51 protein-coding genes and 2 riboswitches (1 of these 53 only partly in view) are annotated in these 57382 nt (G+C 70.6%); of the genes, 22 read left to right on the top strand and 29 right to left on the bottom strand.

All coding sequences use genetic code 11. The features are described 5' to 3' along the window. Positions 1-1517 carry the end of a UvrD-helicase domain-containing protein gene (locus BJY20_RS08890; RefSeq protein ID WP_185991201.1) on the top strand. The gene continues 1924 nt to the left of window position 1, outside the view, so 1517 of the gene's 3441 nt are visible here — the last part of the coding sequence; its start codon lies off the left edge, out of view; the stop codon is at positions 1515-1517. Next, positions 1514-3457, top strand: coding sequence for an exodeoxyribonuclease V subunit alpha (gene recD / locus BJY20_RS08885; protein WP_185991200.1), 1944 nt, complete (start codon positions 1514-1516; stop codon positions 3455-3457). Before BJY20_RS08890 ends, recD begins: the two co-directional genes overlap by 4 nt. A 112-nt stretch (positions 3458-3569) precedes the next feature. Here the strand turns inward: recD and BJY20_RS08880 are convergent, their stop codons facing one another. The 10 genes from BJY20_RS08880 to BJY20_RS08835 form a co-directional block, all read right to left on the bottom strand. Continuing rightward, on the bottom strand, positions 3570-4070 hold the full coding sequence (locus tag BJY20_RS08880) for an ASCH domain-containing protein (RefSeq protein ID WP_185991199.1): 501 nt from the start codon (positions 4068-4070) through the stop codon (positions 3570-3572). Between the two features lie 19 nt (positions 4071-4089). Beyond that, the gene (locus tag BJY20_RS08875; RefSeq protein ID WP_185991198.1) at positions 4090-4857 is read right to left on the bottom strand and encodes a thioesterase family protein; all 768 of its coding nucleotides are present in this window, start codon (positions 4855-4857) and stop codon (positions 4090-4092) included. Positions 4858-4883: 26 nt separating this feature from the next. Further along, positions 4884-5711 carry an ABC transporter permease gene (locus BJY20_RS08870; RefSeq protein WP_185991197.1) on the bottom strand — a complete coding sequence of 276 codons (828 nt, stop codon included), beginning with the start codon at positions 5709-5711 and terminating at the stop codon, positions 4884-4886. Continuing rightward, positions 5708-6682, bottom strand: coding sequence for an ATP-binding cassette domain-containing protein (locus BJY20_RS08865; RefSeq protein WP_343062828.1), 975 nt, complete (start codon positions 6680-6682; stop codon positions 5708-5710). The genes BJY20_RS08870 and BJY20_RS08865 overlap by 4 nt, the downstream gene beginning before the upstream one ends. Before the next feature lie 16 nt (positions 6683-6698). After that, complete coding sequence (locus BJY20_RS08860; protein WP_221935287.1) at positions 6699-7460, bottom strand: (2Fe-2S) ferredoxin domain-containing protein; 762 nt, start codon at positions 7458-7460, stop codon at positions 6699-6701. Further along, complete coding sequence (locus BJY20_RS08855; RefSeq protein WP_185991195.1) at positions 7457-8263, bottom strand: ABC transporter ATP-binding protein; 807 nt, start codon at positions 8261-8263, stop codon at positions 7457-7459. The genes BJY20_RS08860 and BJY20_RS08855 overlap by 4 nt, the downstream gene beginning before the upstream one ends. Beyond that, positions 8260-9300, bottom strand: coding sequence for a FecCD family ABC transporter permease (locus BJY20_RS08850; protein ID WP_185991194.1), 1041 nt, complete (start codon positions 9298-9300; stop codon positions 8260-8262). Before BJY20_RS08850 ends, BJY20_RS08855 begins: the two co-directional genes overlap by 4 nt. Further along, complete coding sequence (locus tag BJY20_RS08845; protein WP_185991193.1) at positions 9297-10346, bottom strand: ABC transporter substrate-binding protein; 1050 nt, start codon at positions 10344-10346, stop codon at positions 9297-9299. The genes BJY20_RS08850 and BJY20_RS08845 overlap by 4 nt, the downstream gene beginning before the upstream one ends. After that, positions 10346-11302: an ABC transporter substrate-binding protein gene (locus BJY20_RS08840; RefSeq protein ID WP_246297138.1), complete on the bottom strand. Its 957-nt coding sequence runs from the start codon at positions 11300-11302 to the stop codon at positions 10346-10348. Before BJY20_RS08840 ends, BJY20_RS08845 begins: the two co-directional genes overlap by 1 nt. A gap of 90 nt (positions 11303-11392) precedes the next feature. Then, positions 11393-11590, bottom strand: a riboswitch (cobalamin riboswitch). Further along, complete coding sequence (locus tag BJY20_RS08835) at positions 11588-12592, bottom strand: LLM class flavin-dependent oxidoreductase (RefSeq protein ID WP_185991191.1); 1005 nt, start codon at positions 12590-12592, stop codon at positions 11588-11590. (Overlaps the previous riboswitch by 3 nt.) 128 nt (positions 12593-12720) lie before the next feature. Here BJY20_RS08835 and BJY20_RS08830 point away from each other — a divergent pair, with 128 nt between their 5' ends. The 3 genes from BJY20_RS08830 (at position 12721) to BJY20_RS08820 (ending at position 14341) form a co-directional block, all read left to right on the top strand. After that, positions 12721-13227: a SprT-like domain-containing protein gene (locus BJY20_RS08830; protein WP_185991190.1), complete on the top strand. Its 507-nt coding sequence runs from the start codon at positions 12721-12723 to the stop codon at positions 13225-13227. Between the two features lie 110 nt (positions 13228-13337). Beyond that, positions 13338-13559 (top strand): mycoredoxin, encoded by a 222-nt coding sequence (locus BJY20_RS08825; RefSeq protein WP_246297466.1) that lies wholly within the window; start codon positions 13338-13340, stop codon positions 13557-13559. Positions 13560-13561: 2 nt separating this feature from the next. Continuing rightward, positions 13562-14341 carry a GTPase domain-containing protein gene (locus tag BJY20_RS08820; RefSeq protein WP_185991188.1) on the top strand — a complete coding sequence of 260 codons (780 nt, stop codon included), beginning with the start codon at positions 13562-13564 and terminating at the stop codon, positions 14339-14341. Between the two features lie 70 nt (positions 14342-14411). Here the strand turns inward: BJY20_RS08820 and BJY20_RS08815 are convergent, their stop codons facing one another. The 10 genes from BJY20_RS08815 to BJY20_RS16460 form a co-directional block, all read right to left on the bottom strand. Further along, positions 14412-15680, bottom strand: a complete 1269-nt coding sequence (locus BJY20_RS08815; RefSeq protein ID WP_185991187.1) for an SAM-dependent methyltransferase — start codon at positions 15678-15680, stop codon at positions 14412-14414. Next, complete coding sequence (locus BJY20_RS08810) at positions 15677-17062, bottom strand: FAD-binding oxidoreductase (RefSeq protein ID WP_185991186.1); 1386 nt, start codon at positions 17060-17062, stop codon at positions 15677-15679. The genes BJY20_RS08815 and BJY20_RS08810 overlap by 4 nt, the downstream gene beginning before the upstream one ends. A gap of 102 nt (positions 17063-17164) precedes the next feature. Next, positions 17165-17869 carry an alpha/beta hydrolase gene (locus BJY20_RS08805; RefSeq protein WP_185991185.1) on the bottom strand — a complete coding sequence of 235 codons (705 nt, stop codon included), beginning with the start codon at positions 17867-17869 and terminating at the stop codon, positions 17165-17167. Further along, positions 17869-19131 (bottom strand): glutaminase, encoded by a 1263-nt coding sequence (locus BJY20_RS08800; RefSeq protein ID WP_185991184.1) that lies wholly within the window; start codon positions 19129-19131, stop codon positions 17869-17871. The genes BJY20_RS08805 and BJY20_RS08800 overlap by 1 nt, the downstream gene beginning before the upstream one ends. A 201-nt stretch (positions 19132-19332) precedes the next feature. Next, positions 19333-20175, bottom strand: a complete 843-nt coding sequence (locus BJY20_RS08795) for a MerR family transcriptional regulator (protein WP_185991183.1) — start codon at positions 20173-20175, stop codon at positions 19333-19335. Positions 20176-20234: 59 nt separating this feature from the next. Then, a complete protein-coding gene (locus BJY20_RS08790; protein WP_185991182.1) occupies positions 20235-21272 on the bottom strand; it encodes an alcohol dehydrogenase catalytic domain-containing protein in 1038 nt (345 codons plus the stop codon). Positions 21273-21383: 111 nt separating this feature from the next. After that, positions 21384-22736, bottom strand: coding sequence for a short-chain fatty acid transporter (locus BJY20_RS08785; protein WP_185991181.1), 1353 nt, complete (start codon positions 22734-22736; stop codon positions 21384-21386). Positions 22737-22846: 110 nt separating this feature from the next. Continuing rightward, positions 22847-23398, bottom strand: coding sequence for a hypothetical protein (locus BJY20_RS08780; RefSeq protein WP_343062827.1), 552 nt, complete (start codon positions 23396-23398; stop codon positions 22847-22849). After that, positions 23382-23627: a hypothetical protein gene (locus tag BJY20_RS08775; RefSeq protein WP_185991180.1), complete on the bottom strand. Its 246-nt coding sequence runs from the start codon at positions 23625-23627 to the stop codon at positions 23382-23384. The genes BJY20_RS08780 and BJY20_RS08775 overlap by 17 nt, the downstream gene beginning before the upstream one ends. A 96-nt stretch (positions 23628-23723) precedes the next feature. Next, entirely contained in the window at positions 23724-24677 is a 954-nt protein-coding gene (locus BJY20_RS16460; protein WP_185991179.1) for a GNAT family N-acetyltransferase, read from the bottom strand. A 237-nt stretch (positions 24678-24914) separates the two neighbouring features. Then, a riboswitch (cyclic di-AMP (ydaO/yuaA leader) is annotated at positions 24915-25079 on the top strand. Here BJY20_RS16460 and BJY20_RS08765 point away from each other — a divergent pair. From BJY20_RS08765 to BJY20_RS08740, 6 genes are all read left to right on the top strand, one after another. After that, on the top strand, positions 25077-26081 hold the full coding sequence (locus BJY20_RS08765; RefSeq protein WP_185991178.1) for a C40 family peptidase: 1005 nt from the start codon (positions 25077-25079) through the stop codon (positions 26079-26081). Its footprint overlaps the riboswitch before it by 3 nt. 96 nt (positions 26082-26177) lie before the next feature. After that, complete coding sequence (locus BJY20_RS08760) at positions 26178-26882, top strand: GTP pyrophosphokinase (protein WP_185991177.1); 705 nt, start codon at positions 26178-26180, stop codon at positions 26880-26882. Between the two features lie 195 nt (positions 26883-27077). After that, positions 27078-27899 (top strand): C40 family peptidase, encoded by an 822-nt coding sequence (locus tag BJY20_RS08755; RefSeq protein ID WP_246297137.1) that lies wholly within the window; start codon positions 27078-27080, stop codon positions 27897-27899. Between the two features lie 74 nt (positions 27900-27973). Continuing rightward, on the top strand, positions 27974-28591 hold the full coding sequence (locus BJY20_RS08750; protein WP_185991176.1) for a class I SAM-dependent DNA methyltransferase: 618 nt from the start codon (positions 27974-27976) through the stop codon (positions 28589-28591). A gap of 83 nt (positions 28592-28674) precedes the next feature. After that, complete coding sequence (locus BJY20_RS08745) at positions 28675-29121, top strand: SRPBCC family protein (protein ID WP_185991175.1); 447 nt, start codon at positions 28675-28677, stop codon at positions 29119-29121. Between the two features lie 20 nt (positions 29122-29141). Beyond that, a complete protein-coding gene (locus tag BJY20_RS08740) occupies positions 29142-30731 on the top strand; it encodes a phytoene desaturase family protein (protein WP_185991174.1) in 1590 nt (529 codons plus the stop codon). Positions 30732-30756: 25 nt separating this feature from the next. Here the strand turns inward: BJY20_RS08740 and BJY20_RS08735 are convergent, their stop codons facing one another. Next, a complete protein-coding gene (locus BJY20_RS08735; RefSeq protein ID WP_343062826.1) occupies positions 30757-31458 on the bottom strand; it encodes a maleylpyruvate isomerase family mycothiol-dependent enzyme in 702 nt (233 codons plus the stop codon). Positions 31459-31519: 61 nt separating this feature from the next. After that, positions 31520-31990: a hemerythrin domain-containing protein gene (locus BJY20_RS08730; RefSeq protein WP_185991173.1), complete on the bottom strand. Its 471-nt coding sequence runs from the start codon at positions 31988-31990 to the stop codon at positions 31520-31522. Positions 31991-32060: 70 nt separating this feature from the next. On the opposite strand from BJY20_RS08730, the gene BJY20_RS08725 reads away from it, so the two are divergent. Together BJY20_RS08725 and BJY20_RS08720 are read left to right on the top strand one after the other, a co-directional pair. Further along, a complete protein-coding gene (locus tag BJY20_RS08725) occupies positions 32061-32450 on the top strand; it encodes an ankyrin repeat domain-containing protein (RefSeq protein WP_185991172.1) in 390 nt (129 codons plus the stop codon). Between the two features lie 84 nt (positions 32451-32534). After that, positions 32535-32876 (top strand): DUF2200 domain-containing protein, encoded by a 342-nt coding sequence (locus tag BJY20_RS08720; RefSeq protein WP_185991171.1) that lies wholly within the window; start codon positions 32535-32537, stop codon positions 32874-32876. A 72-nt stretch (positions 32877-32948) separates the two neighbouring features. Here the strand turns inward: BJY20_RS08720 and BJY20_RS08715 are convergent, their stop codons facing one another. The 3 genes from BJY20_RS08715 to BJY20_RS08705 are packed head-to-tail and all read right to left on the bottom strand — an operon-like array spanning position 32949 to position 37655. Continuing rightward, positions 32949-33758 carry an ABC transporter permease gene (locus tag BJY20_RS08715; protein WP_185991170.1) on the bottom strand — a complete coding sequence of 270 codons (810 nt, stop codon included), beginning with the start codon at positions 33756-33758 and terminating at the stop codon, positions 32949-32951. Then, a complete protein-coding gene (locus BJY20_RS08710; protein ID WP_185991169.1) occupies positions 33755-36367 on the bottom strand; it encodes an alpha/beta fold hydrolase in 2613 nt (870 codons plus the stop codon). The genes BJY20_RS08715 and BJY20_RS08710 overlap by 4 nt, the downstream gene beginning before the upstream one ends. 55 nt (positions 36368-36422) lie before the next feature. Further along, positions 36423-37655, bottom strand: a complete 1233-nt coding sequence (locus BJY20_RS08705; protein WP_185991168.1) for an NAD(P)/FAD-dependent oxidoreductase — start codon at positions 37653-37655, stop codon at positions 36423-36425. Between the two features lie 221 nt (positions 37656-37876). Between BJY20_RS08705 and BJY20_RS08700 the strand changes: the two genes are divergently transcribed. From BJY20_RS08700 to BJY20_RS08660, 9 genes are all read left to right on the top strand, one after another. Continuing rightward, on the top strand, positions 37877-39526 hold the full coding sequence (locus BJY20_RS08700; protein ID WP_185991167.1) for a fatty acid--CoA ligase: 1650 nt from the start codon (positions 37877-37879) through the stop codon (positions 39524-39526). Continuing rightward, on the top strand, positions 39523-40968 hold the full coding sequence (locus BJY20_RS08695) for an FAD-dependent oxidoreductase (RefSeq protein ID WP_185991166.1): 1446 nt from the start codon (positions 39523-39525) through the stop codon (positions 40966-40968). The genes BJY20_RS08700 and BJY20_RS08695 overlap by 4 nt, the downstream gene beginning before the upstream one ends. Positions 40969-41021: 53 nt before the next feature. Next, entirely contained in the window at positions 41022-42962 is a 1941-nt protein-coding gene (locus BJY20_RS08690; RefSeq protein WP_185991165.1) for an aconitate hydratase, read from the top strand. Positions 42963-43081: 119 nt separating this feature from the next. Then, a complete protein-coding gene (locus BJY20_RS08685) occupies positions 43082-43633 on the top strand; it encodes a type 1 glutamine amidotransferase domain-containing protein (protein WP_185991164.1) in 552 nt (183 codons plus the stop codon). Between the two features lie 140 nt (positions 43634-43773). Next, the gene (ilvD, locus tag BJY20_RS08680; protein WP_185991163.1) at positions 43774-45498 is read left to right on the top strand and encodes a dihydroxy-acid dehydratase; all 1725 of its coding nucleotides are present in this window, start codon (positions 43774-43776) and stop codon (positions 45496-45498) included. A gap of 59 nt (positions 45499-45557) precedes the next feature. Next, positions 45558-46406, top strand: a complete 849-nt coding sequence (locus BJY20_RS08675; RefSeq protein ID WP_185991162.1) for a DMT family transporter — start codon at positions 45558-45560, stop codon at positions 46404-46406. 79 nt (positions 46407-46485) lie between these two features. After that, positions 46486-47622, top strand: a complete 1137-nt coding sequence (locus BJY20_RS08670) for a glutathione-independent formaldehyde dehydrogenase (protein ID WP_185991161.1) — start codon at positions 46486-46488, stop codon at positions 47620-47622. Positions 47623-47680: 58 nt separating this feature from the next. After that, positions 47681-48415, top strand: a complete 735-nt coding sequence (locus BJY20_RS08665; protein ID WP_185991160.1) for a DsbA family protein — start codon at positions 47681-47683, stop codon at positions 48413-48415. 81 nt (positions 48416-48496) lie between these two features. Next, a complete protein-coding gene (locus BJY20_RS08660; protein ID WP_185991159.1) occupies positions 48497-50185 on the top strand; it encodes a M4 family metallopeptidase in 1689 nt (562 codons plus the stop codon). Between the two features lie 185 nt (positions 50186-50370). On the opposite strand, the gene BJY20_RS08655 is transcribed toward BJY20_RS08660, so the two are convergent. The 4 genes from BJY20_RS08655 to BJY20_RS08640 all read right to left on the bottom strand — a co-directional run bounded on the left by BJY20_RS08655 (position 50371) and on the right by BJY20_RS08640 (position 57352). Then, positions 50371-51756: an HNH endonuclease signature motif containing protein gene (locus BJY20_RS08655; RefSeq protein WP_185991158.1), complete on the bottom strand. Its 1386-nt coding sequence runs from the start codon at positions 51754-51756 to the stop codon at positions 50371-50373. A gap of 189 nt (positions 51757-51945) precedes the next feature. Beyond that, a complete protein-coding gene (locus BJY20_RS08650) occupies positions 51946-55251 on the bottom strand; it encodes an SNF2-related protein (RefSeq protein ID WP_185991157.1) in 3306 nt (1101 codons plus the stop codon). 216 nt (positions 55252-55467) lie between these two features. Continuing rightward, a complete protein-coding gene (locus BJY20_RS08645) occupies positions 55468-56787 on the bottom strand; it encodes an MFS transporter (RefSeq protein ID WP_185991156.1) in 1320 nt (439 codons plus the stop codon). 118 nt (positions 56788-56905) lie between these two features. Then, a complete protein-coding gene (locus BJY20_RS08640) occupies positions 56906-57352 on the bottom strand; it encodes an OsmC family peroxiredoxin (protein ID WP_185991155.1) in 447 nt (148 codons plus the stop codon). Between the last annotated feature and the right edge of the window lie 30 nt (positions 57353-57382).

The raw sequence follows: 57382 nt of genomic DNA, 5'->3' as shown, positions 1-57382 counted from the left end.
TCCACCGCGAGGACCGCACCCGCTGCCTCGACATCGGGATCCGCTCCGACGAGGGGCGCGCCGACCGGCTCACGCGGGCGGCCGACGAGGAGAGCGGCGAGTCGCTGCGGCTGCTGTACGTCGCGATGACGCGCGCGCAGAGCCAGGTCGTGACGTGGTGGTTCCCGTCGGCGAAGAACACCGCCCCCTCCCCCCTGCACCGCGTGCTCCTCGGACGTCGCGAGGGCCAGGGCGAGGTTCCCGCCAGCCACCCCGTCCCCGGCGACGAGACCCTGATGGACCGGCTCGAGGAGTGGGAGCGCCGGGGGGCGCTGCGTGTCGAGCTCGTCGACGAGGCGGCTCCCATGACCATCGAGGCGGCCGCGCCGGTGACGGACCTGTCCGTGCGCTCCTTCACCCGCAGCGTCGACACCCAGTGGCGTCGCACCTCGTACACGGCGCTCACCCGCCCGCTGGACGAGGCGCCCCGCCCCGCGGAGGAGCTCGTCGTCAGCGAGCCGGAGGTCACCGAGCGCCAGGACGACGAGGGCGGCGCCCGGGGGCGCGACGGAACGGCTCCGATGCTCCGCCCGGGTGAATTGCAGGGCGATGTCCCGCTCGCTGCCGTCCGTGGGGACGCCCCCGACGATGACGAAGGGGGGCACCTCCCCTCGCCCATGGCCGAGTTGCCCGTCGGGGCCGGCTTCGGCTCCCTCGTGCACGCGGTGCTGGAAGAGGCGGACGTGTCCGCGCCCGACCTGCTCACGCAGCTGCGGGCGCACGTCGAGGAGCAGGTCGTCCACTGGCCCGTGCCCGACCTCGACCGTGACACCCTCGCCGAGGCGCTCGTCGAGGTCATCGACACCCCGCTCGGTCCGCTCGCGCCGGGGACCTCCCTGCGCGACATCGGCAGCAGCGACCGGTTGTGCGAGATGGACTTCGAGCTACCGCTCGGAGGTGGCGACGACGCGGGCGACGCCGTCGACCAGGCACTGCTCGGTGATCTCGCGACGCTCATGCGCGAGCACCTGCCCGAGGGAGACCCGGTGCTGCCCTTCGCGGACGTGCTGGAGGACCCGCTGCTCGGGGGCCAGGCCCTGCGCGGGTACCTCACCGGCTCCGTCGACATCGTCCTGCGCGTGGGCGGACGCCACCTCGTCGTCGACTACAAGAGCAACTGGCTCGGCCCCGCGGACACTCCGCTGACGACCGGACACTACGAGCCGGACGCCCTGCGCGAGGCGATGAACCACTCGTCCTACCCGCTCCAGGCGATCCTCTACGGCGTGGTCCTGCACCGTTTCCTGCGCTGGCGCCAGCCCGGGTACGACCCGCAGGAGCACTTCGGCGGGGTGCTCTACCTGTACCTGCGCGGCATGGCCGGGACCCAGACGCCCATCGTCGACGGCCACCCCACGGGCGTCTTCTCCTGGCAGCCGCCGATTGCCCTGGTCGAGGCCCTCTCCGACCTGCTCGACGGGCGCCGCCCCGCGACGACCGACGCACCTCGCGAGCACGGGACCCAGGAGGCACGATGACCACGGTCGAGCAGGACCGGTACGACCGTCGCCTGGCCCTCGGCGCGACCGGCGACCTCGCGGACCTGAACGCCGCTGGCATCATCGAGGCCGCCGACGTGCACGTCGCCACCCGGTTGGCGCAGCTCGTCGACGAGCACGACCCGCTCGTGCGCGTGACGCTCGCACTCGTCGTGCGCGCCGCCCGCGAAGGATCGACGTGCCTGGAGCCCGAGCACGCTCACGAGCTGCTCACCGAGACCGCGACCGGCGAGGAGGACGACCTTTCGGTTGATGTTCTCGCGAGCGGAGCTTCGCCCGCAGGCAACTCCACCGGTGACGTGGCCACCAAAGATGCCTGGACTGACCTGCCGCCTGCCGATGAGTGGCTGCAACGCGTGGCCGACAGCGCACTCACGGCCGCCGGGGTGCTGCGGGTCGAGCACGGCCTGGTCTACCTCGACCGCTACCACCGCGAGGAGGTGCAGGTCGCCGAGGACCTCGCCCGACGCGCCGCCACCCCCGCGCCGGCCGTCGACGAGGCGAAGCTCGCGGCCGGGCTGCAGCGGGTCTTCCCCGGTGCGAGCTGGACCGAGCAGAGCGATGCCGTGCGCACCGCCGTCACCCGCCTGACCACCGTGCTCGCGGGCGGCCCCGGAACCGGCAAGACCTCGACCGTCGCCGGCCTCCTGACGCTGCTGCTCGAGCAGGCGGAGGCCACCGGCCGCCGCCCACGTATCGCGCTGGCCGCACCGACCGGCAAGGCCGCCGCCCGCCTGCGGGAGTCGGTCATCGAGTCCCTCGCAAGGCTCTCCCCCCAGGACCGGGAGCGTCTGGGCACGGATATCGAGGCCGTGACCGTCCACCGCCTGCTCGGGTGGCGCCCGGACAGCGGCAACCGCTTCCGCCGCGGGCGCGGCAACCCCCTACCGCACGACATCGTCGTCGTCGACGAGGCGTCGATGCTCTCGCTGACACTCACCGCCCGACTCCTCGAGGCACTACGCCCCAACACCCGTCTCCTGCTCGTCGGCGACCCCGACCAGCTGGCCTCCGTCGAGGCCGGTGCGGTGCTCGCCGACCTCGTCGCCGGCTACGGCGAGGGCGGTTCCCCGAGGGACGGCGAGGGCGATGCCCTTGGGTCCCACGCTACGAGTGGGTGGTACGACGAAGCACCCTCGAAGGAAGCCCCGAAGAGGGGCAGCAGCCCGGTCGCGCGACTGGAGACGTCGCACCGGTTCGGCGCGGAGATCGGAGCCCTGGCCGAAGCCGTACGGGTCGGCGATGCCGACAGGGCTCTGTCGACCCTCGCCTCGGCCACACCGGGTGGTCCGGTGCAGCACATCCACGTCGACCACGTCCTCGAGGCCGACGAGGCGCTGCGACCACGGCTGCTGGAGCACGCCCTGCGGTTGCGTCGGCTCGCCCTCGACGGGGAGTACGCGGCGGCCCTGCACGAGCTCGGGGAGCACCGGCTGCTCTGCGCCCACCGCGACGGCCCCTGGGGCGTCGGCCCGTGGAACGACCGGGTCGAGCGCTGGCTCGGCGAGGCGACCGACTACCACGGCCGGCAGCAGGTCGGGCGGCCGCTGCTCGTGACCGCGAACGACCGCGGCCTCGGGCTCTTCAACGGCGACGCCGGGGTGATGTCACTGCGCCGGGACGGCCGCGTTGTCGGGGTCTTCGGCGAACCCGGGGCGCCGCAGGTGCACGCCGCGACGTCCCTCGCGGACGTCGACACCGCTCACGCGATGACGATCCACAAGAGCCAGGGCAGCCAGGCGACCTCGGTGACCGTGCTCCTGCCCGACGCGGACTCACGACTCCTGACTCGCGAGTTGCTCTACACCGCGATCACCCGCGCGCAGAAGTCAGTCCTCCTCGTCGGCTCGCAGGAGGCGATCCGCGCCGCGATCACCCGTCGCACCCAGCGCGCCACCGGCCTGCGCCACCGCGTCTGACCAACCCCTGTCGCCGAGTCATGGCGAGGGGTCGCAGAACACTGCGGATTCCGACCCCTCGCCATGACTCGACGTGCCCGTGGACACGTCGGGGCAGTGGGGGCGTGGGGTATCAGTCGGCGTCGGAGGACTCGGCGTGCAGGACACGGAAGCGCTCGAGCACGACCGGCATGTCCGACGCGAAACCCTTGTCGTGGCCCGCGTGCTCGGTGAAGAACTCCTCGTGAACGCGCCGCCAGTACGCCAGAGTCCGGTCCCCCTCCCCCTCGGCGTGGGCATGGTCCTCGTCGACCTCGTCGAAGGGGACGGTGCGCACGTCCGTGGTGACGACGAGGGCGCGCGGCGTCCCGGAGCTGTCGACGACGATGCCCAGGGTGCCCGCCACGGGCAGGTCCTCCCCCTCGGCCTCGTAGTCCCACAGGGCCGACGCCGTCGCGGTCTTCGATCCATCGAGCACCAGGCCGAGCAGCTCATCGGCCTGCTCGGGCGTGGCTCCGAAGGCCCAGGCCGGGGGTCGCAGTGTCGCCAAGACGCTCTCGCCCATGTACGAGCTCAGGGTCGCCAGCTGAGCATGCTGCTGCGCACGCTCCCAAAAGGCCTCGATGTCATCCATGCCCCCATCCTGCCTCGGATCAGGGCCGCACCGTGAGGATCTGGTCCATCGTCCCGACGGCACCCGACTCGTCGTGCAGGACGGTACTCGTCACCCCGGTCCCGCCGGGCCCGAAGGAGACGCTCGTGTCGAAGCCGAGCCACTCCCCCCGCGGCTGACGGAACAGGTGCGCCGTCAGGTCGAGGTTGGGGAAGGCGACCTCCTGCGGGCTGACCCGGACGGCGATCCCGTTGGCGATGTCGAGGAGTCGTGCCGCATGGGCGAGCGGGCTCACGTCATCGTCGTCGACGAGCGCCACGTCCGAGCGCACCCAGGCCCGGGCCCGACCCGGCGCGTCCTGAGCGCGGCGCACCTCGGCCGAGGCGATGAACCCACCCGGCCACACCGTGCTCATGTCCCACACCGGCGTCTGCTCCACCGAGGGCATGGGCGCGTGGTGGTCACCGGCCAACTCACCGGTCTCGCCCGCCTGCATCAACCAGGCACGGAGCGTGACCGCGGGACGGCCGGCGTGCGCGAGCGTCGCCTCGACGAGCTCGATCGTGCGCCCCGGCCGGATGACGCGCACGGAGGTCTCGACCTCCTCGACCGCGACCGTGCCCAGGATGTCGAAGGAGAGGCGCCCGATGACCTTGTCCCCGGCACGCTCCTCACGGTCGCACTCGACCGCGTGCACCAGCAGGCCGAGAGCGGGTGCGATGTGCTGCTCACTCGTGCGCCAGGCTCCGGTGGTGTGCCGGGTCGCGCGGTAGGAGTGCGCACCGGCGCGCTCGAAGTAGTGCTCCATGTGATCGCTCCTCCTGGAGAGGCGGGTCAGCGCAGGACGGTGCGCTGGTAGGTCCTGATCGACAGTGGCACGAAGATCGCGAGGATGAGGAGCACCCAGGCGAGCGTGTAGATCTCCGCGTGCTGCAGAGCCCAGGTGTACTCGGCGGCCTCACGGGCCGCCTGCCCGGTCATCCCCTGACCGGCGAGGGAGTCGAGGTTGCCGAAGTTCTCGCGGGCGGCGTGCGCCAGTGTCGAGACGGGATTCCAGCCGGCGAAGGTCCGCAGCACCGCAGGCAGGTTCTCTGCGGGGACGAAGGTGTTGGCGATGAACGTCAGCGGGAAGATGACGAGGAAGGAGGCGTTGCCGACGATCTCCGGGCTGCGCACCTTCAACCCGACCCACGCCATGATCCAGCTGATCGCGTAGGCGAAGAGCAGCAGGAGCAGGAATGCGAGCGTCACCGGGACGATGCCCTCGTGCACTCGCCACCCGATGGCCAGTCCGGTCACGGCCATGACGATGAGGGAGATGACGTTGTTGACCACATCCGACAGGGTGCGACCGATGAGGACCGCACCGGGGTGCATCGGCAGCGTACGAAAGCGGTCGATGACCCCCTTCTGCATGTCCTCGGCCATCCCGAAGCCGGTGTACGTGCCGCCGAAGACGACGGTCTGGGCAAAGATGCCGGCCATCATGAACTCGCGATAGCCGTCTGCATTGCCCATCGCGAGCGAGCCGAAGACGAAGCCGAAGAGCAGCACGAACATGATCGGCTGCAGCGTGGTGAAGACGAGCAGGTCGGGGACCCGCTTGATCTTGATCAGGTTGCGCCGGACGATCGTCCAGGAGTCGCTGGCGAGGTGGTTCATGCGCTCTCCTCCTGGGTGGCGCCCTCGTCCTCGGCGCGGTGACCGGTCAGGGAGAGGAAGGCGTCGTCGAGGGTGGGACGGCGGATACCGATGTCCTGAACGGTGATCCCCTCGCGACCCAGCCGCCCCACGGCGTCGACGAGCGCGTTCGTCCCGGTGTCGATGGGGATGGTGATCGTTCGTGTGTGCTCGTCGACGTCAGCGTCTGCGATCCCCACCGGCGTCAGGACGGTGATGGCGTCGCCGATGCGGTCAGCGTCGGCCACGGTGACCGTCAGTCGCTCACCACCGACCTTCGCCTTGAGCTGGTCGGCGCTCCCCTGCGCAATGATCTCGCCCTGGTCGATGACGACGATGTCGTCGGCGAGGAAGTCGGCCTCCTCCAGGTACTGCGTCGTCAGCAGCACGGTCGCACCACTACCGACGAGCTCGCGGATGACCTCCCACATGTCGCCGCGCGAGCGCGGGTCCAAGCCGGTCGTCGGCTCGTCCAGGAAGACCACCGGTGGTCTTGTGACGAGCGCACCGGCGAGGTCGAGGCGGCGGCGCATGCCACCGGAGTAGGTCTTCGCCGGCCGGTCCGCGGCGTCCTCGAGTCGGAAGTCGGCGAGCAGCTCGTCGGCCCGGCCCCGCGCCGCCCGGCCACCGAGGTGGTAGAGCCGACCGATCATCTCGAGGTTCTCCCGGCCGGAGAGGTACTCGTCGACCGCGGCGTACTGCCCGGCGACCCCGATCTGCGAGCGGACGGCGAGCGGGTTGGCGACGACGTCGATGCCGGCGACGTTCGCTCGGCCCGAGTCCGGCTTGATGAGGGTGGAGAGGATGCGCACCGCCGTCGTCTTGCCGGCACCGTTGGGCCCGAGCACGCCGAGCACGCTTCCGGCGGGGACGGCGAGGTCGATGCCCTTCAGGGCCCGGACCTGCCCGTAGTTCTTGGTCAGGCCCTCGGCCTCGATCGCTGCACCACTCACGACCGACAAGGCTATGTCAATCCGCCCCCGGCACACGACCGAGTTCTGGCGGCCGTACCAGGCGATGTTCGGCGACCGGCGTACCGCGCAGGAGGTGCTGCTCGATGATGCTCCCGGCACCATCGGGGTCCACCGCCGAGTACCAGACGTCATCGGGCTGAACCACCACCACCGGTGCGTGATTGCACGGGAAGAGGCATCCGGTGACCGTGACGAGCGCCCGGTCATCTGCGTGGCCGTCCGCGCGCAGCCCAGCAGTGATCGCCCCGAGAGTTCCCTCGGATCCCGCCGCAGTACACCGCGGGCCCCGGCAGACCAGGACGTGATGCCGATGGCCCGGGACCTCGTCCCAGGCCGCGGACGTCAGCCCGGCCTCGTCACCGGTGATCCGCCGAGTCTCTCGCAGCGCAGTCATGACGCCCTCGACGGTGGGGTCCCGGCGCAGCATCGTGGTTGCCACGTGGACGGTTGGCAGGGGCAGGGACGCGGCACGGCGTCCACGCACCCAGTGGCCGGCGATGCGCCTCAGCCAGGAGTTGGCAGGGCCCGTGGACCCCAGCCGCGCGGCGACCAGACGGACGTCCTCGGCACCGTTGTCAGCCAGCCGGGTCAGCGCGGCGGCCAGCGATGGATCAGCCATCTGCAGGAATGCGACGCTCGCCCCCGTGGCCGCGGCCAACCGGTCGAGATCACAGCGGTCAGCAGCCTCTCGCGGCGACATACCGACGAGGACGAAGGGGGAGGACGTCCCCCCTTCGTCTCGTGCGGCGGCGCTCATCGGGCGCCCTCCTCGATGAGGCCCGCCCACCGCACGTGGGGCCTTGCGACCCGCGGATGCCGCTCGACGTCTGCGTCGACGCGGTACACGTCGGCGACGAGCTCGGGGGTGAGCACCTCATCAACCGTGCCTGATCTGACGAGGCGGCCACCCTCCAGGACGGCGGCGTCGTCGCAGAAGGCAGCGGCCAGCTCGAGATCGTGCAGGGCCGCGATCGTGGTCACCCCGAGGGAGCGGATCCGGGTGAGGAAGTCGATCTGGTGGTGCAGGTCGAGATGGTTGGTCGGCTCGTCCAGCAGAAGCAGCGACGGCTGCTGCGCCAGCGCCCGCGCCAGCTGCACCCGCTGGCGCTCACCCCCCGACAACGTCGCCCACGAGCGGTCGACCAGATGGGAGACCTCGGCGAGCTGCATGGCCTCACTCACGACGGAGTGGTCCTCGTGCGTGGCGTCCCGCCTGCGGTGGGGGATGCGCCCGAGCTCGACGACCTGGCGCACGGTCAGCTGCAGACCGGTGTCCGCGTGCTGCTCGACCAGGGCCAGGGTGCGTGCCCGGGTCCGGGGCCTCATCCGGCGAAGGGGGCGCGGCGGGTCACCCACCTCGATGCGCCCCGTCGACGGTTTGCGCACCCCGGAGAGGAGGGAGAGGAAGGTCGTCTTGCCGGACCCGTTGGGCCCCAGGAGGGCCGTCACGCGGCCGGGCTCGCCCGACAGCGTCACCCCGTCCAGCACGGTCGTGTCGTCGACCGTCCACGAGACGCCGTGAGCCGCCCAGGCGACGCCGGCGCTGGTGATGCAGCTCATCCGAGCCTTCTCCTCTCCCGGTGCAGCAGCAGTGCGAACACCGGTGCACCGACGAGTCCGGTCACCACGCCCAGCGGGACCTCCTGGCTCTCCACGAGGGTGCGTGAGAGCGTGTCCGCCCCCACGAGCGCGGTGGCGCCGAGGATCGCTGACAGCGGCAGGAGCACGCCGTGGGCCGGCCCGATCAGCAAACGGACCACATGCGGCACGACCAGCCCGACGAACCCGATGAGACCCGCGTACGCGACCGCGCAGGCGGTCACCAGCGCCGTCAGTCCCAGCAGCGTCCACCGGACCCGCTCCACGTGGATCCCGAGAGTGCGGGCGGTGTTCTCCCCGAAGGCGAAGGCGTCCAAGGTCCTGGCGAAACCGATGAGCACCACCGTGGCGAGGACTGCGACGACCACGAGGAAGACGGCGGAGGACCAGCGCACGCCGGCCACCGACCCGAGGGTCCAGTGCAGGACCTGGTTGGCGGTGTTCCGGTCGCCGAGCACGGTCACCATGAAGGAGACGGCCGACGAGCACGCCAGGCCCACGGCGACACCTGCCAGCACGGTGCGAGCCGGTGGCAGGTCCCCTTCGCGGGTGGCCGAGAGGGCCAGCACGAGTGCCAGCGCCCCGAGGGCTCCCACGAAGGCGCCGATCGCCAGCGCCGCCGTGCCGAGGATGCCGGCAACGGGGAACCCGAGCACGATGACCGCGACCGCGCCGACCCCACCTCCGCCGGAGATCCCGAGCAGGTAGGGATCGGCGAGGTCGTTGCGGGTGAGTGACTGGAGCACCGCACCCGAGATCGCCAGTGCGGCTCCGACCGCAGCCGCCCCGAGCACCCGGGGCAGCCGCAGCTGCCACACGATCTGGTCGGTGAGAACCGTGACGTCGAAGTCCCCGATGTGCATGCGACGGGCCACCGTCGCCAGCGCATCCTGGGCCGGGATGGCCACCGGACCGGCGGTCAGGGCGTGCACCATGGCCGCCACGAGCGTCAGGACCGCCGCGAGCGTCATCACCGCGGAGAGAGACTGGGACCTCATCGCGTGCCCAGCTCGTCGTACTCCGCCAACCCCTCGGCCACGGTCTGCGCACCCTCCACCAACCGGACACGGGAGAGGGTCATCTGCGACGGGACCGTGACATAGCGTCTGTTCTTCACCGCGGTCAGCTGCGACAACGCCGGGTCGCTCTCGAGGAACTCGATCTTCTCCTGCGCGCTGGAGCTGGACCAGTCCGCGAGCACGATCACGTCGGGGTCGGCGGCGACCACCTTCTCCCAGCTCACGACCTCGAAGTCATCGTTGATGTGACCGAAGATGTTCCTCGCGCCGGTTGCCCCGAGGATCACCTGCGGGCCGCCCCCACCGGCGCCCACGATGGGGGACTTCGTGTGCATGTCGTACCAGAAAACCGAGATGCCCTCGCCGGGCGAGAGGTCCTGCAGTCGATCCATCGTCTGCCGCTGCCGCTCGACCAGGCGTTCGGCTCTCTCCGGGACACCGAACAGACGCCCGATGTCAGTGATCTCGGCCCATGCGGCCGGGAAGGAGCTCTTCGCCCTGTCCTCTTCCTTCGAGCACTGGAACGACGATCTGTAGGTCGGGATGCCCTGGTCGGCCAGCTCGTCGCGGGTGCCGACATCCTTGGACGTGAAGGCCGAGTGCTCGGTGGCGATGGCGAAGTCCGGTTCGGCCGACAGGAAGACCTCCTGCGACGGGTACTCCTCGGCGAGGACCTCGATCGAGTCGTAGGCCTCTTTCCACCGCTCGGGCACTGGCTGGCGGGAAGAGGTACCCGCGACCCGATCAGCCAGGTCCAGCGCGAGGACCATCTCGGTCGCCGCATGGTTCATCATCACCGCACGCCCAGGCGGCTCCTCGAGCGTCACCTGCCGACCACAGTTGTCGATCGTGACCGGGAAGCCGTCCCGCGAGGCTCCGTCCGAGGCGCTCGGGTCGGGCTCCGGCGCCCCCGCGCAGGACGCAAGCAGCCCCACGACGATGGCACTGCCGACGAAAGCGCCGCACCGCTGGGCGGGCCGCGACCAGGCGCGGGACGTCCCCCTTCGCGCCACGCCGCGCCCCATCACTTGCCCAGCTCCTCGAACTGGGCCAACTGCTCGGACACGGTCTGCGCGCCCTCGACCAATCGCACACCCGGGGTGCTCGCGGCGAACGGCACCGTGACGTAACGCGTCTGCTGCACCGCGCCCAACTCGGAGAGCACCGGATCGTTCTCCAGGTACTCGATCTTCTCCTCGGCGGTGGACCACGCGGCATCGGCGAGGACGATGACCTCGGGGTCGGCGGCGACGACCTGCTCCCAACTCACCTCCTCCCAGCTGCTGTCCGCAAGGTCCGCGAAGATGTTGGTGGCACCGACGGCGTCCAGGACCAGCTGCGGCCCACCACCGCCGCCACCGACGAAGGGGGTCTTGGTGTTGGAGTCGTACCAGAGGACGTCGATGCCCTCACCGGTCGAGGTCGCCCGGACGTCGTCGAGAGCCTGCTCCTGCTCCTGCACGACCTGCGCTCCCCGGTCCTTCACGCCGAAGATCGTGGCGACGTCCTCGATCTCCGTCCACGCGGACTCGAAGGACGCCTCGGGCTGGTCCTTCTCGTCCGGGCAGCCGAACGGCGAGAGGTAGGTGGGGATCTTCTGCGCGGCGAGCTCGTCGCGGGTCCCGACGCTCTTGGCGTCGAAGGCCGAGGCGTAGGAGGCGTAGGCGAGGTCGGGCTCCGCCTCGAGGAAGGTCTCCTGCGAGGGGTACTCCTTGGCGAGCACCGGAACCGAGTCGTAGGCCCCACGCCACTGCTGCGCCACCTGGTCGTCGAGGTAGGCGGTTCCGGCCAACCGGTCCTCGAGTCCCAGCGCCAGGGCCACCTCGGTCGCGCCCTGGTTGAGCGTGATCGCCTCTTCGGGTGCCTTCTCAAGGGTCACGTCCTGACCGCAGTTGTCGATCGTGACCGGGAAGGCGCCCGACGACGCGGGGGTGGGTCCACCCCCTTCGCCCGACGGGGCCTGCGCACAGGAGGCAAGCATCCCGGCACCGACCAAGGCGCTGACAATGAACCCGGCACGACACCGGGAAGAACGCGACACAACAGAACGCATGGTTCTCCAAACCCTCGTGGACTCTTCTCCACCTCGGTCGGTCTCCTGACTGACGCGTCAACGTCGCAGGCCAGCCTTCCCGGATTGCTCCAGTGGCTTCCCCGGCGCGGGATCACTCCCGACCGACGACAAGGGCCTACGACTCGGCGATCACAGTGGCGAGGGCCGTGCCGGATTCATACCGGCTTCCCGTGCACCGAGGCTGGGGACACGCTACAGCACGCGCGGTGCGACGCCCCCGAGGATCTGCAGGGTGCGTACCCGCTGGTCGAGACCCGGCGCGGGGTTGGTCACCATCAGCTCGTCGGCATCGGCGAGCGCCGCGAAGTCCGCGAGCCCGGCCGCGACCTCGTCGCGGTCACCGGCGACGGTGTGCGTCAGCATGTGCTTGGCCTGGGCGCCGACCTGGGTGTCGAGGAGCGCGACGACCATGTCGTCGTCGATGCTCCCGGAGCCGACTCGACCGGCGAGCATCCGAACCCGGGCGTGCAGGACCTTCTCCTGCGCGGCCTTCGCCGTCGCAGAGTCGTCGGCCGCGATGACGTTCACCGCCGCGATGACATGTGGCTGCGCGAGCTGCTCGCTCGGGGTGAACCTCTCCCGGTAGACGCGTACCGCCTGCTCGAGCGCGTCCGGTGCGAAGTGGCTGGCGAAGGCGTACGGCAGTCCGTAGGCCGCGGCGAGCTGGGCGCCGAAGAGCGAGGAACCGAGGATGTAGAGCGGTACGTTCGTCCCGCGCCCCGGGTAGGCGTGGATGCCCTCGATCTGCGTCTGGCCGGTGAGGTAGCCCTGCAGCTCACGCACGTCCTGGGGGAAGGCCTCGGCAGCACGCGGATCGGTGCGCAGGGCACGCATGGTCGCGCCGTCGGTGCCGGGCGCGCGCCCCAGGCCCAGGTCGATGCGTTCGGGGTGCAGCTCGGCGAGGGTGCCGAACTGCTCGGCGATGACCAGCGGCGAGTGGTTGGGCAGCATCACGCCCCCCGAACCGACGCGGATGCGCTCGGTGCGAGCCGCGACGTGGGCGATGAGCACCGACGTGGCGGCCGAGGCGATCCGCGGCATGTTGTGGTGCTCGGCGAACCAGAGGCGCTTGAAGGTGCCGAGCTCGTCGGCGGTCTGTGCGAGCGTGACCGTCTCCGCCAGCGCCTCGGCGACCGGTCGACCGCGGCCCACGGTGGCCAGGTCGAGGAGGGAGAGGGGCGGCAACGCAGCAACCATGTCGCCATCGTCTCACCACGCACGTGCACGCCGGACGCCCCCCACCAGCCGCCGGCTGCGGCGCGAGCGGTCTGCGGGGAGCGGGCCTGCGAGCCGCGTTGTCAGGGGCGCCACCTACTCTCTGGCGCATGGACATCCAGGATGCGCGGGTGCTGGCGCGGGAGCTGATGGACGAGCACGGCCTCGGGGACTGGACGCTGGTCCTCGACCGCGCCAAGAGGCGCGCGGGGGTGTGCCGCTACACCGACCGGGCGATCGGCCTGAGCGCACACCTGACGCGCCTGCACACGCTGGACCAGGTCCGCGACACCGTCCTGCACGAGATCGCGCACGCCCTGGCCGGCCCCCGGGCCGCGCACGGACCGCGGTGGCGGGCGACGGCGACCGCCATCGGCGCCAGCCCTGATCGGTGCCTGCCCGAGGATGCTGCCCGGATCCCCGGCAGCTGGCTCGGCACCTGCCCACGGGGGCACACCGTCGACCGGCACCGACGTCCATCGAGGGTCCTGTCCTGCCGCCGGTGCGGCCCCGGCTTCAGCGTCGACTCGATCTTCACGTGGACCCATCACGGGGTGCCGACCGACCCGGGTGAGGGCTACCGCCGCGAGCTGGCCGGCATCCTCACGAGCCGCTGACCACGGGGTCGGGGATGGATTCCGGGCCTCGGCATGGTTGGCTGGTGGGTGTGAACGTTCGCGAGATCCTGCCCCCTGGCGTCGACCTGCCCTCCGCGGGCACGGTGACGATGTTCTCCACGACCTGGTGCGGCTACTGTCGTCGACTGAAGTCCCAGCTGGATCGCGAGGGCATCGGCTACACCGAGATCAACATCGAGAACACTCCCGGCACCGCCGAGCTCGTCGAGACGATCAACGGCGGAAACCAGGTGGTGCCGACGCTGCTCTACCCTGACGGCTCTTCCGCCGCCAACCCGTCGCTCGCCGACGTGAAAAAGCAGCTCGGCTGAGCATGGCCAGGCTCTCCCAGCCGACCAAGGCAGCGATCGGCACCAGCCTCGCCGGCGGTGCCATCTCGGCCCTGTCCAACGCACCGCTGCAGTTCGGGCACCTCTTCCGGGGGCGCTTCCCGACTGTGGCCGTGACGGGGATGACCGGTGTGGGCAAGACCCGCTTGGCTGACCGCCTCGCCCGCCGCGCCTCCGTCGAGGCCACTCTCGACGACGGCTCGGCGACGATGGAGCGACGCACCCGCAAGACCGCCAGGGGCCGGGGTTTCCGCTTCCGCGTCGTCCCCGGCGACAACGCCGCGACACGGCTGTCCGCGCTCGACGAGGTCTTCCACGACGACCCGGTCGACGGCGTCCTGCACGTCGTCGCCAACGGTCACGCCACCCCGCGCGGCAGCATGCCCGCTGATGCGACACGCGAGGCCCTGCTGGCGGCCGAGTTGGAGGACTTCGCGATCACCTCGCATCGGATCGCCTCGATGGCCGTGCGCCGGGACAAGCCGATCTGGGTGGTCATCGTCGTGGCGAAGGCTGACCTCTTCGTCGACGACGTGGACGCCGCCGTCCGGTACTACTCACCCGGCAGCGGCACCCCCTTCGGCGCCAAGGTCGACGAGCTGCGCTCGCTCGCCGGTGGTGCCCGCCTGTCCATCGACGTCATGCCGATGTTCACCGAGGCCCAGGCCTCGACCGGCAAGGAGAAGAAGCAGGCCGACCGCGGCTCCGCGCAGCTGATCAGCCGTCTGGAGTCCCGGATGGCCCAGCTCAGCGGCCACGTCTGACCGTCCAGGGCAGGGGCTCACTGTCGCGGAGCGACCTGCGCCCCCGGAATTCCCCGAACGGCGCGCGCCCTCAGAAGGTGTGCCGCAGCGGGTAGCTGCTGACCCCCTTCGCGTCCGTGCGGGTCGCGAGTACGTGGGAGAGCTCGATCTCGTCCCGCTCGAAGGCGACCCGTGATCCGGTCATGTACAGCCCCCACACGCGGGCGGTGCCCTCGCCGACCTCGGCGACGGCCTCGTCCCAGTGCGCCTCGAGGTTGCGATTCCACCCGGCGAGGGTCATGGCGTAGTGGGGCCGCAGGTTCTCGGCGTGCTGCACCTCGAGCCCGACGTCCTGGGCCTCGGCGAGCACCGTACCCATGCCGGTCAGCTCCCCGTCGGGGAAGACGTAGCGGTCGATGAACGCCCCCGTCTCGACGCGACGGTTGTCCGGCCGGGTGATGCAGTGGTTGAGCAGCCTTCCCCCGGGACGCAGCTTGTCGCGCAGGGCGGCGAAGTAGGCCGGGTAGTTGCGCACACCGATGTGCTCGGTGAGACCGATCGAGCTCACCGCGTCGAAGTCACCCTCCGGCACGTCCCGGTAGTCCATGAAACGCACCTCGGCGAGATCACCCAGCCCGGCACGGTCGATGGCCTCCTTGGCCCAGTCCGCCTGCGCGCGAGAGAGGGTCACGCCGAGCGACTTGACCCCGTACTCCCGGGCGGCGTGCATGACCATCCCGCCCCAGCCGCAGCCCACGTCCAGCAACCGCTGGCCGGGCTGCAGATCGAGCTTGCGGGCGATCAGGTCGTACTTGGCGAACTGCGCCTCCTCGAGCGAGGTCTCCACCGTCGGGAAGAGCGCACACGTGTAGGTCATCGAGGGCCCGAGGACCAGCTCGTAGAACCGGTTGGACACGTCGTAGTGGTGGCTGATGGCCTCGGAGTCGCGCTGCTTGCTGTGGCGCAGGCCCTCGAAGACGCGCCGCCAGCGCGGAAGGGTCTCCTGCGGCGGCACCGGCGGCGGGTCGAGGTGGCGCCACCCCAGGCCGCGCACGAGCTCCAGCGCCTCGCGCGGGCCGGGCAGGTTCCACCGCTCCTGGTTGCGCATGGCGTTCATCAACGGGTACGGGTCGCCCGGGTGGAAGCCCGTCGCGACGAGGTCCCCCATGATGTAGGCCCGCGCCACGCCGAGGTCACCGGGGGCCGTGAGCAGGTAGGACAGGCCACGCTCGGTTCGCAGGTCCATGGCGAAGGGCGCGTCCGGTGGCCCGGCGGAACTGCCGTCGTATGCCGTGATGTGCACCGGGAGTTCCTCCGGCACGAAGGATGCCAGCGCTTCAGCGATCGCGATCCTGCTCATTGCCTGCCCACCGCCTTCTCGTAGAGGCCGGTCAGCCGGCCATCCGGGTCGTAGTGCTGTCGTACTCGGGTGAGGTTCGCACCGTCGTAGAGGCGGTCGAACACCTCGCGCTCGTAGTAGGCCTCGGAGTAGAGGGACTTGTGTCCGCCCAACTCGTGCACCCTGGCCTCGATGGCCCGGTTGAGCGGGCCGTTCGGCGCGTCGTCGCCCACGGGCACCGTCCCCCAGAAGCCGACGTTGACGTAGGTCACCCCGGCGCGAAGGGGGTAGGTCGGCCAAGTGCGCACCCGGCCGTCGACCTGCCGCAGGCGAAGGGGGCACAGCCAGACCGGTCGCATGCCCACCTCCTCATCAAACCACTCGAGGAACTCCGGCAGCCGGTCGAGGGTCACCTCCACGTCCTGGATGACCCGCTCGCGCAGCGGTCGACCCGCGCGGGCGTCGAGGCGGTCGACGACGTCGAAGCGCCGGTCGAGGCCGATGATCTTGTGGTAGACGTCCGAGCGCCGCCAGCGGCGGGGCCAGGCGCGACGCACCCAGGGCTTCTGCACGCCGAAGGCGCCGGAGCACCAGAACCAGTCGGTGTCCCAGCGCCAGAGGTAGTCGTGGGTGGTGAGCAGGTCGGTGGTGCGCTCCTGCAGGGAGCGGTAGTAGATCTGCTGCCCGGTGTAGTCACTCGTCGGACCGGCCTCGTCGGTCCATGTCCCCAGGGTCAGGTAGAGCTCCTGGGGAGAGAAGGCGACGCCGTCCAGGGCGTCCACGCGGATCCCCTCGTGCTCGCCGGCGGCGATGATCGCCTCCACGGCCTCGACGAGCGCGGCCGCGTCGTCGAAGCGCAGGTGCCGCAGGGCAACCCGTGAGCGCACCGGCTCGAGCTCGATCTGCAGCCGGGTGGCGTAGCCCAACGAGCCGTACGAGTTGGGGAAGGCGGCGAAGAGGTCGGCGTGCTCACCGTCCGGGGTGGCCGTGACGACCTCGCCGGACCCGGTGAGGACGTCCATCTCAAGGACGGACTCGTGCGGCAGGCCGTTGCGAAAGCTCGTCGCCTCGATGCCCAGACCGGTGACCGCTCCGCCGAGGGTGATCGTGCGCAGCTGCGGCACGACGAGCGGGATGAGGCCGTGCGGCAGTGTGGCCGCGACGAGGTCCTCGTAGGTGCACATGCCCTGCACCTGCGCGATGCGGTGGTCGGCATCCACCTCGATGACGCCGGTCAGGCCGGAGACGTCGAGGCCGGGTGCGTCCGTGCCGGAGCGTGGCCGGAAGAGGTTCGAGGTCTTCTTCGCCAGACGCACGGGCGAGCCGTGCGGGATCGCCTCGTGCGACCGCACGAGGCGGTCGACGGCCTCGGCGTGCGAGGCCCAGCCAACTATCTGCGCCATACACACAACAGTATCCCTCGTCCCGTGATCCGCGACACCCGGATTCCGATCACCCGTCACCCGGGTCGCAGCTGTCCGGGCCACCGGCAATACGCACCGAATCTAGCGAGCGAAGTCGGCGATCACCTCGAGGCACTCGCTCGGCGCCTCCCACAGCGTGTTGTGGTCGCGTCCCGCCAGGAGCACTCGGCGCACGTGCGGGATGACCGTCTCGAGGGCCTCACTCATCTGCGGGGGCACGAGGGAGTCCTGCGCACCGTGGACGAGCAGCGTCGGCACCGTGATCCGGTCGGCGAGCGCGTCGGTCTCCCACCGGTCCGGCACGAGGAGACGAGGGAAGACCCGCACCACCCGACGCACCATCGCCGTCATCGAGGTGAAGGGCGAGACGAGGACCAGGCGACCGCTCCCTTCGCCATCCTGCAGAAGGCCGTCCGCGGCGAGGTGGGCCGCGACAGCGGATCCGAGCGACTCCCCCACCAGCACGGTGTCCGCGGCGGTCAGCCCCCCATCGCGCAGGTGAGCGAGTCCGTCGGCAGCGGCCGCGAGGATCCCCCGCTGGGAGATCCGCTGACCGATGGCCGGACCGTACCCGGGGTACTCGATCGCTGCGAAGCCGAGCCCCTGCCGGGCGAAGAGCTCCGCGAGTGGCGCGATCGAGGCCAGGTCGGACCCGTTGCCGTGCAGGTAGACCACGGTGCGCCCACCCGATGGCGCGGGTCGATGGAGCAGGTGAGTCCCACCCTTCGTGCTCTCGTGCTCGGTCCCGGTGTAGTCGGGCACCGGGTAGATCAGGCGACGCAGCATCAGATCGCCATCGGCGGCGGACCGAGCATGACCCCGTCGCCGGGGTCGGGGTCGGGCAGGACGTCACCGCTGTCGACGACGTGCACGACGTGGCCGTCGAGGCGCATCCGGCGCATCCCCTCCAGGAGCATCCGCCGGGCGACGTCCTCGATGTGGTGGACCTCGGTCAGGTCGACGACGACGATGCGCTCCGGCGGCGGGTCCGCGCTGAGCCACTGCAGGACGCGCTCCGCGGCGGTGAAACCCAGGAGACCGGACAGCTCGAAGACACGCACGGCGTCCTCGCCCTCACCGACGACGCGAACGGCGTGGACCACCGATCGGGCCGGTGGGGCGACCTCCATCAGGTGCAGCCGCATGTCGGCGGTCAACCGCTCGAAGGTCTGGATCCCGCGCACGCTGTTGCCGTGCGCGTCGAGCCGCGGGGAGAAGGTCGCGATGCCGAGCTGGCTGGGCAGGGCACCGAGAATCCCGCCGCCGACGCCGCTCTTGGCGGGGATGCCGACGGCCGAGACCCAGTCGCCGGCGGAGTCGTACATGCCGCAGGTGAGCATCACCGAGAGCAGCTGACGCACCTGCGCACCGGAGAAGACGCGCTTGCCGGTCACCGGTTGCACGCCCCCGTTGGCGAGAGTCGCCGCCATGACGGCGAGGTCACGGGCGGTCACGAGCACCGCGCACTGGCGGGCGTAGGCGCTGATCACCTCCTCGGCCGGGTCGGTGATCACCCCTTTGCTGCGCAGCATGTGCGCGATCGCCAGGTTGCGGTCGCTGGTGCGCACCTCGGACTGCCAGACCTCGTCGTCGACCCGCAGCTCACGGCCCGCCAGGTCGCACAGGAGGCGATGGATCAGATCGAACCGCTCATCGGCGTCGATGCCTTCCTTCCCGACGAGCGTGTGGGCCGTGATGGCACCGGCGTTGATCATCGGGTTGCGGGGTCGGCCGGTACTCGCCTCGAAGGAAAGCCCGTCGAAGGGGTCACCCGAGGGCTCGACGTCGACCTTCTCCAGGACGGCGCGCATGCCGCGATCGCGAAGGGCCAGGCCGTAGACGAAGGCCTTGGAGATCGACTGCATCGTGAACTCGACCTCGGCATCACCGACGGAGTAGATCGAGCCGTCGACCGTGGCCATGGCCAAGCCGAAGTACCTCGGGTCCACCCTCGTCAGCTCGGGGATGTAGGAGGCCAGCTCGCCACCCGTCGAGGGCGCGCAGGCATCGGCGACCTCGGCCAGGTAGTCCGGGACGGGAGTGCGCATGCGGCGATCCTGTCACGATCGGCTCCCTTCGCCCCCGATGACGGCAGGTGCTACCGCCACCGGCGAGATTACCGGCGGGTACGACGACCACTCGAGCGAGGCGCCGACCGGGGAACCCCGGAAATTCAAGGGTAGTTCCGGCAACGTCGTGACGAGTGGTCGTCGTACCCGCGCGTAACATCCTCCGGCCGCGCGTGCGGTTCAGGCCAGGGGCACGCAGACCTCGGTACTCAGGTCCTCCGGCGAGGTCTCGCTGGGGTCGCTCAGGTAGCGGTTGAAGCCGAGTCGCTCGATCGGGTCGTCGAGACCCGCCCGGTCGGCGAGCGCCAATCCCTCTGCAGCGGCGAACTCCTCGATGCGGGAGTGCGCCTCGCTGATGAGCGTGTACGGTCCCTCGACCCGGGCCATGACGACCTGCTGCTCGGGGACCTCGTGCATCTCGAGTGGGGCCTCGACGGTGGTCCCGGCGGGGACGGGTAGCCAGATAGACAGGGTCGGGTCGCTCTCGCGGTACTCCGGATCGTGCTCGAAGACGCCGCCCGGGCCGATCGGGGCGATCTGCTGGCGGGTGAGCTCGGGGATGAACTGCCCCCAGAGCCGACCTTCCTGGTCGTAGGCGGGGACTGTGCCACGGAGGGCGACGACGGTGCGGGCCGGGACGACCTCGCAGCTGACGGTGATGGCGGACATGGTGGATCCTTCCTGATCCAGGAGCTGGTCGATGAGCGCCAGTCGCTCCCGGGCAGCGCGCAACTCGTCAGCGAGGGCCGACCGCTGCAGGACCAGTGCCTGGCAGTAGCTCTCGGTGCCGCGGGCGGCGAGGAGGACCGAGATGGCGGACACGGTGAAACCCACGTCGCGCAGGCGGCGCACGTGCGCCGCCTGCGCGAGCTGCTCCTCGGCGTAGCGGCGGTAGCCGCTGTCCGGATCCACCTCGGCGGGGACGAGGACGCCGTGGTCGCCGTAGTGGCGCAGCATCCGCACGGACAAACGGCTCCGGGAGGAGAATTGCCCGATCGACATGGGTCTCGCGGTGTCGGTCATGGCTTCACTGTGGGACCTCACACGATGTGAGGGTCAAGGCCGTACCCGGCGACTGCCTCTCAGATGGTCGCGGCATCGATGACGAAGCGATACCGCACGTCGGAGGCGACGACCCGGTCCCAGGCCTCGTTGACCTTCTCCGCGGGGATGACCTCGATCTGGGCGCCGATGCCCTTCTCGGCGCAGAAGTCGAGCATCTCCTGGGTCTCGGGGATGCCGCCGATCAGGGAGCCGGCCAGGGACTTGCCGCCCCCGATCAGGGAGAAGGCGGGGACCGTGAAGGGCTCGACGGGTGCGCCGACGTTGACCAATGTGCCCTCGACGGCGAGCAGGGACAGGTACTTGTGGATCGGCAGGTTGGCACTGACCGTGTTGAGGATCAGGTCGAACTTGCCGCGCAGGTCCGTGAAGGTCGTGTCGTCGCTCGTCGCGCGGTAGTCCACGGCTCCGAAGGCCAGCCCGTCCTCCTGCTTCTTCAACGACTGGGACAGCACGGTCACCTCGGCGCCGAGCGCGACGGCGATCTGCACGCCCATGTGTCCGAGCCCGCCGAGGCCGATGACGGCGACCTTCGAGCCCTTCTCGACACCGAAGCGACGCAACGGGGACCAGGTCGTGACCCCGGCGCACAGCAGCGGCGCGGCGACGTCGAGGTCGAGCCCCTGCGGGATCTGCAGGACGAAGTCGGCGTCGACCACGACGTGGGTCGAGTACCCACCTTGGGTGATGCTGCCGTCCCGGTCGGTCCCGGCGTAGGTGCCGACCTGCTTGGTGCAGTACTGCTCCTTGCCCGCCTTGCAGGCATCGCACTCCCGGCAGGAGTTGACCATGCAGCCGACGCCGACCCGGTCGCCGACGGTGTGCGTGGTGACCGCCGAGCCGACCTCGGCGACGGTTCCGGCGATCTCGTGGCCGACGACGAGGGGGTAGGGGGCCTGTCCCCACTCGCTGCGGGCGGTGTGGATGTCGCTGTGGCAGACGCCGGCGTAGGCGATCTCGATCAGGACGTCGTTCTCACCGACGTCGCGGCGCTCGATGGTGGTCGCGGACAGGGATTCGGTGGCGGACGTGGCCGCCCAGGCCTTCACGATGCGCACGGGGGCGCTCCTCTCGTCGGGAGAAGGGGGATCGGTCCCAGTCAACTCCTCGCCCCCCTTCGCCGCCAAACAGCCGACCCGGCGACGGCCTCCCCCTTGCGGATGCCGCTGTCAGAGCGAGGCGAGCACCATGGTGACGGCGAAGACGACACCGGTGACGATGAGCGTGACGGTGGTGAAGCCCATGACGTCGCGGATGCGCAGTCGAGCGATCGCCAGCATTGGCAGCGCCCAGAACGGCTGGATCATGTTCGTCCACTGGTCGCCGTAGGCCACGCCCATGACCACGATCGCCGGGTCGACACCCAGCTGTTTGGCGGCGTCGAGGAAGATCGGTGCTTGGATGGCGAACTGGCCTCCGCCGGAGGGGACGAAAACGTTGACGATGCCGCCGGCGAGGAAGGCCCACACGCCCAGCGTCGTCTCGGTGGAGATCGAGACGAAGAAGTCGGCGAGCATCGCCACCAGACCAGTGGCGGTCATGATGCCCATGATCCCGGCGTAGAGGGGGAACTGCACGAGGATCTCGCCGACGTTGGCAGCCGCCTTGGCCACGAGCTGACCGAGCTCGCGCGCGTTGCGGACGAGGAGCAGCACGAGACAGAGGAAGGTCCAGTTGACGATGTCCAGCGTGAGCGACATCCCCTCCTGGGCGAAGTAGAGGATCAGGTAGGCAAGGAGGAAGAGACCGATCGCCAGCGTGACGAAGCGGGAGGTGTCGATGCGGTCGGCGGGCGTCGGGCCCTCGGTGGTCTCGATGGGGTCGTTGCCCTGCGCATCCTCGAGCGAAGCGCCCTTCGGCAGCTCGACGATGCGATCGTCCTTCCCCGGAGCCATCAGCATCATCGTGCCGACGACGGCGATGACGGTGACGACGGCCGCGAGCATGTTCCACGAGGCGAAGATCGTCTCGGTGACGGGGATGGTGTGACCCAGCTGGTCCTCGACGAAGCTGCCCGGAGTCGCGGCCGCCAGCGGACCCGAGCCGGAGTAGCCCATGTGCCAGACGACGAAGCCGGAGTAGCCGGCTGCGACGAGCAGCGGATAGTGCAACTTCAGGCCACGGTCGCGACCGATGCGGGCCACCTCGATGGACAGCAGTGCCGCGACCACCAGGCCCAGTCCCCAGGTGAAGAGCGAGGCCACGGCGGCACAGAGGGCAACGAAGCCGTAGGCCTGTGCGGGTGTGCGCGGGACACGGGCGAGTCGCTCCAGCAGGCGCCGCACCGGCCCGGTGTTGGCCAGCATGTAGCCCAGCAGCAGCACCAACGCCATCTGCGTCATGAAGGCCAGCAGGCCGGTCAGGCCGTCACCCCACGCGCGGACCACCTCCACGGGGCCGCTGTCGGTGGCGAGCAACGCCCCCACGGCGACGATGGCAGTGAGGACGACCGCGAAGACGAAGGCGGTGGGGAGGTACCGCTCGGCGAGCCGGACCAACGGCCGGGAGACGACCTTGAGCATTTTCGGGCTCCTGTGTCGGCTGTGACGTGGACCACCTCAGGCTAGATCAGGAGCGCCCCGGATGACGCCCGGACAGGCGGAGCACCGTCGGCAGGCCTGCGCCCGGGACGTCAGGCATCCTCGGCCGGCAGGCCGGTGTCGCGCACGAGGTAGACCCAAGGGAAGGCGCGGACGGCCACCTGCCATCCGTCGTCCTCCCACCGGCGAAGGGGGCCGGTCCAGACCACGCGCCTGTGCTCCCACTGGGTCGAGGTACGGCGGACCCGGTGCTTGAGCATCCCGAGGCCGATGGTGCGCCACCCCTGTCGGCCGGCGATCTCCAGCTCCGCCATCTCGTCGAAGGCAGTGACCGGCCCGAGCCACCGCTCTCCCGTGTCGTACGGGTCCTCGTCGGTGCCGGCCCGACGGTCACCGAAGCGCTGCTGGACTGCCTGCCGGCTCATCCCGAGCTCGGCACCAAGGCTCGCCCAGCTGTGCCCGGCCCCCCGTGCCGCGCCGACCGCCTGTCGCATGAGTACGTCGACTTCGGTCTCTGCAGCGGCGGCGCGCCGGACGATCGCGAGGTGGTCCTGACCATCCTCATCACCGTCGAGCCCGGCCAGGATCGCCGCGCCCAGTGCCTGGGCCAGCTCCGGGGGCCCGAGCTCAGCGCCCACTGCCACGACTCGGCAGCCACGCTGCGGGCTCCACCCCGGCCGCCACCGACTCGTCTGCGCCGTGGAGCATCCCGAGAAAGAACGCCCCGACGAGGGCGACCGCAAAACTCGCGCCCTGCAGCAGACCGCCGACGAAGCCGTCGGGGCCCACATCGATGCTCACGAAGAGCCCCACCGCACCCACGGCAATGAGTGCCCACATCACGGGCCTGGTCTTCCGATTGATCGCTGTCATGTGTCAACCATGTCTTGACGCGCCACCGATGTCAATGCAGGGTTGACGTTGCCTTCTTCGCGATCGCGCGCAGGGGCGCCCGACGACACCCCCGCGCTACTCGCGGCCCGGGACCATCAGCCGCAGCAGGGGCGCGGCGTCGTACGGCAGGTCGGCGAGTGGATCGAGCCACCGCACCTCCTCGATCTCGGCCGCCGGAGTCACCTCCGGCCGGGACCGCGCCGACAGGTGCGGGTGGCTGAACACACTCGCAATGAGCGCGCGGCCGGCCTCGTTGGCCGCAGCGGTGCGGTGGACGGCGACCAGCTCGAGCCGATCCGGCGCGAGGACCAGGGCGAGCTCCTCCTCGACCTCCCGGAGGGCGCACTGCTCGGGGGTCTCGCCCGGCTCAGGTTTGCCACCGGGGTGCATGAAGGCTGCCGTCCCCCGCTTGCGGACGGTGAGCACGTGACCGTCCGCGTCAGCGAGGACGACGGCGCTGACGACGATCGCGTCGCCGACGTCCCGCGGGCGATCCGAGGCCAGAGCGGCGTAGACGAGCGTGTCGGTCCACTCACCCTTGCTCCACCAGTCCTGGCGGTGCCGGGCCTCCAGGCCCATCCCGAGCCGCTCGCACAGGGCCGCCGAGGCGACGTTGCGGACATCCACCTGCGCGGCGATACGGTGCATGCCGTACTGGGCGAAGCCGACCTCGAGGACAGCGGCCGCCGCCTCGGTCGCGAAGCCCCGCCCCGCGACGTCCGGGTGGAAGGCCCAGCCCATCTCCCCCTTCGCCCCGGCCTCGTCCGTGGCCCAGAGGGTCACGTCACCGACCACCCGCCCCTCGTGCTCGACGACGAGCGCGAGGGCACGCGCCGGCGTCTCGATGCCCCCACGCTGCACACGCACCGCCAGATGGCGCCGACCTGCCTCTCGAGTCCACGTGTGGAAGCGCAGGTAGCGTGCGACGGCCGGGATCGAGTGGTAAGCCAGCAGGGCATCGAGGTCCGACTCCGCGTAGGGACGCAGGACCAGGCGCTCGGTACGGATGGGCAGGAAGGGAGTGGGCACGGCGTTCAGGATGCCCCCGGAAAGGCCCTTCGGTCACGTCCGCACGAGCGCGGCAACGGCAACCCCGCTCGCCGCAGAACCGCATATAGCGCCACTCCGGCGAAACTGACTGTTGCCTGAACGTGCCGTTCAGATTTCTTGACCCCAACGTGACCATTCCGTGTCCTGATGGGCTAGTGTCATCCCCGCCGCCGCATCCAGCGGAGGCCCGATCTGGTCGCCGAGTCCTGCCACCCCACATCGGATCTGCACAAACAGGAAGTGGCAGGAGCGGGGGACCCAGGACCTCTGGCCTCACGGCCTCGGGGTGCAGTCCTTCTCGGCCCGGACACTTCGGGCCACGGACGGGATGTCTCCATCCCAACCCGACAGCTAACCCCGCAGGCGCAGGAGAGCTCGATGACCCAGTTCTACGCCGGTCGCCACCGCGCACCGCAGCTGCCCACCCTCCGCAAGACCGGCCTGAGCATCACCGCGGCCGCAGCGCTGAGCCTCACCGCTCCGGCCCTGCTGACCACGGGGAGCGCCTCCGCTGCGCCGGCCACCGTGAGCACCCCGTCGGCCAAGAGCACGACGAGCTCCTTCTCCGGGATCGTCAGCTACGGCGACCGCGGCTCCGTGGTGCGCGAGATCCAGCGCGCCGTCGGCGCCAGCGCCGACGGCATCTTCGGCCCCGCGACGCTCTCCGCCGTCAAGCGCTACCAGGCCAGCCACGGCCTGACCGTCGACGGAGTTGTCGGCCCGCGCACCGGTACCGACATGGGTCTGGGTGGCTCCAGCTCCAGCACATCGAACCGCCCGTCGAGCAGCAGCTCGAACTTCACCGGACTCGTCAGCTACGGCGACCGCGGCTCCGTGGTGCGCGAGATCCAGCGCGCCGTCGGCGCCAGCGCCGACGGCATCTTCGGCCCCGGGACCCGCTCCGCCGTCAAGCGCTACCAGGCCAGCCACGGCCTGACCGTCGATGGAGTCGTCGGCCCGCGCACCGGCTCGGTCATGGGACTGACGGGGTCCTCCTCGACCACGCGCCCCTCGCGCGACAACAATCGTCCCTCGCTGGGCGGCGGCACGAGCAGCAGCTCGGTCCTGGGTACCGCGGCCGGCCTGGTCGGTACCCCCTACCGCTACGGCGGGACGACCCCCAGCGGCTTCGACTGCTCCGGCTTCACCCAGTACGTGTTCGCGAAGCACGGGGTCTCCCTCCCGCGCACGGCCGAGCAGCAGCGTCAGGCCACCACGCGCGTCTCGTCGCCGCAGCCGGGCGACCTCGTCTTCTTCGGCGCCCCGGCGTACCACAACGGCATCTACGCCGGGAACGGCATGATGTACGACTCCGGCAACTCCCGCGTGCCCGTCTCCAAGCGAGCGATCTGGACCTCCAACGTGACCTACGGCCGCGTCTGATCCACGGCCACGACGAAGGGCTCCGACCACCACGGTCGGGGCCCTTCGTCGCGCTCTAGGCTGGTGGTCGATGGACACCTACGCCGTGGCGACGACATGAGCAGGACACCCGAGCTGTCCGACGAGGCCGTGCGCCGCTTTGCCCAGATCCGTGAGGACTTCACGCGGATGATGCTCGGGTACCGATTCGGCATGGAGCAGGTGGCCACGCGGCTGGACATCCTGCGGGAGGAGTTCACCGAGCTGCACCAGGACAACCCGATCGAGCACATCTCCACGCGGCTGAAGAGCCCCGAGAGCATCATGGCCAAGGCCGCCCGCCAGGGTGTCGAGCTGGAGATCGAGGCGCTGCGTGGGGCCATCACCGACATCGCCGGCATCCGCGTCGTGTGCCCTTTCGTCGCTGACGTCTACCGCCTCGTCGACTCCCTCACCGCACAGCCGGACATCACCGTGCGCACGGTGAAGGACTACATCGCCGACCCCAAGCCGAACGGCTACCGCTCCCTCCACGTCATCCTGGAGATCCCGGTGTTCCTCTCCTCCGGGGCCGTCCAGGTCCCCGTCGAGGTTCAGTTCCGGACTGTCGCGATGGACTTCTGGGCGAGCACCGAGCACAAGATCTTCTACAAGTACCAGGGCGCCGTCCCGGCCGAGCTGCGCCGGCGCATCACCGAGGCCGCCTCGACCGCCGCCCGGATGGACGAGGAGATGGCCGACCTGCTTCGCAGCGTCCACGGCGAGGCCGAGAGCGACCACGCGCGCTCGCAGACCCGGGCGCCCCGGCAGGACTTCATCTGAACCAAGGCTCGCCGGGCAACTGCGAGATGGCGTTATAAATTCGTTACTTCATGCCCTACGGTGGTCCGCGGCTCCGGCATGCGCCAGAGCCCCGTCAGGGAGCGCCGCATCCTGCCGATCCCGACGGCCCCCTGTTCGACACAGGCAGGAGCGGGCTCCCGGCAGTCGGTGGTCCGCAGGCGTGAGGAGACTCGAATGACCACGTTCTACGCCGGGCGCCACCGCGTTCACCGCATGGCCCCGACCACGACCCAGCGTGCGGGGGTCGGCATCCTTGCCGCGGCCGCCCTCAGCCTGGGCGCAACCACCATGACCGCGACGAGCGCCTCCGCCAACGCGGGCGGCCCCACCGGCAACGCACCGACAGCGACGAACGCTGCAGCCCCGACCGGTTCGTCGGACTTCGGCGGCTTCGTGAGCCCGGGCGACCGGGGCGGTGTCGTCACGCAGATCCAGCAGCAGGTCGGCGCCGCCGAGGACGGGGTCTTCGGCCCCGCGACCGAGCAGGCCGTCAAGGCTTGGCAGGGCGACAACGATCTCGTCGCCGACGGTGTCGTCGGCCCGAGGACCGGCTCCGCGATGGGTCTGGGTAGCGGTGCGACCACGTCCAGCGAGTCCGTTGCCACGTCCAGCGAGTCGGACGCCACCGACGGCGGCGGTGCCAACTCGGTGGAGGCCGACACCGCGAGCTCATCGATCCTCGGTACGGCCGCCGGCCTCGTGGGGACCCCCTACGTCTACGGCGGCGAGGACCCCTCCGGCTTCGACTGCTCCGGCTTCACCCAGTACGTCTTCGCCCAGCACGGGGTCGACCTGCCGCGGATGACCGGCGACCAGCAGGCAGCGGCCACCCCGGTGTCCGACCCGCAGCCGGGTGACCTCGTCTTCTTCGGCTCCCCCGCCTACCACGTGGGCATCTACGCGGGCGACGGCCAGATGTACGACTCCGGAACGTCCGGCTCCACCGTCACCAAGCGTGACATCTGGACCGAGAACGTGACCTACGGTCGCTTCTGATCCGATCCGCACAAGGGCCCCGACCGGCACCGGTCGGGGCCCTTGCGTCGTGAAGGTGGTGGCAGGCTGTGCGCATGAGCACCCACAGCTTCGACGACAAGGCCGCGACCTGGGACGACGACCCGGACAAGGCCCGCCAGTCGGGTGAGGTCGCCCGAGGAATCGCCGCCGCCGTCCCGCTGGCCCCACGCAGCCGGGTCCTGGAGTACGGCGCGGGCACGGGCCTGGTGATGATCGCCCTGCTCGACGACCTCGTCGAGCCGATCCTCACGCTGGCCGACAACTCCTCCGGAATGCGGCAGGTGCTCGCCGACAAGGTCGAGGCGGGTGTCCTCCCTTCGCCGACCCGCGTGTCGGACCTCGACCTGGAGACCCACCCGGTCCCGACCGACCGTTACGACCTCGTCCTCTCCTCGATGGTCATGCACCACGTGAAGAGCCTCGACGTCGTGCTCGCGGCCTTCTTCGAGGTGCTCGGCCCCGGCGGCCACCTGTGCATCGCCGACCTGGACAAGGAGGACGGCTCCTTCCACCAGCACGACTTCGACGGGCACCACGGCTTCGACCGGACCAGCCTGCAGGCAAGCTTGGAGCGCGCCGGGTTCACCGACGTCACCGTCTCGGACTGCTCCTCGATCACCCGCGACGACGCCACCTACCCCGTTTTCCTCGCGGTGGCCCGCAAACCCTGAGGACCCCACGACGCAACGTCTCCCGCATGGACTGCCGCGGCCCGGGTAGATCACGAACTCCCGACCCATCCGTGGAGGAGTCCATGCCCGAGAACACGATCGTCATCGACGCCTCGCCCAGCGCCGTGTGGGAGGTGCTCGCCGACGGGTGGCTCTTCCCGCTGTGGGTCGTCGGCGCGTGCCGGATCCGCGACGTGGAGCCGAGCTGGCCGGCAGCAGGAAGTCGCATCCACCACTCCGTCGGCGTCTGGCCGGGCGTCATCGACGACAACACCGAGGTGCTGGCCTCCGAGGCGGAAAGAGAGCTGCGCCTGCGGGCCCGGGCATGGCCGATGGGCGAGGCGGAGGTCCTCATCACCGTGACACCCTCCGGCGGGCAGAGCGAGGTGACCATCGTCGAGGAGCTCGCCTCCGGACCCGGTCGGCTCGTGCCCGCCGCGGTCCGCAAGACGGGGATCGCCTGGCGCAACAAGGAGACCCTGCGCCGGCTCGAACTCCTCGTCGAGGGACGCGCCGCCCGATCGGTTTGATCCCGTAGGACGATAGCTCCATGACCAGCACAGCACCCGACGCGATCGTCATCGGTGCCGGACCCAACGGCCTCGTCGCCGCCAACCACCTCATCGACGCCGGGTGGTCGGTGCTGGTCCTCGAGTCAGCGCCGGAAGTCGGCGGTGCGGTGCACAGCTCGCGCGACGTCCACCCGGACTTCGTCCACGACACCGGTAGCGCGTTCTACCCGCTCGCCGCGGCCTCACCGGCGATCACCTCGCTCCACCTCGAAGAGCACGGGCTGCGGTGGCAACAGGCGCCGGCAGTCCTCGGCCACCCCACCCGCGACGGCGAGTGGGCGCTGCTCCACCGCGACCGCGAGGTCACCGCCGCGTCGATGGAGGGACAGCACCGCGGCGACGGCGACGCCTGGCTGCGGTTGTGCGAGCAGTGGGACCGGATCGGCGACCACCTCGTCAGGGGACTGCTCACCCCCTTCCCTCCCGTGCGCGCATCGGCGGGCGGACTCACCCGGCTGCCCGGCGTCGGCGGGTTGCGCTTCATCAGGGACCTGCTGACCCCGGTGCAGCAACTCGTGCGCGACCGCTTCGACGGACGCTCCCCGCAGCTGCTCCTCGCCGGGAACGCCGGGCACGCCGACATCCCGCTCGACGCGCCGGGGTCCTCGCTCATGGCCCTGATGCTGACGATGCTCGGACAGACGGTGGGCTACCCGGTCCCCGAGGGTGGCGCGCACCAGCTCACGCTGGTCCTCGCCCGGCGTCTCGAGTCCCTCGGCGGCGAGGTCCGCCGTGGCACCCGGGTGTCCGGGATCGACGTCATCGACGGCCGGGTCGCGCGTGTGCGCACCGCCGAGGGCGAGGCCATCGCCGCCGGCCGGGCGGTCGTCGCTACCGTGAGCGCGCCCGCGCTCTACGGGAGTCTGCTCGACGCGCAGGACGTCCCCGCAAGGGTGGCGAAGGGGATGGAGCAGTTCGCCATGGACCCGGCCACGGTCAAGGTGGACTGGGCGCTCGACGGTACGGTCCCGTGGGCGTCGCCGCCCGTCTCGGCCCCGGGCACGGTCCACATCGCCGACTCCCTGGAGCAGATGACCGATTCGCTGGGTCAGGTCTCGGCGGGGGCGGTCCCGGCGCAGCCCTTCATGCTCGCCGGGCAGATGACGACGGCCGACCCCACCCGCTCACCGACGGGCACGGAGTCGATGTGGGCCTACACCCATGTGCCGCAGGTGACGCGCTCCGACGCGGGCGCCGGCGGCATCCGGGGCGAGTGGGACCGTGACGACTGCGAGCGCTTCGCCGACCGGATGCAGGAGCGGATCGAGCAGCTGGCACCCGGATTCGGCTCACGGGTCGTCACCCGGCGTGTCCTCGGGCCGCACGAGCTCGAGGCCCACGACGCCAACCTCATCGGTGGGGCGCTCAACGGCGGCACCGCGCAGCTGCACCAGCAGCTGGTCTTCCGTCCCGTACCGGGCGCCGGCCGGGCGGAGACCGGAATCAAGGGGCTCTACCTGGGGTCGGCCTCCGCCCATCCGGGCGGCGGGGTGCACGGTGCTCCCGGAGCGAATGCGGCCCGGGCGGCACTGGCGCACGCGCGGGTGCGCAACCTCCTGCCGTGGTGAGAGCCACCCGCTCAGCCGCCGGGACTCATCCGAGGACCGCGAGCCCCGGGCCGCGCAGATCCTCGACGGCCACGGTGCGGCCGGAGATGACCATGAGTAGCGACAACGCTGGACCGGCGACCTCGGGCCCATCGCGGGTGCTGAAGTCGGCGTCAGTGGCCCGTAGGCCCACCCGTCGCGCCACGTCCTTGCCGCCGCCCATTGCACTGGACGTGCGGGCCTGGTAGCGCAGTGACCGCAGGACCGCCTCCGGCAAGTAGTCGTGGTGGATGCCCAGAGGACGACGGATATCCTCACCGTGCAGGACCTCCTCGACGAGGCGGCTGTCGAGCGGCGCCGGCGGCCCGGAGGTCCTTCCGACGACGCGGGCGAGCCGGTCGAGGGTCTCGCCGGGGGTGTCACCGCGCTCGCGTTTCATACCGCGTTCGTTCTGGCGGTCGAAGTCGAAGCCAGCCCGGACCATCGCCCAGATGACCCCGACCGGGGTGGCGCGTGCGTTGTCGACGAGGTGCGCAGCGACGTCGTGGACGCTCCACCCCGCACACAGTGACGCGTGGGCCCACTGCTCGTCGGTCGCGGCTGCCAGGTCCTCCACGAGGGCGGCGCGCTCTGCGTGCACGATCGACCAGATGTCCGTCATGGTCATATCTTCCTCGGCCGTCATCGGGCCGGCCAGTGCGTCGCGGTCGACTTGGGTGTGCGTGGAGACGTGGAGCTCGTCGGTCAACTGGTAGCGACGAAGCTGTTCCCCCGCCGGTCCGTCACCGCCAGTCTGTCGGTGACCACCGTCAGGCGGGGGCCATCTCGGCGCGCCAGCCGCCGGGGAGGTCCCCGTCGACGAGCGAGATCGCGACCTGCTCCAGCTCCTCGGTCGCCAGGCTCTCGTCCGCGGCCGGGTAGAGGATCTGCTCCTCCTTCAGGTTGTGCGCCGCGAGCTGTGCGGCCAGTCGCTCGCACTCGCGGCGAAGGGAGGCCACGTCCGGCTGGTCCTCGGCCAGGAAGGTCTCGACCGTGTCGAGGGTCTGCCAGATCTCCCCGTGCTCGCGGAGCATGACCAGGACGGGCGGGATCATCCCGGCCGCACGCAACGGTGGGAACAGGTGCGCCTCCTCGACGTAGATGTGGTGCCGCAGCTCCCTCGCCGACGCGCGGAAGCTCGCCGCCCGCACCTCCCCTTCGTCCAGACCGGCGACGAACTCGGCAAGTCGCTCGTCGATGCTGTGGTGCTCCGACTTCAGGTCCGTGGCCACACCGCTCATCGCACTCTCCTTGGGTTTACTACGAGTTGACTAGTGACAATACCTTGCCGCCGACCGGCACACTGGATCCATGAGCGAACTCCCCGACGACGCGATCGAGCTCGCCCACCAGCTCTTCGACATGGCGCGTGAGGGGCGCGGGGAGCGGCTCGGTGCCTACCTCGACGCCGGCGCGCCGACCGACCTGACCGACCCGAGCGGCAACACCCTGCTCATGCTCGCGGCGTACCACGGCCACTCGGATCTGGTGAGCGATCTGGCGCGGCGTGGAGCCGACGTCGACGCCCTCAACGACCGCGGCCAGAGTCCGCTGGCCGGCGCCGTCTTCAAGGGGGAGGACGAGGTCGTGGCCGTGCTGCTCGAGCAGGGGGCCGATCCCGACGCCGGGCAGCCGACCGCCCGCGCGACCGCAGAGATGTTCGATCGAGACCTGAGGACCGTGCACAAGAAGGACTCCTGATGCACGAGTTGCAGGAAGTAAGGGGTGCCGGTTGCCAGGAGTCCCTTCTGTGCACGCGCTGGTGGCGACGGATACCGTCCCGTCATGAGCAAGATCTTCACCATGAGCGTCGCCTCCGTGTACGTGCACTACGTCACCAAGGTCGAGCGCAAGGGCCGCACGACGGACGAGCTCGACGAGGTGATCCGCTGGCTGACCGGCTTCGACCAGCAGCAGCTGCAGCGCCACCTCGACGACGAGACGACCTTCGAGGACTTCTTCGCCGAGGCGACCCTCAACCCCCACGCCTCCCTGATCACCGGCTCCGTCTGCGGCGTGAAGGTCCAGGAGGTCGAGGACCCGCTCATGCGGCAGATCCGCTACATGGACAAGCTCGTCGACGAGCTGGCCAAGGGCAAGGCCATGGACACCATCCTGCGCGGCTGACCTGCCTCGGCCGGGCCGGCGAGACGGCCGAAGCCAGCAGCGACGGCCAAGGACTGACGACGGGGCGGCCAGTCAGCTGAGCACGTCCTTGCGGGCAAAATGGCGATACCCGAGGGCGATGAAGACCACGGCATACAGCAGTGCCCACAACACCCCGGGCAGCAGGGCCGCGTAGTCCGGGTCCGCGGTGAACAGCCCGATCCACTCCTGCGAGTAGTGGTTGGGCAGCGCCCGCCGGTAGTCCCCGAGCGTGGTCAGCGCGTCCAGGATCGAGGAGACGATCGACGCGATCACGGCGACGCCGACCGCGGCCAGCGGCGCGTCGGTGCGCACGCCCATCCAGAAGGCCACTGCGGCGAAGGGCAGCTGGGCGATGAAGACGTATCCGGCGGCCACCCCGAGGCGGGAGAGCACGTGGCCCCAGCCGAGCGTCCCGCCGTCGCTCAGCGACAGCGGGCTCCAGCCGTAGACCACTCCCCCCACCAGCAGTACCCACCCCAGCAGGACGAGCACCGCCAGGGCAGTCAGGCCCAGCCCGACGAGCACCTTGCTGGTGAGCAACCTGACCCGTGGCACCGGGGCGATGAGCAGGTAGCGCAGCGAGGCCCACGAGGCCTCCGCCGGCACCGGGTCGCCGACGAAGAGGGCCGCCAGGATGAGGATGAGCAGCTGAGCAGTGATGAGCAGCATGAAGACCGCGAAGTTGGCTGCTCCCGACGTGGCGAGGCCGGCGAAGCCCTGCCCCGTGCTGTCGTCATCGCCCAGGGTGAAGGCGGCGACCACGACCAGCGGGAGGGCGATCAGGACCACGTAGGCCCACCGGGTACGGGGTCGGGTGACCTGGCGCCGCAGCTCCACGCGCAGGCTGAGGGGGCGGCTCATCGTGGTCGCACCTGGTTGAGGTGGTCACCGTCGCCGGCCCCGGCGATGGTCGAGAGGAAGACCGACTCCAGGGTGTGCCCCTCCGCGACACCGACGTCGTCGACCGAGCCGGAGACCAGCACCCGGCCGGCGTGCATCACGACGACGTGCGAGCAGGTCAGCTCGACCTCGGCCAGCAGGTGGCTGGAGACGATCACGGTGCGCCCACCTGCGGCGTACTCGGCGAGCATCGGGCGCATGGCGGCGATCTGCGGTGGATCCAGCCCGTTGGTCGGCTCGTCGAGGATGAGCACCTCCGGCATCCCGAGCATCGCCTGCGCGATGCCGAGGCGTTGCCGCATGCCTTGGCTGTATGCCCTGACCGGGCGATCGATCGCGTCGCCGAGCGCAGCGATCTCGAGAGCCTCCTCCAGCTGCGCCTCCTCGGCGGCCCTACCGGTGGCGGCCCAGTAGGAGAGCAGGTTGGCCCGTCCGCTGAGGTGCGGCACGAAGCCGGGGCCCTCCACGAGCGCGCCGACCCGACGCAACACGTCGGCCCCGGCCGTGACCGGCCGTCCCAGGACGTGCACGCTGCCGGCATCGGGGCGGATCAGCCCCATGACCATCCGCAACGTCGTGGTCTTGCCGGCACCGTTGGGACCGAGGAGCCCGACGACCTGGCCTCGCTCGGCCCGCCAGCTCACGTCGTCGACTGCGCGGTGCCCGTCGGGGTAGGCCTTGACGAGCCCGTCGACGGCCAGGGGCACATCGGCGAGATCCTCGCGCACCGGGCACCGGGAACGCCGCCGGCGCAGTGCCACGCCCCCGAGCAGCAGGAGCAGCAGGCCCAGGGCACCCGCCACCCCTAGCGTCTCGCGGTCCCAGACACTGCTGGTGCTCATCGGGGCACCGGCGGCGACCGGGACGGTCAGACCCCGACCTGCCAGCGCCACCTGATCGGCGCGGACCCCGTCCGGCCCCGCGTACGCCGCGTCGGTGGCCGTGACCAGCACCCGCCATGTGGAGCCGGCCGGCATCTCCCAGGTTCCGCCGGGCAGGATCACCTCCACGTCGGTGGCTGCGCCCGGGGTCAGCTCGACTCGGACGGGAGCAACGAGCCGTCGTGGCAGGACGGGGGCGCCATTGCGTACCTCCCACAGCGAGAGGAAGAGCGTGCTGCTCGCCCCGCTCGAGGTGAGCTCGAGATCGATGTGCGGCCGACCGACCACAGTCAGGTCCTGCTCGAGCGGCTCGGTGTCGAAGGCCACCGACTGCCCCGGCAGCGCGGAGAGCGGGTAGGTCGACAGCCCCGCCGTCAGTCCGCCGAGAGCACCGAGACCCGGCAGGCCGGTGTTGGCCTGCGGCACCCCACCCGGTGGGTTGACCAGTGCTGTCCCTGCCACCGGGGACATCGGCAACACCTCGGCGTCGGCACCGGCCGGGGGATAGCTCGCGGCCTCGACGAGTCGCTCGTCCTCGTCGCCACCCGTGCGGCCGGCTGGGGGCAGTGCGTAGCTGAAGGCGGGCACGGGCAACGTCTCCTGCGTGACGGGTTCGTCGGCGCGCAGCGTGCCGGCCAGCCAGGTCAGCAGGTCCTGGGTTTGCTGCTCCTGCTGAGCGGACGGGTCGGTGGGCTGGGGCGCCTCGCTCTCGCCGGGTGGCCCGCCGGCGTCGGCCGATCCCGGGGCGACGCTCTGGGTGGCGCCGTCGTGCCCCCCGTTGAACCACCTGACGGCCACGGGTACCCCGGCCTCCTGCAAGGCCGTGGCGTTGGCATCGGCCTGGTGGATCCCGAACAACGTGTCGGACATGCCCTGCTCGAGGTAGACCGGCGCCTCGATGTCAGCGAGCGTGGGCGCAGGGCTGTGCCTGCTCAGCAGCTTCAGCAGGTCGGGGTCGGCCTGACCGGTCTCGGCAGCCGTGGTGAACAACGTGCACACCCGCGGGGAGAATGCGCCGCAGAGCGAGTCGGCCGGCAATCCGCCACCCAGCCCGCTCATGAAGAAGTTCGAGGCCCACAGCGCCTTGAACGGTCCGGGATCGTCGACCCCGCGCGCCGACTGGGGGAAGAAGGCGTCGGCCAGGTCGTGCCAGGTGATCGAGGCGGCCACCGAGTCGATGCGGGGGTCGGACCCTGCGGCCATCAGGGCCAGGGCGCCGCCGTAGCTGCCTCCGGCGACCGCGACCCTCGGGTCACCCGGCCCGTCCAGTCGTACCTGCGGCTGCTCCGCGATCAGGTCCACCAGTGCACGGGCATCGGCAACTTCGTACTCGGGGTCGTTGAGGTGCACCGACCCGCCGGAGTCGCCGAACCCCCGCGCGCTGTATCCGACCACGAGATACCCGTGCTCTGCCAGGACGCGTGCCCGCTCGGAGAGGTCGTCCTTGCTGCCACCGAAACCGTGCGCGAGCAGCACCGCCTCGTGGGAACTCTCGCCCTCGTCCGCGGGGTGGTAGACGTCGGCGTCGATGGTGACCCGGTCACCGTCCGGGTCCGCGCCCACCTGCACCCTCACCTGCTCGACACGCACCTCCGCATCACCGTCACCGGGCATCGCTGCTGCGGCTGGGGCACCCAGCACGCCAAGAGCCACGGCAGCGACCGGGAGCCGGCGGACCAAAGGGTGCATGCCCAAATATCGCAGGTGGATCGTGACCGGACAGCCCGAGGGTGGCCAGTGGCTCTCAGCCGTGAGCCTGCGCCAGTGGGATCGACACGTCGCGCAGAGCGTCGGTGGCCTCGTTCCCGACGCACGCGCGCAGGTGGTCAGTCGCATCCCAGTCGTTGGTGTGCATGCCGGCAACGACCCGACCGGAGGTGATCATCAGGGCGTTGAGCACCCGCGAGTCGCGGTCTCCGCGGATGACGACCTCGTCATAGCCGTCCGGACCGAGGTGGCCGATGTACTCCATCCCCAGGTCGTACTGGTCGGTGAAGAAGTAGGGCTGACGCGTGTACGCCTCCTGGCCCCCGAGCATGCTGCGGGCCGCGTGGCGACCCTGGTGGATGGCGCTGTCCCAGTGCTCGACCCGGACCCGCCCCACCGTCGGGTGGTCGTGGTTGGCCACGTCACCGGCGGCGAAGACGTGCGGGTCGCTCGTACGCAGCCGCTCGTCGACGAGGATCCCGTTGTCGACGTCCAGACCGGCTGACTGCGCCAGCGCGACCTCGGGCTGCGCCCCGATCGCGACGAGGACGATGTCCGCGACGACCTCGGTGCCGTCGGACAGGGTGGCGCGGGTACTCCCCTTCGAGGCTCCTTCGTCGCGCCTCAGGGCACGGTCTTCGCCGTGCTCGATGGCCGTGACGCTCGTGCTGGTGCGCAGGTCGACGCCGTGCTCGCGGTGCAGTCCGGCGAAGACCTCGGCCATCTCCGGGCCGATGGGTCCGGACAGGGGCGTCGCCGCTGCCTCGACGACGGTGACCGTGCCGCCGGCCTGTCGGGCCGCGGAGGCGACCTCGAGCCCGATCCAGCCGGCCCCGATGACCAGCAGGCGCCCGGAGAGGTTCTTCCGCAGTGCCTCGGACTCCTCGATCGTGCGCAGGTAGGCGAAGGGGGCGCCGGACTCGTCGACCATCGGCAGGTGGCGCGAGGTGGCACCGGTGGCGACGAGCAGCTCGTCGTAGCTGATCGTGCGCCCGTCGACGACGAAGGTCCGCGCGGCCGGGTCGAGGTCGCTGACCTCGCTCCCGGTGATCAGCTCGATCCGCTGCTGCTCGTACCAGTCGGCGTCCTTGACGGCGGCGTCCGCGGCGGTGCCGGTGCCCAGCAGGATGTCCTTGGACAGCGGCGGGCGCTCATAGGGTGCATGGGGTTCGGCGCCCACGAGGACGATGTCCCCCTCATAGCCCTGCTCGCGCAGCTCGGCGGCGGCGCTGGCGCCGGTGAGCCCGGCTCCGATGATCGCGATGGTCATGGCGTGCTCCTGGTGAGTTCGAGGAACTCGGCCCGGCTGCGCGGATCGTCCCGGAGTCGGCCGAAGAGTGCTGACGTGCTCGTCACTGTGCCCGCCACCCTCCCGGCGCGCAAGGACTGCGGGTGTGCTCCGCCCCGGACGGTCGCCCACGTGGGCGATGCCGGTGACGGGCAGGAGATGGCGCTCTGGACGTGGCGCCCGTCACACAGTTGGATAGGTGCATGAAGAGCACGATGCAGGACTACCAGCTGACCATCGCCTCCCTGATGCACCACGGGACGGGCGTCCACCCCGACTCCGAGGTGGTCACCGCGACCGCCGAGGGCTCCCGGTCCATCAGCTATGCCGAGCTCGGGAAGCGCACCGCCCAGCTCGCGGGCGCCCTGCGGTCGCTCGGCGTCGAGGGCGACGACCGGGTTGCCACCTTCCAGTGGAACAACGCCGAGCACCTCGAGGCCTACCTCGCGATCCCGTCGATGGGCGCGGTGCTGCACACGCTGAACATCCGCCTCTTCCCCGAGCAGCTGATCTACGTCGCCAACCATGCGCAGGACAAGGTCGTCATCGTCGACGACTCGCTCGTCGGCCTGCTCGCGGCGCAGCTGCCGCACCTGGAGACCGTCACCCACGTGCTCGTCGCGGGCCCCGACGCGGCCGCGGCGGACCTGGACTCCCTTCGCTCCTCCGGCAAGGAGATCCTGCTCTACGAGGACGTACTCGCCGACCAGAGCGAGACCTTCGACTGGCCCGAGGTGGACGAGGACGACGCCGCAGCCATGTGCTACACCAGCGGCACGACGGGCAACCCCAAGGGCGTGGTCTACAGCCACCGCTCCGCCTACCTGCACTCGATGGCCGCCTGCACGGGCAATGTCGCCGGGCTGACCTTCACCGACCGGGTCCTGCCGATCGTGCCGATGTTCCACGCCAACGCCTGGGGGCTGGCCTACGCCGCGATCATGAGCGGCGCCTCGTTGTGCATGCCCGACCGGTGGCTGCAGGCCGAGCCGCTCGTGCGCTTCATCAACGAGAGCCGACCGACGATCTCCGGCGCGGTGCCCACGATCTGGAACGACGTGCTCACCCACCTCGACGACCACCCCGAGGTGAGGCTGGACTCCCTTCGCCGGATCCTGTGCGGTGGCTCCGCCGTCCCCGTCTCGCTGATGCAGGCACTGCGCGAGCGCCACGACCTCGACATGGTCCAGGCGTGGGGGATGACCGAGACCTCGCCGGTCGCCTCGGTCGCCACCGTCCCCCTCGGCGTCGAGGGCGAGGAGGCCTGGCGCTACAAGGGCACCGCCGGGCGGCTGCTCTGCGGCGTGGAGGGCCGCATCGTCGCCGACGACGGCAGCGTGCTGCCCCGCGACGGCGAGGCCGTCGGTGAGCTGGAGGTCAAGGGGCCGTGGGTGACGGCCGGCTACTACGCGTCCGACGACCCGGAGGTGGAGGAGAAGTTCGACCACGGCTGGTTGCGCACCGGTGACGTCGGCACCCTCGATCACCTCGGCTACATCACCCTGACCGACCGCGCGAAGGACGTCATCAAGTCCGGCGGCGAGTGGATCTCCTCGGTCGACCTGGAGAACTCGCTCATGGGTCACGATGCCGTCCTCGAGGCCGCGGTCGTCGGGATCCCGGACGAGAAGTGGCAGGAGCGTCCGCTGGCCACCATCGTCGTCAAGCAGGGCGCCACCGTCACCGCGGACGAGTTGCGCGAGTACCTCGCCACGGACTTCGCGAAGTGGCAGCTGCCGGACGCCTTCGCCTTCATCGACGAGGTCCCGCGCACCTCGGTCGGCAAGTTCGACAAGAAGGTGCTGCGTCAGCGTTTTCGCCAGGGGGATCTGCGGGTAGAGCCCTTGTCGTGACGACTACACCCGCCGCCAGCGAGTCCATCGACCTCGACGTCATCGTCCTCGGTGGTGGTCCCGTCGGGGAGAACCTCGCCCAGTACGCGATCGAGGGCGGCCTGAGCGCCGCGATCGTCGAGACCGAACGCTACGGCGGGGAGTGCAGCTACTGGGCGTGCATCCCGAGCAAGGCACTGCTGCGACCGGTGTCCGTCGTCGACACCAGCGCCCAGCTGCAGGGCGTGACCGCCGGAGCACTCGACCGCGACGCCCTCCTCGCCCGCCGGGACACGTGGGTTTCGCACTACGACGACACCGGCCAGTTCGACTGGGTCGAGGACACCGGGATCGCCCCCGTGCGCGGGCACGGTCGGCTCGTCGGCGAGCGGGAGGTCGAGGTGACCGGCGAAGGGGGGACCCACCGCCTGCGCGCCCGGCGCGCCGTGGTCATCGCCACCGGCAGCGAGCCCTTCGTGCCCCCGCCCTACCGCGACGTCCACCCCTGGGGGTCACGCGACGTCACCGCGGTGCAGGAGGTGCCGGACCGGCTCGTCATCATCGGCGGCGGGGTCGTCGCCTGCGAGGCCGCGACGTGGATGGCCGCACTCGGTTCCCGCGTGACGATGCTGGTGCGCGGGCCGGGCCTGCTCGCGGGGCAGGAGCCCTTCGTCGGGGAGCTGGTCGCCGACTCCCTTCGCACGAAGGGGGTGGAGGTGCGCCTGTCGACCGAGGCCACTGAAATCGACCGACCGCAGGCCGAGGACACCGGCGTCGGCCGGATCCACGGCGGACCGGTCACCCTCACCACCGCGGACGGGATGGTCGAGGCGGACGAGGTGCTCGTCGCCACCGGCCGCCGGCCGCGGCTGCACGACGTGGGTCTCGACGCCGTCGGGCTCACCGAGGAGGACGTGTCGCAGGGGCAGCTGCCGCAGTGGCTGCACGCGCTCGGGGACGCCGGTGGGGAGGCGCCGCTGACGCACTGGGGGAAGTACCGTGCCCGGGTGCTCGGATCGCACCTGGCCGATGCGGCCGCCGGTCGCCCGGGTGAGCCGGTACCCGCCGACGTCCCCGTGCCACAGGTCGTCTTCACCGACCCGCAGGTCGGGTCGGTCGGCCTGACGGCCCTCGCTGCCGAGGAGGCCGGCCACGAGGTGGTCACCGCGCAGTCACCCTTCGACGCGACGGCGGGTGGCGCGCTGTTGCGCGACGACGTCAGCGGCCGGGCCGCGCTCGTCGTCGACGGGGCCAGCGGGCGGCTGCTCGGCGCGACCTTCGTCGGCCCCGAGGCGGGCGAGCTGGTCCACGGCGCGACGATCGCCATCGTGGGCGCGGTCCCGGTGCACCTGCTGCGGCACGCAGTGCCGTCCTTCCCGACGGCGTCCGAGCTGTGGTTGCGTATGTTGGAGGACCTACCCGGTGATTTGCGCCGCGGATCGCGGGTAGACCAGCAGGGATGACCCGCCGGAAGGACCGCATGCGGCCGGCCGACCGGCCGCAGGGAGGAGAACCCGTGGCACGCACAGTCGCCCAGAAGCTCATCGCCGAGCACCTCGTGGAGGGCTCGATGGAGCCGGGGTCGGAGATCGGCCTGACCGTCGACCAGACGCTCACCCAGGACGCGACCGGCACGATGGTGATGCTCGAGCTGGAGGCGATGGGTCTCGACCGCATCCGCACGGAGCTGTCGGTGCAGTACGTCGACCACAACCTGCTGCAGACCGACGAGAAGAACCCCGACGACCACCTCTTCCTGCAGTCCGCGGCGCAGCGCTTCGGGCTCTGGTACTCCAAGCCCGGCAACGGTGTCTCCCACCCGGTGCACCAGGCGCACTTCGGTCGTCCCGGCGCGACGTTGATCGGGTCGGACTCGCACACCTGCGCCGCGGGCGCGCTGGGCATGCTGGCGATCGGCGTCGGCGGCCTCGAGGTCGCGATGGCGATGGCCGGGCAGCCGCTCTACGTGTCCATGCCACAGGTGTGGGGCGTCGAGCTGACCGGTGAGCTGCCCGACTGGGTCTCCGCCAAGGACGTCGTACTGGAGATGCTGCGACGCCACGGCGTCAAGGGCGGCGTCGGTCGGGTCATCGAGTACCACGGGCCGGGGCTGGCACAGCTGACCGCGATGGATCGGCACGTCATCGCCAACATGGGCGCCGAGCTCGGGGCGACGGCCAGCGTCTTCCCCGCCGACGTGGCCGTGCGCGACTACCTCGAGGCCGTCGGGCGCGGGGACGACTTCACGCAGATCGTGGCCGACGACGGCGCGAGCTATGACGAGACCGAGCACATCGACCTCTCCACGCTGGAGCCACTGATCGCCAAGCCCTCCTCACCGGGCAACGTCGTGCCGGTCGCCGAGGTCGAGGACGAGGACGTCACCCAGGTGGTCGTCGGCTCCTCCGCGAACCCGGGCCTGCGCGACTTCGCCGTCGTGGCCGAGATCCTCGACGGCCAGCAGTCCCACACCGGGGTGTCCGTCGACATCAATCCCACCTCCCGGGAAGTCCTGGCCGACCTCATCGCCGGCGGGTGGCTGACCTCGCTCGTCGGCTCCGGGGCGCGGATCCACCAGTCGGGCTGCATGGGTTGCATCGGGATGGGGCAGGCCCCGGCGAGTGGCCGCAACTCCCTGCGCACCATGCCGCGCAACTTCCCCGGACGCTCGGGCACCGAGGAGGACGCCGTCTGGCTGTGCTCCCCCGAGACCGCGGCGGCCGCGGCCCTGACCGGCAGGATCACCGACCCGCGCACGCTCACGGACAGCCACGACCTCACCTACCCCCGCCCGACGATGCCGGAGCGCTACAGCACCATCGCCGACATGCTGCTGGCTCCCCTGCCGCAGGACGAGGCGGAGCAGGTCGAGCTGGTCAAGGGGCCGAACATCTCCTCGCTCCCGCAGTTCGAGCCGATCGAGGACCGCGTGGAGGTGCCCACGCTGCTCGTCATGGGCGACGACGTCTCCACCGACGAGATCATGCCGGCCGGGTCCCAGGTGCTGCCCTTCCGCAGCAACATCCCCAAGATCGCCGACTTCTCCTTCGTCCGCGTCGACGAGACCTACCCGGAGCGGGCGAAGGGAGGCGAGGGCCACGTGGTCGTCGCCGGCGAGAACTACGGGCAGGGGTCCTCCCGTGAGCACGCGGTGATCGCGCCGCGCTACCTGGGTCTGGTCGCCGTGATCGCCAAGTCCTTCGCCCGCATCCACTGGCAGAACCTCGCCAACTTCGGTGTCCTGCCGCTGGAGTTCGACGACCCGTCCGACCACGACTCGATCTCGATCGACGATGTCGTCGTGCTCGACGGGGTGCACGACGCCCTGCGGTCCGGACGCAACCTCACCGCGACGATCGGCGGACGCGAGGTCGCGCTGCACCACCGCCTCTCTGACCGTCAGGTCGACATGGTGCTCGCCGGTGGCCGGATCCCGCTCACCGCGCAGGCGCTCTGACAGCCAGGGAGCCTGACGGCGTTCCGCGCGCCTGCGTCCCGAAATTACGGAGCACAGGCGAGCACAACGCCGGAGGGTGACAACCGCAACCAGGATCCGACACACCAAGGAGGAACCCGATGCAGGACATGACGGGCAGGAGGATCGCTGTCGTCCTCGCCAACTCCGGCGTGGAGCAGGTCGAGTTGACCACGCCGTGGCGGGCGCTCGGTGACGCCGGTGCGCAGATGACCCTCATCGCTCCGACTGCGGGCACGGTCCAGGCCTTCAACAACGACGTGGAGAAGGGCGACACCTTCGAGGCCGACGTGGCAATGGCCGAGGCCCGCATCGCCGATTACGACGCCCTGGTCCTGCCGGGCGGCACCACCAATGCCGACCGTCTGCGGTTGGACGCCGACGCGGTCCGGTTCGTTGCGGACTTCGCCGGGGCCGGCAAGCCGATCGCGTCGATCTGCCACGGTCCGTGGGCGCTGGTCGAGGCCGGTGTGGTCGACGGCAAGACGCTGACGTCCTACCCCTCCCTGCGGACCGATATCCGCAACGCGGGCGGCACGTGGGTCGATGAGGAGTCGTTCACCTGCCCTGCGGGGGGATTCGCCCTCGTCACCAGCCGCAACCCCGGCGACCTCGATGCCTTCGTCGACGCCGCAGCGAAGGCCTTCGCCTGACGTGCAACCCCCGCAGATCTCCGGGGCAGCCCTGCCCCTGTTGACAGCCGGTGCGGGCTGACGGAGCGTGACGGGTACCGGTTGCACCCGCAGCCGGCACCCGTCCTCCCCCGTGAGGGCCGCGAGAAAGCAGCCTCTTGATGCCACACCCGCAGACCGAGCCGAGCACCTCCCTTCGCGACCGGATGAAGCCTCGGTCGAAGGACGTCACCGACGGCCTGGAGAAGACCGCCGCGCGCGGGATGCTGCGTGCGGTCGGACTGTCCGACGCGGACTTCGACAAGCCGCAGATCGGGATCGGCTCCAGCTGGAACGACATCACCCCGTGCAACCTGTCCCTGCAGCGGCTGGCCGCTGCCGCCAAGGACGGGGTACGCGAGGAGTTGGGCGTGCCGATGGAGTTCGGCACGATCTCGGTCTCGGACGGGATCTCGATGGGCCACGTCGGGATGCACTACTCGCTCGTCTCCCGTGAGGTCATCGCCGACTCGGTCGAGACGGTCATGGAGGCGGAGCGCTTCGACGGGTCCGTGCTCCTGGCCGGCTGCGACAAGTCGCTGCCCGGGATGATGATGGCGGCCGCCCGACTCGGGCTGGCCTCGACCTTCGTCTACGCCGGCACCGCCCTGCCCGGTCTGGTGCGCATGCTCGACGAGTCCGATCGGGAGATCACGATCATCGACGCCTTCGAGGCCGTCGGTGCCTGCCAGGCCGGGACGATGGAGCGCGAGGACGTCGACACCATCGAGCGCTCGTTCTGCCCGGGCGAGGGCGCGTGCGCCGGGATGTACACCGCGAACACGATGGCGAGCATGGGCGAGGCCCTCGGGCTGTCGCTGCCGGGCAGCGCCTCGCCGCCCTCGGCCGACAAGCGCCGCACGGTCATCGCCCGCGAGTCCGGGGCCGCGGCGGTACGGATGCTGCGTGAGGGGATCACGGTCCGCGACATCCTCACCCTCGAGGCCTTCGAGAACGCCATCACGGTGCTCATGTCGCTGGGCGGCTCGACCAATGCCGTACTGCACCTGCTCGCGATCGCCAACGAGGCCGGGGTACCGCTGACCCTGGACCACTTCGACGAGATCGCCGGGCGCACACCGGTACTCGCCGACGTCAAGCCCTTCGGCCAGCACGTGATGCGCGACGTCGACCAGGTCGGTGGCATCCCCGTCGTCATGCGGGTGTTGCTCGATGCCGGCCTGCTGCACGGTGAGGCGATGACCGTCACCGGCCGCACCGTCGTCGAGAACCTCGCGGCCATCGCCCCACCACTGCCCGACGGGCACGTCCTCTTCGGCTCCGACCGGCCTTACCGAGCGACGGGTGGACTCGCCGTCCTGCGGGGCAGCTTCGCCCCGGACGGCGCCATCGCCAAGGCCGCCGGGTTCTCCTACGACACCTTCACCGGCCCGGCGCGGGTCTTCGAGGGCGAGCGCGACGCGCTGGACGCCCTCGCCGAGGGCAGCATCAAGTCGGGGTGCGTCGTCGTCATCCGGCAGGAAGGGCCGCAGGGCGGACCCGGCATGCGCGAGATGCTCGCGATCACCGGCGCGATCAAGGGAGCCGGACTCGGCGCCTCGACGTTGCTCATCACGGACGGTCGCTTCTCCGGCGGCACGACCGGCAACTGCATCGCCCACGTCGCCCCCGAGACGATGGACGCCGGACCCATCGCCCTGGTCCGCGACGGCGACAGCATCTCCCTCGACCTGACCGCGCGTCGTCTGGATCTTCAGGTGGACGAGACCGAGCTCGCCTCCCGCCGCGCGGACTGGGTCAAGCCGCCCATGACGAGCACCGGTGTCCTGGCCAAGTACGCCGCCCTGGTCGGCTCGGCCTCCGAGGGTGCGGTCTGCCTGCCGTGACGGCGTCGGGGGTCGGTGCCGGTGGATGAACCTGCCCTGACGGCCCGGCCGGCCTGACCGTGTCGCTCGGCATCCAGGGCGTCCTACTGCTCGTGCTCGGCACCGCCGTGCTGCACGCGGCATGGAACGCCATGGCCAAGTCGATCGGCGACCGCTGGGTCGCGTCGGCGCTGATCGGGACGGCCAACGGCGCCTTCGGACTCGTGTTCATCGTTCTCTTCGGCGTACCGGCGCTCGCCTCCTGGCCCTACCTCGTGGCCTCGGCGCTGCTGCAGGCGACCTACCTCGTCCTGCTGACCCACACGTACGCCCACGGTGATCTGTCGCGGCTCTACCCGATCATGCGCGGCACCTCCCCGGTGGTGGTGACGGCCATCGCGGTGACCGTCCTCGCCGAGCGCCTGAGCGTCCTCTCCTGGATCGGTCTGGGTGTGCTCGTGGCCGGCATCGTGCTCCTGGCCTGCGCGCGTGGCCTCCCCCGGGCCGACACCGGTCTGGTCCTCGCCCTGTCCGCCGGCCTGGTCATCGCCGGCTACAGCCTCAGCGACGGGGTGGGCGTCCGGGTCTCCGGCGAGACCGGCGCGTACATCGGCTGGATGTTCGCCCTGCAGGCACCTGTCCTGCTGCTGGTGTGCCGCTGGCAGGCAGGCCGCTCCTTCTGGGGGCGGATGCACGCTCACGCGCCGCTCGGCCTGCTCGGCGGGGTCCTGTCCGTCACCTCCTACGGCACGACGGTGTGGGCGCAGAGCCGCGCACCGCTGGCCCTGGTGGCCGGGCTGCGCGAGACGAGCGTCGTCTGGGGCGCGCTCATCGGGGGGCTCGTCCTCTCCGAGCGGCTGACCACCGTCGAGCGTACGGCCGTACTGGCTGTCGCCGCCGGGGCCGTGATCCTGCAGTTGGGGGCCTGACCCCTCGGCGGTGCCAGGCATGTGCACGCGCGGACCGGGTAGGGCTCTGACATCTCCATGACGACGAAAGGAGTCGACGATGAAGGCCGTTGTCTACCAGGGACCGTACGAGGTGGCCGTCCAGGACGTGCAGGACGCACGCATCGAGGACCCGACCGACGCACTGGTGCGGATCACCACCACCGCCATCTGCGGATCCGACCTGCACATGTACGAGGGACGGACCGACGCCGAGCCGGGCATCACCTTCGGTCACGAGAACATGGGGATCGTCGAGGACGTCGGGCCGGGTGTCACCTCGGTCCGCAAGGGTGACCGGGTGGTGATGCCCTTCAATGTCGCCTGCGGGTTCTGCGACAACTGCCGGGCGGGCAAGAGCGCCTTCTGCCTGACCGTGAACCCACCTGGTGCGGGTGGCGCGTACGGATACGTGGGGATGGGGCCCTACCCGGGCGGGCAGGCCGAGTACCTGCGGGTCCCCTTCGCCGACTACAACTGCGTCCCCCTCCCCGAGGGCTCCGAGCACGAGCAGGACTTCGCGTTGCTCGCCGACATCTTCCCCACCGGGTACCACGCCACCGAGCTGGCGGGTGTCCGTCCCGGGGACACCGTCGCGGTCTACGGTGCCGGGCCCGTCGGCCTGATGGCGACGTACTCGGCGCTGCTGCGCGGCGCCAGCCGGGTCTTCACCGTCGACAGGCACAAGGACCGGCTGGACCTGGCCGGCCAGATCGGTGCCGAGCCGATCGACTTCAGCGTCGGGGACCCGGCGCAGCAGATCGCCGACGAGCTGCGGGCTCCGGGCGTCGACCGGGGCATCGACGCCGTCGGGTACCAGGCCACGGCCGAAGGGGGCGAGGAGCAGCCCGCGCTCGTGCTCAACCAGCTGGTGGAGACGGTCCGTTCGACCGGGTCCATCGGGGTCGTGGGGCTGTACCTGCCCTCCGACCCGGGCGCGCCCAACGAGCACGCCGCGAAGGGGGAGCTGCTCTTCAAGGTCGGGCGCTACTTCGAGAAGGGCCAGACCATGGGCACCGGCCAGGCCGACGCCAAGCAGTACGCACACTTCCTGCGTGACCTGATCATCGCCGGTCGAGCCGAGCCCGGCTTCGTCGTCTCCCAGGAACTGCCGCTCGCCGAGGCTCCCGATGCCTACTCCCGGTTCGACAAGCGCGAGAGGGGCTACACCAAGGTGCTCCTCCAGCCGGGGAGGTAGATCACCACCGCGCAGGGCAGACCGTGCGCGGTGGACCACGGTGCGTAGGGTCTCGACCATGTCCGACAAGACCCGCCGCGTCCTCGCGATCATCCTTGCCCTGGCGATGGTCGGCAGCCTCGCCGCGGGCGTGATCCTCTCCAGCCTCGGCGGGGGCACCGGGGGCAGCGCGCCGGACGCCGAGGAGAGCAAGTCGAGCTCGGCCTACGACAACCCCCGCGAGGCCGAGGACGACATCGGTCTGGCCCGGCGTGAGGCCGACGACCCGACAGCCATGGGCGACGTCGACGCGCCGCTGGTGCTCATCGAGTACGCCGACTACCGCTGCCCCTACTGCGGTGTCTTCAACCGGGACACGCTCCCCACGATCGTCGAGGAGTACGTCGAGACCGGCAGGATCCGCATCGAGTGGCGCGACCTGCCGCTCTTCGGTGAGCAGTCCAGCGACGCCGCCGTCGCCGCACGCGCCGCCGGGAAGCAGGGCCGTTTCTGGGAGTACCACGACGCGGTCTACGCCGATGCACCCGAGGAGGAGCACCTCGAGGTCACCCGGGACAAGCTCCTCGGGTGGGCCCAGGAGGTGGACGTACCGGACATGGATCAGTTCGAGGAGGACCTCGACGACCCGCGGCTGCTGGAGCTCGTCCGGGCCGACGCCCATGAGGGCGAGCAGGTCGGCGCCACCGGCACGCCCACCTTCGTCATCGGCCACGAGGCCCTCGTCGGCGCCCAGTCCATCGGGCTCTTCCGCGACCTGCTCGACGACCAGCTCGAGGCCGTCGGGGAGCAGTAACGATTGCCGGTCCCGAACCGTCGAGACCTTCTCGCTGTCGGGCACCGGGCCTAGAATGAGGTGATCGACGAAGGAGCACCGATGCCCGACGATCACCGTCCTGACGGACTGACCAGGTCTTCCATCCACGCGTGGGACGACTCCTCGTCCGAGGCCCTCTCCGGCATCACCGCCCAACGTGGGGTCCGCGCCGGCATCGCCCCGGAGGTGCACGACGTCCTCGACCCGGAGTCCGCTGCGCGCGGATACCTCGACGACGCACTGGCGAGCCCCTCCCTTCCCTCCCTGACCGCGCCCGAGGCCGCTGGCGTCCCGACCCGCTTCACCACCCTCGGCACCGAGACCGTCGCCCTGACCGGCACCCGCACGGTGAAGTTCCGCCAGGCCCTCCACGGCATCCCCGTCTACGGGTCCTTCGTCGTCGTGGAGCTCGACGAGGACAACGAGCTGGTCGGCATCGACACCACCATGGGCCAACCCGAGGACGTCGACCCGGTTGCCGCCATCGCCCCGGCCCGTGCGGTCGAGGTCGCGCGCGGGGCGCCGGGTGGCTACACCCCGCTGACCGATGTCGTCCCCCGCCTGCAGTTCTACTTCGACGCCGCGGACGAGCGGTGGCGGCTGGTCTACCTGCTCGAGGACGTGCCGGTGACCACCCGGGGAGGGGCGAAGGGGGACGATGCCCCGCTCCCCGAGGCGCCGCACCTCGTGGACTACGTCATCGACGCCCACGACGCAGCCGTGGTCGCCGTGCTGCCGCGGACACCGAGCCTGACGGCGCAGGCCCAGGAGCAGTCCGCGGTGGACAGCTACGGGGACCAGCGCACCTTCGCCGCCCAGCAGGACGGTGAGGGCCTCGTGCTGCGCGACCCGGAGCACAACGTCGAGACCTTCGACTTCGGGTTCGGCGACCCCGCGGTCGACGCCGATGCGCTCCCGGGCACGATCATCGCCAACCCGCCCGACTGGTCACCCGGCGCCGTGAGCGCGCACGCCAACGCCATACAGGTTGCGCGCTTCCTGCGGACGGTGGTGCTGCGCAACAACATCGACGGCCGCGGCGGGCCGATGACCTCCACCATCAACTGCGTCGTGCAGTCCGCCAGCGGAGGACCGAAGGAGTGGGCGAACGCATTCTGGAACGGCACGCAGATGGTCTACGGCCAGATACGCAACGGGGAGGAACTGCTGTCGCTGTCGGCGAACGTCGACGTCGTCGGCCACGAGATCTTCCACGGTGTCACCGGCTCGACCGCGCGGTTGGAGTACCGCGCCCAGTCCGGTGCACTCAACGAGTCCTACTCCGACGTCTTCGGCACGATCATCGCCAACCTCGGCAACGAGGACCCGCGCACCTGGGACTGGCTGATCGGCGAAAGGCTCTTCCCGAACCGGGAGGCGCTACGCGACATGGCCGACCCGACCCGCTTCGACCAGCCGGCGCACATGGACGACTACCGGGACCTACCCGTCACCCAGAACGGGGACTGGGGCGGGGTGCACACCAACAGCGGCATCCCGAACAAGGCCGCCTACGTCCTGCTCACGACCGAGGAACCCGACGGCGCCCTCGCGCTCACGCCGCACGAGGTGTCCGCGGTCTACTACATCGCGCTGACCCAGCGGCTGTCCCGGACATCGCAGTTCGTCGACGCCCGACGGGCGTCCGTGGCCAGCGCCCGATCGTTCCTGCGCGGCAGGCCCCGGGACGAGCGGGACCGGAAGGTCGCCGCTGTGGAGGCGGCTTTCGACGCCGTTGGGATCGCCTGACTGCCGTCCGCCCAATCCGTCGCACGATCCCACGCAGTTGCGAAGCCGACCCCCACCGCCGGCGTCGAGCCGGTCAGGGACGAAGGGGGCGTGTCGGTGCGCCTGGTCCCTGGGGCTGAGCCCGGCAAGGGCGGAGAGGGCATGCCGGTGCGCCCGGCCGGGTGGCCGGGCGCGGGGCGGGACAGCTAGACGTGCCAGGTGACGCCGGTGGGGGTGATGGTCGCGGTCAGGTCGTGGGTGTGGACCTTCGTGTGGTGGCGCTCGCACAACAATGCGGCGTTGCCGGTGTCGGTGGCTCCGCCTCGGGACCACCAGGCCACGTGGTGGGCATCGCACCACTGCGGGGGCATGGTGCACCCCGGGTAGGTACAGCCGCCGTCGCGCAGCCAGATCGCCTTGCGCTGCCCGGGGGTGAAGAACCGCGCCGTACGGCCCAGGTCGAGGACCTCGCCGTCCTTGCCGAGGATGACGGGGATGATCCCGGCGTCGCAGGCGAGCTTGCGCACCGTGGCCGGCGCCAGGACCTCACCGGTGGTGGTGACGCCGGCACCGTTGGTGCCTGAGCGCAGGTCGTCCAGGCCGATGGTGACCATCAGCTGGGCCTTCTCGCTCTTGGCCGCTTCGCCGGGCGCGGAGACCCCGCGTCGGACGATCTCCACCAGTGCGTCCGCGCGGCGCTGGGTGGCGGGCCGCTCGTCGTGCTCACCGTCGGGGCCCTTGACCGGCCCGGACATGGCCGCGATGGCCGAGTCGATGACCGCGGCACCCTCGGCGTCCAGGACGACCTTGTAGGCGCTCATCCCGGCCGGGCCTGGGGACTTGGTGAACGTGCGCGCGGCCTTGGCGCGCTTGTCCTCGCGGTCCTGGTCCTTCTCGGGCCTCAGCAGCCGCCCGGCACGCGTGATCCCGGCCGCGAGCTCCTTGTCCGTCAGTCCCCGCACCCGCTCGCGGCGTCGACCGTCGGGGCCGGTGGCCACGATGTCGTCCTGCGCGGCCGCGACCAACGCCGACAGGTCGTCGGCCAACTCCTCCTCGTCGGCCACCGGCGCGACCTGCGCATGGAACCGCGCCAGCTGGTCGGCCTTGCCCAACGGCAGATCCCCCCTGGTGAAGGCCTCGCGCAACTCACCGACCGCACCATCCGCTCGGGTCCAGTACCGGCCGGCCATCGTGGTGCCGGCCTGGGCCACCCGCACCACCGAACCCACGTGCCGCACACTCGGATCCGGGGACCGCTCACCCTCCGCGCGGGTGACCCAGTCACACGCCGACCACGCAGACTCGGCCGACAGACCCCGCGCCAGACCCTCACGCACCAGATCGACCTCCGCGACCTCCAACAGCTGCCGGATCTGTCCGACGACGGCCAAGGCCTCGGTGACCTCACGGTCCTGAAGTCGCCACAATCCCGCGTCCGCAGCCTCACCACCACTCGCATCGACACCAAGTGCGCCCACTCCGGCGGCAGCCGTCAGTACGGGAGCAGCGGCCCCGAAAGACAACGACCGCAACGCATCACGCAGCCCGGGAACCATCCCGTAACCCTCGCTCCACTGCGCCACCATCGACATACCTCGATCATATGTTCGACCACCGACAGCCCGGCCGCCGTCTCCGTCTCCGTCTCCGTCTTCGAAGTCCTGACACACGCTGTCACCGATGTCCCGACGCAAGGAGGCACCGAAGTACTGGGGCATCGCACCACCCACACACGGAGAGGACCTGGACACCCTCTCCGGAAGAGCGGGCGGCGGTCCGGCTCAGTCCGTCTCGAGCAGCGCGCGGATGTCCTCGCCGGTGATCTTCCCCGAGAGCGCGCCACCGTCGTCGACGACCCGCTCGAAGAGGTCGCGCTTGCGCTCCTGCAGCGCCAGGACCTTTTCCTCGATGGTGCCGCTGGAGACGAGTCGGTGGACCATGACCGGCCTGTCCTGACCGATCCGGTGGGCGCGGTCGATCGCCTGGGCCTCCGCCGCGGGGTTCCACCACGGGTCGAGGACGTAGACGTAGTCCGCCTCCGTGAGGGTCAGTCCGACACCTCCGGCCTTGAGACTGATCAGGAAGGCGAGCGCGTCACCACGACGGAACTCGTCGATGACTGCGGCCCGGTCCCGGGTCGAGCCGTCGAGGTAGCACGTCGTCAGGCCCTCCGCGGTGAGTCGCTCGCGCACCAGACCCAGGAAGCGCGTGAACTGGCTGAAGACCAGCACCCGGTGCCCCTCCTCGGCGAGCTCGTGCAGGTGCTCGACGAGCAGGTCGACCTTGGCCGAGGACACCGTCCCGCGGTGCTCGGCGTCGACGAGCTCGGGGGCCAGGCTCAGCTGACGCAAGCGTGTCAGCGACGCCAGGATGGCCACGCGGTTGGCATCGGGGTCCTCGAGCAGCCCCAGGACCCGCTTGCGCTCCCGCTGCAGGTGCCGGTCGTAGAGGCGACGGTGAGCAGGACTGAGCTCCACGGGCATGACCTGCACCTGCTTCGGCGGCAGGTCGAGCGCGACCGCCTCCTTGGTCCGACGCAGCATGAGTGGTCGGATGCGTCGTCGCAGGCGGTCGAGCAGCTCCGGCTGGGCACCGGACTCGATGGGTTTGCGGTAGACCTCGACGAATCTCTCCCGGCTCGGGTAGAGCCCCGGCGCGGCCAGCGCCAGCATGGACCACAGGTCCATCAGCGAGTTCTCCAAGGGCGTACCCGTGACCACGAGGACGAAGGGGGCGGACAGTCGCCTGATCGCCTGGTGGGTCTTGGACCGGGAGTTCTTGACGAACTGCGCCTCGTCGATGAGGACGCCGCGCCAGGCCACGTCGGCGAACTCCTCGGCATCGATGCGCAGCACCGCATACGACGTCACGACGAGATCGGCGCCGGCGGTGGCCTCGCTGACCGTCTCGCCGCGTCGCTTGTGCGTCTGGGTCAGGACGCGCACGTCCAGGTCGGGGGCGAAGCGCTCGGCCTCACCGGCCCACGTCCCCACAACGCTCGTCGGGGCGATGACCAGGACCGGCTCATCGAGCTCGTTCGCCTCGGCAGCACGGGCGATCAGGGCCAGCGCCTGGACGGTCTTGCCCAGACCCATGTCGTCGGCGAGGACGCCACCGAGTCGGGTGTCCCAGAGCGTGGTCAGCCAGTGGTAGCCGTCGAGCTGGTACGGCCGCAGGGTTGCCGTGAACCGCTCGGGCAGCGCGGGTGCGGCGTCCACATCGAGCTCGCGCAGTGCCTCGACGCTGCGCAGCCACCCGTGCTCGCGCTCGATGTCCACATCGCCGAGATCCGCGATCTCGTCCCACAGGCCGACCTGGTAGCGGCTCAGTCGCAGCTGCCCCGCCTCGGGCTCGGCAAGATCGCGGGCCTCCTGGATGAGGTCACGCAGGTCGGCGAGGACGGGTTGATCCAGGCGGAACCACTCCCCCGTGTCCAGCTGCATGATCTCGTCGCCGCGCACCAGCGCCTGGAAGAGCGACTCGAAGGGCACCTCCACCTCACCCACGGTCACGGTGATGCCCAGGTCGAGCCAGTCCGACTCCGCCTGCCCACCCGCCCCGTGGAGCGCGATCTGCGGCTCGGCGTCCAGCTCCTCGTAGGCAGGGATGTCCTCGTCGACCTCGACGAGGACCCGGGGGTCCTCCTCGAGTTGCGGCACGACATCGGTGACGACGCGGATGGCGGCCGCCCCGGCCACCCGCAGGGATGCCGGCATCCTGCGGTGGGTGCTGCCCACCGCACGGGTGACCGCGCCGGGGATCTCCTCCAGCGCTTCCACCCCCGCCAGCAGCGCCTGCTCCCCCTTCGTGTCGCGGGGCACGGCTGCGCCCACTCCGGCCGGGACGACGTGGACGGTCGACCCGGCCTCGTAGGCGAAGCCCAGCTCGAGGCGGATGCCGCTCCCTTCAACGCGGACGCCCACGTGCAGCCGCGGCGGAGTGGGCTCGGGCAGGTCGACGCTCCCGTCCGAGGAGGTGACGGACACCTGCTCCCGCAGGCGCGCGAGGTACAGCGCGAGGAAACGGTCGACGTCGTCCTCGGGGATGGCCAGCTCGCCCGTGTCCCGGACGAGGTCGGCCAGACCCGGAGCGACCTCGACGGCCAGCGGGGCGAGGGTCAGCGAGTCGCCGAGAAGAGCGACCCCGTGACCCGGTTGACCGACGACTTGGATCTCGGACCGGCTGATGTCGGGGACGCCGTCCGCAGCCGTCACCGTCGGTCGCAGGCGCAGCCCGTCGCGGTCCCGGACCGCGTCGATGACGATCTCCTCCGCGACCTCCTGCACGATGACCGGTTCACCGGCCTCGTTGCTGATGAGCTCCACGCCGGCGTCGCGGATGCGGAGCAGCGTGGGCCACACCTCCGGGCCGAAGTCGTCGAGGTAGACGTTGGGCTGCGGAGACCCGTACCCGTACTGGTGTCGGTACGGGTACGGGTCAGTGGCGCCGTGCAGCGCGACGAGGGACTCGAGGGCGCGGCGGTGGCCCGCCCTGACCGTTGAATTCCGAGCCTGAAAGAAGCCACGGCCGAGCGCCTCGCTCCAGGAGAACTTCTTGGACCAGTGGCCGGCCTTCGTGCGGCGAGTGGGCCGCACGCGCACCCGCGGCACTGCGATCAGGTCGCGATGGTCCTGCGGTGCCCGGACGCTCTCGACGATCAGGGCCAGGGCAGCACCGCGGTCCAACGGCTGGGTGGTCGGGGGGCTGGTGAGATCGGACAGTGCGTCCTCCCACGAGGACACGGGGGCCGCACCCGCGAGTCCGCCGAGGTGGTCGCGCACGGTCAGCAGGACTGCCACGGCGTGCTTGCAGTCCGTGCCCACCGGGCAGGAGCAGCGAGCGCTCCACTCCACGACCGAGTCCTGCGGGTCCCCATCGAGCGAGACGATGGTCTGGTAGGCCTCACGGCCGGAGCCACTCACCTTCGCGACGATCCCGCGGCCCCGATTCAGCGCGGCAGCTTGGGTGACCATGCCCCTCTGGGCGTAACCGTGCCCGCGCGCGAAGGTCCCGACATCGGTCATGGCCTCGATGCGGTCGTCGGTCAGCCGCTGCACCCACGTGGCGGACGCGACCTTCCACACCACGGTCAGGCCACCGTCGTCGGGAGGGGGGAGAGGATCATGATGGCAGCATAGATTCCGTGGCCGACAAGCCGGGCCGTCGACCAGGGATTGGGGACGGGTCCGTCATACCGACGACGCTGTGGTCAACATCTACGGATGTTACGAGCGAGTACGACTACACGTTGACGTTGCGGCCGCGGCAACAACCAAGGATTCATGGGAGTTGGGCTCGGACCATCACCGCGAGTGGTCGTCGTACCCGCACGTAACTTCGCTCAGCGCTCCGGAGTCACGCCGCTGCCCCGCCGATTCTCGCTCCTGCCACTGATCCGCAGTCGTCCACCGCGGTTGCTCGCGCCCACCGCCGTAGCCCAGCTGCACCCGTGGTGGGCGGGCGACCAGATCGGTGAGGAACATCCGCCGCGACAGCAGGACCAGGCCCGCGGCGGCGAAGAAGGCCACTGCGGCCAAGCGCCACGAGGTCTCGTAGCCGAAGGCGTCGACAGCGAATCCGAAGAGGAGCGGCCCGGTCGCGCCGCCGAAGAAGGCGCCCGCCTGGACGTACCCCGACGCCTTGGCCGGCGCCTCACGACCGACTCTGGCCACGGCGAAGAGGAACAGGCCCGGCCAGGACCACCCGATGCCGAACGCCACGAGGCTCGCGGTGACGTAGCTCGCGACGCCCGGGAGCGATACAGCCAGCAGAGCCACCCCACCGACGGCCATCTGGTTGGCGACCACGGGCAGGTTGCGTCCGTGGCGTCGATCGGCGAGCTGCCCCATCAGGAGTCGACCGACGACGTTGAGCGCGCTGCCGGCAGCCACCAGTCCGCCGGCCTGCGAGGGGGTGAGCCCGACCTCGAAGCCCCACGAGGCGATGAAGGACCCCATCGAGTTGGCGGCTGCGCTCCCCAGGGCGATGGCGGCCGCCACCACCAGCAGTGTCCTGACCGGCGGGGAGTCCGGGCCGGCACCCGGTGCCGGTGTTGCCGCCGAGTGGTTCCGCCCGGGGGCGAGCAGGCCGGCGAGGACGACGACGGCCCCGACGCCGCCGAGCGTCCAGTACGTCGAGCGCCAGCCGAGCTGGGAGGTCATCGTCGGCACGGCCAGTCCGGCCAGGACGATCGCCACCGGGACCGCGGACTGCTTGACCCCGAAACCGATGCCACGGCGGTGTGCCGGGATGCTGCGGGACATCGCCAGATTCGCCGTCAACTGGTGTGCCGCGTTGGCGGACCCCAGCACCAGCATGCAGATGACGAGGGTCAACCAGCCGCGGGCGACCAGCGCGACCCCGACTCCCCCGGCGGTCGAGAGCGCGCCGGCGATCATCGTCGACGCGCGTGGGCCCACCCGGTCGGCAACTCCCCCGCCGACAATCGCCACGAGGGAGGCGGCCGTGAAGAACGCGGCAACGGCCATCCCGAACCGCTCCTCGCCGAAACCCAAGTCGCGGCGCACCGGCACCGACTGGGTGGCGAGCAGGAAGACGGGCAACGAACCCACGGTGGTCAGCAAACTGGCCCCGAGGACCTTCCACACTGCCGACGACGCCACCACCCCATGATGGGACATCCCCAGCCGGGGGCGAGGCGCCGTCCGGCACGGGATGCTGCGGCCTCCGGCCCCCTCCCCCACCCGGGGGCGGTGCGAAGGGGGAGGTCCGGCCGGTGGGCTACGCGCTCGCGAGCGAGGCATCCACCGTGATCGTCGCCCCCGTGAAGAGCCTCGAGACCGGGCACAGGGCAGACGCGGACTCGACGATCGAGCCGAAGGTCTCCTCCTCGATCCCGTCGACGACGGCCGTGACGGTGATCGTCGAGGTGGTGATCGTCGGCTTCCCGTCGACCTCCTCCAGGGAGATGGTCGAGCTGACGTCGAGGCGGGTCGGCGGGGTCTTGTTCTCGCCCAAGGTCAGGGCGAGAGCCTGCGAGAAGCACGCGGAGTGCGCTGCCGCGAGGAGCTCCTCGGGGCTGCTCTTGCCGCCCGGCGCCTCGGTACGAGAGCCCCACGTGACCAGCTGGTCGTCAAGGACACCACTGCTGGAGTCGTGGAGGGTCCCGCTCCCGGTGGCCAGCGGACCCTCCCACGTGGTCGTGACAGAACGATCGGCGATGCTCATCTTCATCCCTTCAGTTGGTATTTTCTCCAC

Source organism: Janibacter cremeus (assembly GCF_013409205.1).
GTDB lineage: Bacteria > Actinomycetota > Actinomycetes > Actinomycetales > Dermatophilaceae > Janibacter > Janibacter cremeus.
The sequence above is the reverse complement of the archived record's forward strand: the minus strand, read 5'-3'. Positions and strand labels throughout refer to the sequence as shown.

Excerpts from the sequence above, each read along its gene's own strand:
- BJY20_RS08755 (WP_246297137.1), top strand. The coding sequence starts at position 27,078 with ATGACCACGTTCTACGCCGGGCGCCACCGCGTTCACCGCATGGCCCCG.
- BJY20_RS08700 (WP_185991167.1), top strand. The coding sequence starts at position 37,877 with ATGAAGAGCACGATGCAGGACTACCAGCTGACCATCGCCTCCCTGATG.
- BJY20_RS08815 (WP_185991187.1), bottom strand. The coding sequence starts at position 15,680 with ATGAGCAGGATCGCGATCGCTGAAGCGCTGGCATCCTTCGTGCCGGAG.
- BJY20_RS08795 (WP_185991183.1), bottom strand. The coding sequence starts at position 20,175 with ATGACCGACACCGCGAGACCCATGTCGATCGGGCAATTCTCCTCCCGG.
- BJY20_RS08685 (WP_185991164.1), top strand. The coding sequence starts at position 43,082 with ATGCAGGACATGACGGGCAGGAGGATCGCTGTCGTCCTCGCCAACTCC.
- BJY20_RS08880 (WP_185991199.1), bottom strand. The coding sequence starts at position 4,070 with ATGGATGACATCGAGGCCTTTTGGGAGCGTGCGCAGCAGCATGCTCAG.
- BJY20_RS08710 (WP_185991169.1), bottom strand. The coding sequence starts at position 36,367 with ATGCACCCTTTGGTCCGCCGGCTCCCGGTCGCTGCCGTGGCTCTTGGC.
- BJY20_RS08835 (WP_185991191.1), bottom strand. The coding sequence starts at position 12,592 with ATGGTTGCTGCGTTGCCGCCCCTCTCCCTCCTCGACCTGGCCACCGTG.
- BJY20_RS08855 (WP_185991195.1), bottom strand. The coding sequence starts at position 8,263 with ATGAGCTGCATCACCAGCGCCGGCGTCGCCTGGGCGGCTCACGGCGTC.
- BJY20_RS08730 (WP_185991173.1), bottom strand. The coding sequence starts at position 31,990 with ATGAGCGGTGTGGCCACGGACCTGAAGTCGGAGCACCACAGCATCGAC.
- BJY20_RS08670 (WP_185991161.1), top strand. The coding sequence starts at position 46,486 with ATGAAGGCCGTTGTCTACCAGGGACCGTACGAGGTGGCCGTCCAGGAC.
- BJY20_RS08765 (WP_185991178.1), top strand. The coding sequence starts at position 25,077 with ATGACCCAGTTCTACGCCGGTCGCCACCGCGCACCGCAGCTGCCCACC.
- BJY20_RS08845 (WP_185991193.1), bottom strand. The coding sequence starts at position 10,346 with ATGGGGCGCGGCGTGGCGCGAAGGGGGACGTCCCGCGCCTGGTCGCGG.
- BJY20_RS08800 (WP_185991184.1), bottom strand. The coding sequence starts at position 19,131 with ATGCGCACTCCCGTCCCGGACTACCTGGCCGAGGTCGCCGATGCCTGC.
- BJY20_RS08775 (WP_185991180.1), bottom strand. The coding sequence starts at position 23,627 with ATGACAGCGATCAATCGGAAGACCAGGCCCGTGATGTGGGCACTCATT.
- BJY20_RS08725 (WP_185991172.1), top strand. The coding sequence starts at position 32,061 with ATGAGCGAACTCCCCGACGACGCGATCGAGCTCGCCCACCAGCTCTTC.
- recD (WP_185991200.1), top strand. The coding sequence starts at position 1,514 with ATGACCACGGTCGAGCAGGACCGGTACGACCGTCGCCTGGCCCTCGGC.
- BJY20_RS08830 (WP_185991190.1), top strand. The coding sequence starts at position 12,721 with ATGGACATCCAGGATGCGCGGGTGCTGGCGCGGGAGCTGATGGACGAG.
- BJY20_RS08785 (WP_185991181.1), bottom strand. The coding sequence starts at position 22,736 with ATGCTCAAGGTCGTCTCCCGGCCGTTGGTCCGGCTCGCCGAGCGGTAC.
- BJY20_RS08715 (WP_185991170.1), bottom strand. The coding sequence starts at position 33,758 with ATGAGCCGCCCCCTCAGCCTGCGCGTGGAGCTGCGGCGCCAGGTCACC.
- BJY20_RS08705 (WP_185991168.1), bottom strand. The coding sequence starts at position 37,655 with ATGACCATCGCGATCATCGGAGCCGGGCTCACCGGCGCCAGCGCCGCC.
- BJY20_RS08640 (WP_185991155.1), bottom strand. The coding sequence starts at position 57,352 with ATGAGCATCGCCGATCGTTCTGTCACGACCACGTGGGAGGGTCCGCTG.
- BJY20_RS08665 (WP_185991160.1), top strand. The coding sequence starts at position 47,681 with ATGTCCGACAAGACCCGCCGCGTCCTCGCGATCATCCTTGCCCTGGCG.
- BJY20_RS08740 (WP_185991174.1), top strand. The coding sequence starts at position 29,142 with ATGACCAGCACAGCACCCGACGCGATCGTCATCGGTGCCGGACCCAAC.
- BJY20_RS08745 (WP_185991175.1), top strand. The coding sequence starts at position 28,675 with ATGCCCGAGAACACGATCGTCATCGACGCCTCGCCCAGCGCCGTGTGG.
- ilvD (WP_185991163.1), top strand. The coding sequence starts at position 43,774 with ATGCCACACCCGCAGACCGAGCCGAGCACCTCCCTTCGCGACCGGATG.
- BJY20_RS08840 (WP_246297138.1), bottom strand. The coding sequence starts at position 11,302 with ATGCTTGCCTCCTGTGCGCAGGCCCCGTCGGGCGAAGGGGGTGGACCC.
- BJY20_RS08720 (WP_185991171.1), top strand. The coding sequence starts at position 32,535 with ATGAGCAAGATCTTCACCATGAGCGTCGCCTCCGTGTACGTGCACTAC.
- BJY20_RS08810 (WP_185991186.1), bottom strand. The coding sequence starts at position 17,062 with ATGGCGCAGATAGTTGGCTGGGCCTCGCACGCCGAGGCCGTCGACCGC.
- BJY20_RS08870 (WP_185991197.1), bottom strand. The coding sequence starts at position 5,711 with ATGAACCACCTCGCCAGCGACTCCTGGACGATCGTCCGGCGCAACCTG.
- BJY20_RS08660 (WP_185991159.1), top strand. The coding sequence starts at position 48,497 with ATGCCCGACGATCACCGTCCTGACGGACTGACCAGGTCTTCCATCCAC.
- BJY20_RS08805 (WP_185991185.1), bottom strand. The coding sequence starts at position 17,869 with ATGCTGCGTCGCCTGATCTACCCGGTGCCCGACTACACCGGGACCGAG.
- BJY20_RS08760 (WP_185991177.1), top strand. The coding sequence starts at position 26,178 with ATGAGCAGGACACCCGAGCTGTCCGACGAGGCCGTGCGCCGCTTTGCC.
- BJY20_RS08860 (WP_221935287.1), bottom strand. The coding sequence starts at position 7,460 with ATGAGCGCCGCCGCACGAGACGAAGGGGGGACGTCCTCCCCCTTCGTC.
- BJY20_RS08820 (WP_185991188.1), top strand. The coding sequence starts at position 13,562 with ATGGCCAGGCTCTCCCAGCCGACCAAGGCAGCGATCGGCACCAGCCTC.
- BJY20_RS08655 (WP_185991158.1), bottom strand. The coding sequence starts at position 51,756 with ATGTCGATGGTGGCGCAGTGGAGCGAGGGTTACGGGATGGTTCCCGGG.
- BJY20_RS08825 (WP_246297466.1), top strand. The coding sequence starts at position 13,338 with ATGTTCTCCACGACCTGGTGCGGCTACTGTCGTCGACTGAAGTCCCAG.
- BJY20_RS08750 (WP_185991176.1), top strand. The coding sequence starts at position 27,974 with ATGAGCACCCACAGCTTCGACGACAAGGCCGCGACCTGGGACGACGAC.
- BJY20_RS08850 (WP_185991194.1), bottom strand. The coding sequence starts at position 9,300 with ATGAGGTCCCAGTCTCTCTCCGCGGTGATGACGCTCGCGGCGGTCCTG.
- BJY20_RS08875 (WP_185991198.1), bottom strand. The coding sequence starts at position 4,857 with ATGGAGCACTACTTCGAGCGCGCCGGTGCGCACTCCTACCGCGCGACC.